Annotated in this window: 53 protein-coding genes (1 of these 53 running past the window's edge); 29 read left to right on the plus strand and 24 right to left on the minus strand. The window is 46.1% G+C overall.

Annotated elements, in window-relative coordinates:
- Nucleotides 1–72: 72 nt before the first annotated feature.
- On the minus strand, nt 73–297 hold the full coding sequence (locus QUA13_RS12730; protein WP_445242709.1) for an RRXRR domain-containing protein: 225 nt from the start codon (nt 295–297) through the stop codon (nt 73–75).
- A gap of 546 nt (nt 298–843) precedes the next feature.
- On the minus strand, nt 844–1,329 hold the full coding sequence (locus QUA13_RS12735) for an allophycocyanin subunit alpha-B (RefSeq protein WP_172185605.1): 486 nt from the start codon (nt 1,327–1,329) through the stop codon (nt 844–846).
- A gap of 472 nt (nt 1,330–1,801) precedes the next feature.
- On the opposite strand from QUA13_RS12735, the gene rlmD reads away from it, so the two are divergent.
- Nucleotides 1,802–3,214 (plus strand): 23S rRNA (uracil(1939)-C(5))-methyltransferase RlmD, encoded by a 1,413-nt coding sequence (gene rlmD / locus QUA13_RS12740; protein WP_333198862.1) that lies wholly within the window; start codon nt 1,802–1,804, stop codon nt 3,212–3,214.
- Between the two features lie 182 nt (nt 3,215–3,396).
- Here the strand turns inward: rlmD and QUA13_RS12745 are convergent, their stop codons facing one another.
- Nucleotides 3,397–4,383, minus strand: a complete 987-nt coding sequence (locus tag QUA13_RS12745; protein WP_333198864.1) for a DUF1848 domain-containing protein — start codon at nt 4,381–4,383, stop codon at nt 3,397–3,399.
- Nucleotides 4,384–4,444: 61 nt separating this feature from the next.
- Here QUA13_RS12745 and QUA13_RS12750 point away from each other — a divergent pair, with 61 nt between their 5' ends.
- The 6 genes from QUA13_RS12750 (at nt 4,445) to QUA13_RS12775 (ending at nt 11,915) form a co-directional block, all read left to right on the plus strand.
- Nucleotides 4,445–7,468 carry a reverse transcriptase domain-containing protein gene (locus tag QUA13_RS12750; RefSeq protein ID WP_333198865.1) on the plus strand — a complete coding sequence of 1,008 codons (3,024 nt, stop codon included), beginning with the start codon at nt 4,445–4,447 and terminating at the stop codon, nt 7,466–7,468.
- Between the two features lie 29 nt (nt 7,469–7,497).
- Nucleotides 7,498–7,680, plus strand: a complete 183-nt coding sequence (locus tag QUA13_RS12755) for a hypothetical protein (RefSeq protein ID WP_333198867.1) — start codon at nt 7,498–7,500, stop codon at nt 7,678–7,680.
- Nucleotides 7,662–8,930 carry an SPFH domain-containing protein gene (locus tag QUA13_RS12760; protein ID WP_333198868.1) on the plus strand — a complete coding sequence of 423 codons (1,269 nt, stop codon included), beginning with the start codon at nt 7,662–7,664 and terminating at the stop codon, nt 8,928–8,930. Before QUA13_RS12755 ends, QUA13_RS12760 begins: the two co-directional genes overlap by 19 nt.
- A 525-nt stretch (nt 8,931–9,455) precedes the next feature.
- On the plus strand, nt 9,456–9,773 hold the full coding sequence (locus tag QUA13_RS12765) for a YkvA family protein (protein WP_333198870.1): 318 nt from the start codon (nt 9,456–9,458) through the stop codon (nt 9,771–9,773).
- A gap of 143 nt (nt 9,774–9,916) precedes the next feature.
- Entirely contained in the window at nt 9,917–10,957 is a 1,041-nt protein-coding gene (gene lpxD / locus QUA13_RS12770; protein WP_333198872.1) for a UDP-3-O-(3-hydroxymyristoyl)glucosamine N-acyltransferase, read from the plus strand.
- 85 nt (nt 10,958–11,042) lie between these two features.
- A complete protein-coding gene (locus QUA13_RS12775; RefSeq protein ID WP_333198874.1) occupies nt 11,043–11,915 on the plus strand; it encodes a CPBP family intramembrane glutamic endopeptidase in 873 nt (290 codons plus the stop codon).
- A gap of 166 nt (nt 11,916–12,081) precedes the next feature.
- Here the strand turns inward: QUA13_RS12775 and cbiE are convergent, their stop codons facing one another.
- Nucleotides 12,082–13,398 (minus strand): precorrin-6y C5,15-methyltransferase (decarboxylating) subunit CbiE, encoded by a 1,317-nt coding sequence (gene cbiE, locus QUA13_RS12780; RefSeq protein ID WP_333198876.1) that lies wholly within the window; start codon nt 13,396–13,398, stop codon nt 12,082–12,084.
- A gap of 204 nt (nt 13,399–13,602) precedes the next feature.
- A complete protein-coding gene (locus tag QUA13_RS12785) occupies nt 13,603–14,343 on the minus strand; it encodes a DUF1868 domain-containing protein (RefSeq protein WP_172185736.1) in 741 nt (246 codons plus the stop codon).
- A gap of 176 nt (nt 14,344–14,519) precedes the next feature.
- On the opposite strand from QUA13_RS12785, the gene holA reads away from it, so the two are divergent.
- Both holA and QUA13_RS12795 read left to right on the plus strand, forming a co-directional pair.
- A complete protein-coding gene (gene holA / locus QUA13_RS12790) occupies nt 14,520–15,497 on the plus strand; it encodes a DNA polymerase III subunit delta (RefSeq protein ID WP_333198879.1) in 978 nt (325 codons plus the stop codon).
- A gap of 229 nt (nt 15,498–15,726) precedes the next feature.
- Entirely contained in the window at nt 15,727–16,764 is a 1,038-nt protein-coding gene (locus QUA13_RS12795) for a hypothetical protein (RefSeq protein WP_333198881.1), read from the plus strand.
- 359 nt (nt 16,765–17,123) lie between these two features.
- Here QUA13_RS12795 and QUA13_RS12800 read toward each other — a convergent pair whose 3' ends face one another.
- The gene (locus QUA13_RS12800) at nt 17,124–18,158 is read right to left on the minus strand and encodes a histidine kinase (RefSeq protein WP_333198883.1); all 1,035 of its coding nucleotides are present in this window, start codon (nt 18,156–18,158) and stop codon (nt 17,124–17,126) included.
- Nucleotides 18,159–18,698: 540 nt separating this feature from the next.
- Complete coding sequence (locus QUA13_RS12805; RefSeq protein WP_333198885.1) at nt 18,699–20,105, minus strand: S-layer homology domain-containing protein; 1,407 nt, start codon at nt 20,103–20,105, stop codon at nt 18,699–18,701.
- A gap of 65 nt (nt 20,106–20,170) precedes the next feature.
- On the opposite strand from QUA13_RS12805, the gene QUA13_RS12810 reads away from it, so the two are divergent.
- The 5 genes from QUA13_RS12810 to QUA13_RS12830 all read left to right on the plus strand — a co-directional run bounded on the left by QUA13_RS12810 (nt 20,171) and on the right by QUA13_RS12830 (nt 25,850).
- Nucleotides 20,171–20,716, plus strand: a complete 546-nt coding sequence (locus tag QUA13_RS12810; protein WP_333198887.1) for a hypothetical protein — start codon at nt 20,171–20,173, stop codon at nt 20,714–20,716.
- Between the two features lie 500 nt (nt 20,717–21,216).
- Nucleotides 21,217–21,699 carry a BON domain-containing protein gene (locus QUA13_RS12815; protein WP_333198889.1) on the plus strand — a complete coding sequence of 161 codons (483 nt, stop codon included), beginning with the start codon at nt 21,217–21,219 and terminating at the stop codon, nt 21,697–21,699.
- Nucleotides 21,700–22,097: 398 nt separating this feature from the next.
- Entirely contained in the window at nt 22,098–23,306 is a 1,209-nt protein-coding gene (locus QUA13_RS12820; protein ID WP_333198891.1) for a general stress protein, read from the plus strand.
- Nucleotides 23,307–24,254: 948 nt separating this feature from the next.
- A complete protein-coding gene (locus QUA13_RS12825; protein WP_333198892.1) occupies nt 24,255–24,398 on the plus strand; it encodes a hypothetical protein in 144 nt (47 codons plus the stop codon).
- A gap of 390 nt (nt 24,399–24,788) precedes the next feature.
- The gene (locus QUA13_RS12830) at nt 24,789–25,850 is read left to right on the plus strand and encodes a pentapeptide repeat-containing protein (RefSeq protein WP_333198894.1); all 1,062 of its coding nucleotides are present in this window, start codon (nt 24,789–24,791) and stop codon (nt 25,848–25,850) included.
- A 166-nt stretch (nt 25,851–26,016) separates the two neighbouring features.
- Here QUA13_RS12830 and QUA13_RS12835 read toward each other — a convergent pair whose 3' ends face one another.
- The gene (locus QUA13_RS12835; RefSeq protein ID WP_333198896.1) at nt 26,017–30,942 is read right to left on the minus strand and encodes an ATP-binding protein; all 4,926 of its coding nucleotides are present in this window, start codon (nt 30,940–30,942) and stop codon (nt 26,017–26,019) included.
- Between the two features lie 77 nt (nt 30,943–31,019).
- On the opposite strand from QUA13_RS12835, the gene QUA13_RS12840 reads away from it, so the two are divergent.
- Together QUA13_RS12840 and speD are read left to right on the plus strand one after the other, a co-directional pair.
- Entirely contained in the window at nt 31,020–31,286 is a 267-nt protein-coding gene (locus QUA13_RS12840) for a hypothetical protein (protein WP_333198899.1), read from the plus strand.
- Between the two features lie 194 nt (nt 31,287–31,480).
- Complete coding sequence (gene speD / locus QUA13_RS12845) at nt 31,481–31,903, plus strand: adenosylmethionine decarboxylase (RefSeq protein ID WP_006633984.1); 423 nt, start codon at nt 31,481–31,483, stop codon at nt 31,901–31,903.
- A gap of 84 nt (nt 31,904–31,987) precedes the next feature.
- On the opposite strand, the gene QUA13_RS12850 is transcribed toward speD, so the two are convergent.
- The gene (locus QUA13_RS12850) at nt 31,988–32,587 is read right to left on the minus strand and encodes a hypothetical protein (RefSeq protein ID WP_333190712.1); all 600 of its coding nucleotides are present in this window, start codon (nt 32,585–32,587) and stop codon (nt 31,988–31,990) included.
- 145 nt (nt 32,588–32,732) lie between these two features.
- Between QUA13_RS12850 and queF the strand changes: the two genes are divergently transcribed.
- Nucleotides 32,733–33,152 carry a preQ(1) synthase gene (queF, locus tag QUA13_RS12855; protein ID WP_172185639.1) on the plus strand — a complete coding sequence of 140 codons (420 nt, stop codon included), beginning with the start codon at nt 32,733–32,735 and terminating at the stop codon, nt 33,150–33,152.
- A gap of 37 nt (nt 33,153–33,189) precedes the next feature.
- Here queF and QUA13_RS12860 read toward each other — a convergent pair whose 3' ends face one another.
- The 3 genes from QUA13_RS12860 to QUA13_RS12870 form a co-directional block, all read right to left on the minus strand.
- Nucleotides 33,190–33,387, minus strand: a complete 198-nt coding sequence (locus tag QUA13_RS12860; RefSeq protein ID WP_015178821.1) for a DUF2283 domain-containing protein — start codon at nt 33,385–33,387, stop codon at nt 33,190–33,192.
- Nucleotides 33,374–33,634: a DUF4258 domain-containing protein gene (locus QUA13_RS12865; protein ID WP_333198903.1), complete on the minus strand. Its 261-nt coding sequence runs from the start codon at nt 33,632–33,634 to the stop codon at nt 33,374–33,376. Before QUA13_RS12865 ends, QUA13_RS12860 begins: the two co-directional genes overlap by 14 nt.
- Nucleotides 33,635–33,698: 64 nt before the next feature.
- Nucleotides 33,699–35,111 carry a cytochrome c biogenesis protein gene (locus QUA13_RS12870; protein ID WP_333198906.1) on the minus strand — a complete coding sequence of 471 codons (1,413 nt, stop codon included), beginning with the start codon at nt 35,109–35,111 and terminating at the stop codon, nt 33,699–33,701.
- Here QUA13_RS12870 and QUA13_RS12875 point away from each other — a divergent pair.
- Nucleotides 35,105–35,257, plus strand: a complete 153-nt coding sequence (locus QUA13_RS12875; RefSeq protein ID WP_333198909.1) for a hypothetical protein — start codon at nt 35,105–35,107, stop codon at nt 35,255–35,257. The two genes, QUA13_RS12870 and QUA13_RS12875, sit on opposite strands and share 7 nt — an antisense overlap.
- Nucleotides 35,258–35,408: 151 nt before the next feature.
- On the opposite strand, the gene QUA13_RS12880 is transcribed toward QUA13_RS12875, so the two are convergent.
- The 3 genes from QUA13_RS12880 to QUA13_RS12890 form a co-directional block, all read right to left on the minus strand.
- The gene (locus QUA13_RS12880; protein ID WP_333198962.1) at nt 35,409–36,143 is read right to left on the minus strand and encodes a cytochrome c biogenesis protein CcdA; all 735 of its coding nucleotides are present in this window, start codon (nt 36,141–36,143) and stop codon (nt 35,409–35,411) included.
- Nucleotides 36,144–36,639: 496 nt separating this feature from the next.
- On the minus strand, nt 36,640–37,338 hold the full coding sequence (locus tag QUA13_RS12885; protein WP_333198911.1) for a pentapeptide repeat-containing protein: 699 nt from the start codon (nt 37,336–37,338) through the stop codon (nt 36,640–36,642).
- 216 nt (nt 37,339–37,554) lie between these two features.
- Nucleotides 37,555–37,731, minus strand: coding sequence for a hypothetical protein (locus QUA13_RS12890; protein WP_333198913.1), 177 nt, complete (start codon nt 37,729–37,731; stop codon nt 37,555–37,557).
- A 215-nt stretch (nt 37,732–37,946) separates the two neighbouring features.
- On the opposite strand from QUA13_RS12890, the gene QUA13_RS12895 reads away from it, so the two are divergent.
- Nucleotides 37,947–38,660 (plus strand): tetratricopeptide repeat protein, encoded by a 714-nt coding sequence (locus QUA13_RS12895; protein WP_333198916.1) that lies wholly within the window; start codon nt 37,947–37,949, stop codon nt 38,658–38,660.
- Between the two features lie 98 nt (nt 38,661–38,758).
- On the opposite strand, the gene QUA13_RS12900 is transcribed toward QUA13_RS12895, so the two are convergent.
- Entirely contained in the window at nt 38,759–40,108 is a 1,350-nt protein-coding gene (locus QUA13_RS12900; RefSeq protein WP_333198918.1) for a peptidylprolyl isomerase, read from the minus strand.
- 120 nt (nt 40,109–40,228) lie between these two features.
- Between QUA13_RS12900 and QUA13_RS12905 the strand changes: the two genes are divergently transcribed.
- Nucleotides 40,229–40,780, plus strand: coding sequence for a peroxiredoxin (locus QUA13_RS12905; RefSeq protein ID WP_333198919.1), 552 nt, complete (start codon nt 40,229–40,231; stop codon nt 40,778–40,780).
- Between the two features lie 374 nt (nt 40,781–41,154).
- On the opposite strand, the gene QUA13_RS12910 is transcribed toward QUA13_RS12905, so the two are convergent.
- On the minus strand, nt 41,155–41,694 hold the full coding sequence (locus QUA13_RS12910) for a phosphate-starvation-inducible PsiE family protein (protein ID WP_333198921.1): 540 nt from the start codon (nt 41,692–41,694) through the stop codon (nt 41,155–41,157).
- A gap of 502 nt (nt 41,695–42,196) precedes the next feature.
- Between QUA13_RS12910 and QUA13_RS12915 the strand changes: the two genes are divergently transcribed.
- The 4 genes from QUA13_RS12915 to QUA13_RS12930 all read left to right on the plus strand — a co-directional run bounded on the left by QUA13_RS12915 (nt 42,197) and on the right by QUA13_RS12930 (nt 44,867).
- Nucleotides 42,197–42,799: a superoxide dismutase gene (locus tag QUA13_RS12915; protein ID WP_333198923.1), complete on the plus strand. Its 603-nt coding sequence runs from the start codon at nt 42,197–42,199 to the stop codon at nt 42,797–42,799.
- Between the two features lie 231 nt (nt 42,800–43,030).
- Nucleotides 43,031–43,324 carry an ATP-dependent Clp protease adapter ClpS gene (gene clpS / locus QUA13_RS12920; protein ID WP_333028936.1) on the plus strand — a complete coding sequence of 98 codons (294 nt, stop codon included), beginning with the start codon at nt 43,031–43,033 and terminating at the stop codon, nt 43,322–43,324.
- A gap of 123 nt (nt 43,325–43,447) precedes the next feature.
- The gene (locus tag QUA13_RS12925; protein WP_333198925.1) at nt 43,448–43,759 is read left to right on the plus strand and encodes a hypothetical protein; all 312 of its coding nucleotides are present in this window, start codon (nt 43,448–43,450) and stop codon (nt 43,757–43,759) included.
- A gap of 202 nt (nt 43,760–43,961) precedes the next feature.
- Complete coding sequence (locus QUA13_RS12930; RefSeq protein WP_333198927.1) at nt 43,962–44,867, plus strand: MvdC/MvdD family ATP grasp protein; 906 nt, start codon at nt 43,962–43,964, stop codon at nt 44,865–44,867.
- A 7-nt stretch (nt 44,868–44,874) separates the two neighbouring features.
- Here QUA13_RS12930 and QUA13_RS12935 read toward each other — a convergent pair whose 3' ends face one another.
- A complete protein-coding gene (locus tag QUA13_RS12935) occupies nt 44,875–45,306 on the minus strand; it encodes a biphenyl 2,3-dioxygenase (RefSeq protein WP_445242710.1) in 432 nt (143 codons plus the stop codon).
- Nucleotides 45,307–45,408: 102 nt separating this feature from the next.
- Nucleotides 45,409–46,527 carry a tocopherol cyclase family protein gene (locus QUA13_RS12940; RefSeq protein ID WP_333198967.1) on the minus strand — a complete coding sequence of 373 codons (1,119 nt, stop codon included), beginning with the start codon at nt 46,525–46,527 and terminating at the stop codon, nt 45,409–45,411.
- A gap of 206 nt (nt 46,528–46,733) precedes the next feature.
- Here QUA13_RS12940 and QUA13_RS12945 point away from each other — a divergent pair, with 206 nt between their 5' ends.
- Entirely contained in the window at nt 46,734–47,315 is a 582-nt protein-coding gene (locus QUA13_RS12945; protein ID WP_333198929.1) for an Npun_F5749 family FMN-dependent PPOX-type flavoprotein, read from the plus strand.
- 101 nt (nt 47,316–47,416) lie between these two features.
- On the opposite strand, the gene cysE is transcribed toward QUA13_RS12945, so the two are convergent.
- Together cysE and QUA13_RS12955 are read right to left on the minus strand one after the other, a co-directional pair.
- Nucleotides 47,417–48,223, minus strand: coding sequence for a serine O-acetyltransferase (gene cysE / locus QUA13_RS12950; protein WP_333198931.1), 807 nt, complete (start codon nt 48,221–48,223; stop codon nt 47,417–47,419).
- Nucleotides 48,224–48,436: 213 nt separating this feature from the next.
- Nucleotides 48,437–48,919, minus strand: coding sequence for a hypothetical protein (locus QUA13_RS12955; protein WP_333198934.1), 483 nt, complete (start codon nt 48,917–48,919; stop codon nt 48,437–48,439).
- Nucleotides 48,920–49,473: 554 nt separating this feature from the next.
- Between QUA13_RS12955 and mrdA the strand changes: the two genes are divergently transcribed.
- Nucleotides 49,474–51,300 (plus strand): penicillin-binding protein 2, encoded by a 1,827-nt coding sequence (gene mrdA / locus QUA13_RS12960; RefSeq protein WP_333198936.1) that lies wholly within the window; start codon nt 49,474–49,476, stop codon nt 51,298–51,300.
- On the opposite strand, the gene QUA13_RS12965 is transcribed toward mrdA, so the two are convergent.
- Together QUA13_RS12965 and QUA13_RS12970 are read right to left on the minus strand one after the other, a co-directional pair.
- Nucleotides 51,290–51,418 (minus strand): hypothetical protein, encoded by a 129-nt coding sequence (locus tag QUA13_RS12965; RefSeq protein ID WP_333198938.1) that lies wholly within the window; start codon nt 51,416–51,418, stop codon nt 51,290–51,292. The genes mrdA and QUA13_RS12965 overlap by 11 nt on opposite strands.
- Nucleotides 51,419–51,489: 71 nt before the next feature.
- On the minus strand, nt 51,490–53,223 hold the full coding sequence (locus QUA13_RS12970) for a DUF3352 domain-containing protein (RefSeq protein ID WP_333198940.1): 1,734 nt from the start codon (nt 53,221–53,223) through the stop codon (nt 51,490–51,492).
- A 135-nt stretch (nt 53,224–53,358) separates the two neighbouring features.
- Here QUA13_RS12970 and QUA13_RS12975 point away from each other — a divergent pair, with 135 nt between their 5' ends.
- Entirely contained in the window at nt 53,359–53,985 is a 627-nt protein-coding gene (locus QUA13_RS12975) for a Uma2 family endonuclease (RefSeq protein WP_333198942.1), read from the plus strand.
- A 9-nt stretch (nt 53,986–53,994) separates the two neighbouring features.
- Here QUA13_RS12975 and QUA13_RS12980 read toward each other — a convergent pair whose 3' ends face one another.
- Nucleotides 53,995–54,600, minus strand: a complete 606-nt coding sequence (locus tag QUA13_RS12980; protein WP_333198945.1) for a pentapeptide repeat-containing protein — start codon at nt 54,598–54,600, stop codon at nt 53,995–53,997.
- Nucleotides 54,601–54,735: 135 nt separating this feature from the next.
- On the opposite strand from QUA13_RS12980, the gene purL reads away from it, so the two are divergent.
- Both purL and QUA13_RS12990 read left to right on the plus strand, forming a co-directional pair.
- On the plus strand, nt 54,736–57,297 hold the full coding sequence (gene purL / locus QUA13_RS12985) for a phosphoribosylformylglycinamidine synthase subunit PurL (protein WP_333198947.1): 2,562 nt from the start codon (nt 54,736–54,738) through the stop codon (nt 57,295–57,297).
- Nucleotides 57,298–57,525: 228 nt separating this feature from the next.
- Nucleotides 57,526–57,671 carry the beginning of an SUMF1/EgtB/PvdO family nonheme iron enzyme gene (locus QUA13_RS12990; protein ID WP_333198948.1) on the plus strand. It continues 1,930 nt past the right edge of the window, so the window shows 146 of its 2,076 coding nt (coding positions 1–146); the start codon lies at nt 57,526–57,528; its stop codon lies beyond the right edge, outside the window.

The raw sequence follows: 57,671 nt of genomic DNA on the forward strand, positions 1-57,671 counted from the left end.
TTTTTAGCTGGCATTTTTGTAGAGATTGACTAAACTCATTTTTTATTATACCCTATTTAAAGGCACAACAGCTTAGCCCTGTACTATCGCCAACCCAGTAGTTTTAGAACCTGGGTCAATTTTTAATTGAGCGGGTTGCGTTTTTGGGCAATCGACCGCATATTTCAGAATAATTGTGAACGGGTAACGGAGATACACAGCAGCTTGGGCTAGTTTTAACAATCGTCTTGCTTGTCCTGGTTCTACTGGCTCAAGTGGTTGTTTGTTGGTGTCTAAAACGAATACAAAGTTAGACATTTTGTCCTCTGATTACTCAGGTTATGTTTTCCTCGCCAATGTTTTGATGGCTTGTTGGGTTAGAGACACTGACTTAACCAAATACATCTGTTTAATCTCTAACGACAGAGCTACAAGCTGGAAAGCACCCGTAGGTGTCATCACCCTCAAAACGTAGTATTCAAGGTACTTAGGCTGGCTATTTGTCCAGTGTATGAACTAGCTGTCTAGTCTTGTCCACTGTTTGGTGAATAGCCCATCATATCCAAACCTGCCTCACTCTTAGAGAACTCTCGCAGCTCAAAACATCCATTCACTACGACAGCCGGAAATTCCAAAAACAATGTCTCCCAAAAACCCTTGACTTTTTAAATCAAATGTGTATTGAAAGACAAGACGAACTCAACATTTGGGAAAGCTTAAACAGCATTGCTTCCTAGCTGAAATTAGGCAGATTTCCTTGCCCAAAACAGAAGCGAAACATTTGCGAGCAATTGCGAGATAAAATCACCCCAAAAATCACCCGCGAATGCTCCGCCACATCCGTGAAAGCAATCACGAAAGCAATTAAGACATTGCCTGAGCGATATAATCAAAATAAGGAGCTGCTTCCTTAGCATCATCCTGATTGAGCAAAGCCAAAGAAGCTTCCTTCAAACAGCGGATAGCTTCGACCATGCCCGGAACAGGAACGCCGAGAGAATTATACATTTCCCGAACGCCAATCAAACCGATGCTCTCGATCGGCTCCTTGTCACCCGCCAAGATACCGTAGGTAATCAGGCGCAAGTACCAGCCGTAGTCGCGCAGACACAAAGCCCGTTCGCGCTGGCCGTAAGCATTGCCCCCAGGAGAGATAAAATCAGGTCGTTTTTTCCAGAGTTTTTTACTAGCTTCTTCAACAATTTTCTTCTCACTGTCAGACAGCGCAGTAGCAATACGCACCCGCTGTTGTCCGGTTTTAAAGAAATCATTGATACTTTGGAGTTCGCCGGTACTGGGATAACGAAGTTCGTCGTCGGCTTGGAGAATTAATTGGCTAACTACGCTCATTGTTATTCAAATTTGAGGATAACATTAATAAACATTCCCATCAGTTGGCGACGGGATTCTTGGTTCGCAGACTTGCCTTGCTCCTAACATTTATCAATCCTAGAAGTAGAGGGTAAATCTCCCCAAGCGTTATGCTTGATGTTCAAGCCAGTTTCCTTGTGTTCCAAGGTACTGCGGGAAAAACTCAAAAACTGCGAGTGAGTGTTTTGATGTCGGCAGACAGTTTGACTGTTTAACGAGTTTTTGCTACATCGCCCCAACAGCCTATCGCACCGACGGGATCGAGGCAACTAGCGACAAGCTCGACTCCCCGGTTGAAGCTTGGCTTTAGCAGCAAGACGTTCAGCAGCAGGAAGACAGCCTGCAATTGAGCTTGAGTGCGATGGCTTACGCCCCGCTTCTTCGCTACGACTTATCTCAGGAAAGAGAGAGCGATATTGCATTACCATATTAAATCCTACCACGACTACTTGTGACCAAATCTAAATTCCCCACCCCAAACTCGACGAAATTGGCAAACCCTTGCCAGCAAGGTCAACTGATTGAGATAGAGATTACTGACTTGACAGACACCGGCGACGGAGTTGGTCGTTTTGGTGAGTTAGTGGTGTTTGTGCCCGATACCGTGACGGGCGATCGAGTCCTTGTCCGCCTCGTGCAAGTCAAATCCACCTATGCTACAGGCAAGCTGGACACACTTCTCGAAACATCCGAACACCGCATCCGAGCTAACTGCATTGTCGCCGACAAGTGCGGCGGCTGTCAGTGGCAGCACGTAGACTATCAATATCAGCTTGCAGCCAAGCAAAATCAAATCACTCAAGCCTTAGAACGGATTGGCGGATTTAGCAATCCGCAAGTCGATGAAATTTTAACGGGCAAAATCGAGGGATTTCCCCAATTTTTGGGATACCGCAACAAAGCGACTTATCCCGTGGCAATATCTGCAACAGGTCAAGTCCAAGCAGGTTACTATCAAAAAAGCACCCACAAATTAGTCAATCTCAATCAGTGTCCGGTGCAAGACCCGCGCCTCAATCCTTTGCTAAAAGAAGTTAAAGAAGACATCCACTGGCGGGATTGGCAAGTCTACGACGAAAAGAAACATACAGGAGAATTGCGTCACTTGTCCTTGCGAATCGGACGGCGCACCGGCGAGATGCTGCTAACTTTAATAGTTCGCACTGGAGACTTGCCGGGACTCGAAGAGCAAGCATCAGAGTGGCTGAAAAAATATCCTCAACTGGTAGGTGTTTGTTTGAATATAAACCCCGCTCAAACTAATGTGATTTTTGGTGCGGAAACTCGCTGCATTGCGGGTCGTTCTTATCTGCGAGAAAGATTTGCTGGGATGAATTTTCAGCTAAGAGCAGATACTTTTTTCCAGGTAAATACAGAGGCGGCTGAAGCGTTGTTAGAGGTGATGGTAGGTGAATTGAATTTGCAGGGAAACGAGGTTTTGGTTGACGCTTACTGCGGCATTGGTACTTTTACTTTACCCCTGGCAAAACAAGTAAAAATAGCCATAGGTTTAGAAGTGCAATCGGCGGCGATAGAACAAGCCACATTAAATGGTGAGCTAAATGACGTGAGAAATGTCGAGTTTCAGGTGGGAACTGTAGAGAGTTTGCTGCCTTCCTTGGGATTGACACCGGATATTGTGCTGCTAGATCCGCCGAGGAAAGGGTGCGATCGCGCGGTTTTGGAAGCTATCAAGGAAATCAAACCAAATCGGATTGTTTATGTTAGCTGCAAGCCTGCTACTTTGGCTCGCGACCTGAAGATTTTGTGCGAAAATGGGGATTATAAGTTAGCGCGAGTGCAGCCGGCGGATTTCTTTCCTCAGACTTCTCATGTTGAGTGCGCGGCTTTTTTGGTCAGGTGAATGAAAGGGCGATCGGGCTTATTTGATTAAGTGTGAGATAGCATTTATTGCAAGTTAATTCTTTTGATGAGGTTCCTGATGCTTTTTACCTGATTAACTCGACAGAGAATAAAGATTAGGTATTTGTGGTTTGGGTTAGCGGCGATCGCCTGCTTCATGAGATTTTGATCGGTTCACAGCTTTTACTCAAAAAGTGTTCCTTGAATAGCCACGGGTAACTGTACAACAGATGTTTTCTCTTTCTTGCGGTGTTCTTGTGTGATTAGGTCAACCCCTTGTAATGTTGGGGGTCGCCAAAGTATTGAATCATCTGGGTCGTGGTCGCGCATCCGTTTCAATGCGGTGTCGCGACTATTCGTGGCATAGCAATAGCTACATCCAAAAAGGCAGGTTTCATAAGCACCGATATCCACTGACTCAACACAACCACAATCCTGTCGAGTAGGAGCAGCCTTGAGACGACTTTCTCTATCAGGTCGCAGCATCCTAACTATATCAATATCAATGCAGTGGGCTTTTTCAAAACTTTCTCCTGCCAGATTATCATCGCAGCACGAATACAACTTAATTCCCCGTGCAGCGGCAATATCATGTAATTGCTGAAGCAGTTGGCGTTTCTCGTCTAGACAGGGGCGATCGAACTTTACGTTGTACTTTTGCGCCACTTTCCCTAAGTTGCGCTCTGTTTTGCCGTAGAAATCGACAAAAGAAAAGTAACAGCGCCGAGTGTAGCCTTCGAGGTGGCGACAGATGAAGTCAAACTGCTCTAGATGGAAAGAAGGTGGAGTCAAATCGCTAAGTACGATGGGGTCATATCGCCACTGGACTCGATCGGCAGAAAGACGCTGTGAAAGTTGCTTAAAAGTATCGATCGATACCGAAAGAGGCGGATTGCTGCTCTCTATTGCTTTTGGATAACCAATCATGGTGAAATGAAAATAGAAGCAGTAACCGCGATCGGTCAGAAAATCTAGGTGTGGCAGCAAAGGCTGGGGATTGCGAGTCCAAAACACAATAGCTAAGCAGTCTTCCGGTTGAAGTGAGACGCGGTATACTTGCCTGCTAAATGGGTTTACCCAATGGCAAAAACCTGCTCGAATGCGGTTGAGAAACCACTTCGAGTAGAAGGCTGGAATATCAGTTCGACGACTGGCACTGATAATTTTCATTGGACTTATGCGCTTGACACCTACAAGTATTATATCGCAAATTTGACAAAAAAATCAACAAATGCAGAACCATCGTTCTTTTCATCCTTATATTGCAGATGCCTATACCGCTGTACATCAATGGCTTGCAACTAAACCCGAAGTCAATGGATATCAAAATATAAGCTCTTACAAGCAGTGTGATGATAATAAAGAACCTTTCAAAAGCGCGGCAGCTCAATATAGCCTTTATTTCCCCACACACTATTTTAAAGTCATCCACACCTTGGAAAATATTATTACTCGCGAAAAGTTGCTGACTTGGCTTGACCAGAATCGGAATATTTGTCTTGTGGATGTTGGGTGTGGTGCTGGAGCGGCTTCGATTGCTTTTGTAGAAATAACTTTACGTTTAAAAAAACAAGAAAAAATCACCCATCCAGTCAATATTTATTGTTTAGGTATAGACGTTAATAAATGGACTTTGGCAATATATAACAAGTTAATTACCCAAGTACAACCTAAAGTTGTTTCATCACAAATTAATTTGGAATTCCATACATTGCCCAAAAGTATTGGAGAAGCTGTAATTCCTGCTATACGCTGTTTGTCAAAAAAGCGGGAGCAATGGCAGCAACCATTTTTGTGTCACGTTTTAATGATTCATTCTACAGTTGTAGATTTGCTTAGCAGTCAGCACAAACGTGAACAGCAAGAATATGAGGAATTAAAAGAATTAGGAGGCATAGATTCCGATTTAATGGTTGGTAATTATGCTAAGTACAGCGAAGAATACGCCCTCGCCTATAAACTGTTATTTGAAGAAGTTCCAATCGATCGTCTCTATGTAATTACGATTGGTACTGATGCAGACAGATTGCCTGTTCAAGAAATGTCAGATGCACTTGCTCAAGGATTTAAAAGCAGTCATCATAATGTAGACTCCAATTTACTTATTCAACAGATTTATAGAGTTTACTATGAAAACCCTATTGGCAGTTATTGGAAAGATATAAGAAAAAATAATAAATATTACTCAAATTTTCATGTGGATGTTAGCAATATCACCAGTGCCAAGTTGCACCAAGATAACGACTGGCATGAAGTTATAAGTACAGAAAATATAGAACGGGCTTGGGTGTGCACCCGCAAATATCTTTTTGAAGAATCACTTTTTGATGAAGTGGAGATCCGCCTATTTGAAATAAATCTCGAAGATAACATCTATCGACTACAAAAACAACTAATTGCTTACGTACAAGAAGAAGCACATAAAGAAGACTATATTCCCTATAATTTTGTAAAAAGTTCATCAAGTACCCGTCCTAAAGGTTTATCAAGAATGGAAGGGGAAATTATTTCAACAGCAATTATTCAAAAATTAGGAGGAAAAGCATCGCGATTACAAGGAAATAGCTATGCTTATCGTTTACCAGCAGAGCGAGAACGTGAAACTGAATATCTCTATGAAAATTGGTTTACTGCATATAGCCTTTTTCTTTCAGACCTGCGAATGAACGCACAAAACTACGAAAATGGTGTAGTAATCCGTGTTGACATTGAATCTTACTATACAAGAATTGTACAAGATAGTTTACTTGAGTTAACAAAGGATTTAACGGAAAGCGAGCGTATCCGTTGGTTACTTAAAATATTACTTTCAAAGGAATTGGATGAGCATCAAGTGGGTTACGGTATTACTCAGGGAAGTATTGGTTCTGCATTTTACGCTAACCTCTATTTAAAACAACTCGATCTAATATTTGGTACTCAACCTAGTGATAATGAGTGGAAAGTGATGTTTTCGAGATACATGGATGACATGATCCTATTTGTGCCAGATGCAGATGATGTCCTCGCTGTTTTAGACACACTTAATCAAGAATTAGAAAAACTAAATTTGAATCTTAATAAGGAGAAGACAGAAATATACGATCGAGTTTCAGATTTTGTGGAAAGCATTAAAGAAGATGATTTATTTAAGGAGTTTAGCCAAGAATTTGATCGAGTAATGAACGGCTTATGGATTGGCAACTCTCAGTACCGCAAGGAGTTCGCAGGAGCTTATAGAAATAATGACTATCTCTGGGGACACCTAATCGAGCAATATCAAGAGTGTCTGTGTTCTATCAATATTTACATCAAAGCCCCCGATGTGAGCAGAAGAATATATAAGTATTTATTTAACACTAAAAAACGTCGGAAAGATTTAAAAAGAGAAGTAGAATTAAATTTACCACCTCTGCCTTCGGAGGGTCGTCAAATGTCGAGTGGAGAGTGGGCGTATGATTTCCAACAGTTAAACTATGAGTGGATAGGAGAAAAAGATAGGTTAAAGACAAAATTAATCTCTCTATTTCGTGAAAGTTTGAAAGAGATAGAAGAAATACCAAAAGCACCTAACGATCCTAAAAATATCAGGAGGCAAAGAACATTAAAAACATACATTCGCTTTGCCGTTAATAAGTTGCTTATACTTGGCTTCACAGAGATAGTCAGAGATGTTGTTGAGATTTTATGTGAAAAGCCGTGGGTTTTGCGCGAACCCTTACAAATTTTGGAAAGTCTAGCAATACAAGGTTATCTAGGTCAGCTTATAGAGGTAATAGCATATTATCAAAACAGCAGTCATAAAATGAGCGAATATATACGCGCTGTCAGTCTTCGGGCTATACGTTTTTCACCCACAATTAATGAGGATGCTTGGGAAAAAGTGGTTGAATATTCCATAAATGGCACTTTAGTAGAGCGACTTATGGCAACAGAAACATGGTTGTGTCTGGCTTACAATAATCTGTGCGATCATCTTGTACAAGATAGCCACATAGAGAATGTGTCGATAGCTTTACACAGCGAACCGCTACCAAAAGCTAGATTAAAGAAAAACTATTTGTTGATATTAGGGCTGTATAAGCGGGATGCCATTAGTGACGAGTCTGTTGATAATAATGATTATATGCTCTGCGAAGCTTATAAAATGGCATTACAAGGAACTATAGAGGATTTATTTGAAAATTACGAACCCAAAATAATCAGAGATAAATATTATAGTGGTAAAGATCAGTCTAATGGAGATGGTGAGGCTAAGGTATCTCCATTTAGTTAAAAATTAGTGACATAGAAAATAAATATTATTTGCCCCCAGTAGCTATTCGAGCTCGCCCCTCTACTTCAATTTCTGGTCTTATATACATTTTATCTCTCACACTGAATCGCAATATTGAACTTTCTGTGAGTGAAAATATTGCTTCGCGGCGGGTGATGGCAAAAATGGGAATGCAGTACGAACAGAAAGTAGATTGCTGGGGTGCAAACTAGATCCAGTCCGGCCTGAATCGGGGGGAGTCCAGAAGTATAGAATAGAGGTTGCGGAATCGGCACACCGCCCGATCGATCGCCCCCAGCAATTTGTTACCCTAAAAATAGAATCTTCGCTCCCTCAACTGCATCCCATGAACAACGCTTCTCCCCTGATTCAAACCATAACTCCAGAACGCTGGGCCGGGTTTAGTATGGACTTTATAGGGGCGGGTTACACGGGTGTGTTGGTCAAAAACGGCCGCGCCGTGCGTACCCTAAAATCCGGGCGACATTTCAGCTTCGCCCTTCCCCTGCTGGAACAGTCTCAAATTGTCCTCGTAGACACCAAACTCCGCAATTTGGAGGTGCAGTCGCACGGAGATTTTTTGTCTAAGGATCGATTTTTAATTGATGCCACTCTGACCGTTATTTATCAAGTTATAGATCCGAAACGGGTAGCTTTGGAATTGTCCGATCCTATAGGTGCTTTAGCAAGTGCAGTTAAGGATTGTATGGGATTAGCGATCGGGCAAATACCCCTACAACAGCTTATCAGTCAAGGACGGCTGTTGCTGCGCCAAAATTTGCTCGATCGCGTCCAAGATTTTTATACTCTAGGTTTTAACTTAGAAGACGTGCGAATTGGCGATGTCAGCTTTCCCGAAACCAACGGAGTTATTCGCCAAGTTGAGGGAATGAGTGCCCGACAGGAAGCAGAAAATGCCGCCGCCCTGCAAATGAGAATTGCCGAAGCAGGCCGTCCGATTGTTCCTCAATCTCCCGTACAGCAGTTAAACTTAATTTCAGGTAATTCTCCTGCGAGTCTTCCAGCTTCAGACACAGCAGCGGAGTTCGATCGAGATTTACAACAACTAACACAACAACTTGCTCAAAACAGCCTTCCTGCTGGGAGAAATCCTCCCCAACTTGCACCGACGGTACTCGCAAGCAGCGATCGCAAAACAACCGCATATTTAATCTACAAACTTTCTGGAGAAGCGATCGCCCTAACGGCCAATCCCTTTACAATTGGACGCGAACCAACCAACACTTTAGTATTGCAAGATCCGCAAAGTTCGCGCTACCACGCTCAAATCCGCCGGGCCACTGACGAAATTGGCAAACAGCGATATCAGCTTGTCGATAGCGGCAGTTCCAACGGCACTTTTGTGGGTGGGCAGAGGCTGGCTGCTAACGAGCCTTTTTGGCTGCCAAATGGTTGCGAAATTGCGATCGGCGACCAAAAATGGATCTTTCAAAATTCGTGAGTGAGAGAGATGAAGATTTGTTTAAACAGCAGATTAATACAGATAAATCCCATCGGCGTTCATCAGTGTTTATCTGCTGACATCTGCGGTTAAAAAATCCAAATCTAAGTAACTTGCTTTAATCACGATATACAATTAATATAGCAATCCTAAGTGATTTTCTAGATATGTAAAATCTGAAAGTCTTGCTATACAACAAGTCTAGGAAGACAAGAGGGCGTTGTGTTGTGAGACTCAGATCGGATTGCTATAGATGCCGAATCTACCATCAACAATATGAATGTTTTTTTTAACCGCACATAAACGCAGATAAATACAGATTAATTCCATCGGCTTTCATCTGTCAGGTTTCTGTAGGGGCGCTGTCAAGAGTCCCCGCCCTTCCGACACAGCTTGACAACTTCTCCCTCTCCGATTCCCTATACTCCCAGGTAGAAGTCTCTTGCCAACCTTAGGGGGGATATCTCCACAAGCATTTCGAGCGACAATTTGTCAAGATTGAAAATATAAGTAGAGGACAACCCCATGAGCTTTTCTATACAATCTGTTTACAACTGGTACCGCGACACCCTCCGCAACCCCAAGTACCGCTGGTGGATTATTCTGGGAACGGTGGCATATCTGGTAAGCCCGATCGACATTGCCCCAGACTTTCTCCCCGTCGTCGGACAAATTGACGATGTGGCGATCGCAGTCTTGCTGATTTCCGAAGTTTCCCAAATGGCGATCGACTACTTTAAATCCCGCCAAACAGAGACAGCTTCAGCATCCGAAGCCACCGGTGCCAATTATTCTGAAGCCAAAGGCAGCACCGTTGACGTAGATGCAGTTTCTGTAAAATAATTGCCAAAAATAATCGATCGCTACAACCCCGACTTCTTCAAGAAACCGGGGTTTTTGTTTTTTAAATGGCAACTGCTCAGATCGTGCTCTAAAGCTGGTAATTTTAACTATGGTCAATCTGTGTTAACAACAAATTTTTATAGATGAAGTTTAGTGAAATAGTACAAAAACTTAATTTAGCCACCAGTAGCAGCCTCACAGCGTCGGTTGCTACCGATCCAGAAATTACTGGCCCTGCCCCAGTTGATGAAGCTCGATCGGGCACAATCAGTTACATAGAAGGTGCTAAATTTGCCTCTCATACAGCCTCGACAAATGCTTCGGCTTTAATTTTGCCCTTAGATGAAAGCCTCCAAGCTCAATGTGACGATCGCAACATCGCTTGGATTGCCGCAGCAGATCCGCGACTGCTGTTTGCTGAAACGATCGCCCTTTTCTATCAACCGTTTCGCCCAGCATCCGAAATTCATCCCTCAGCCGTCGTTCACCCCTCAGCAGAAATTGGTGAAAATGTCTATATCGGCCCCCACGCCGTTATTCAAGCAAAAGTCAAAATTGGCAGCAACGTTTGCATTCATCCAAATGTCGTAATTTACCCAGATGCGGAAATAGGCCCCGGCACTGTTTTACACGCTAACAGTGTCATTCACGAACGTACTCGCATCGGGGCAAATTGCGTGATTCACAGCGGTGCGGCGATAGGTTCCGAAGGTTTTGGGTTCGTGCCGACAGCCACAGGCTGGGTGAAAATGGAGCAGTCTGGCTGCACTGTATTGGAAGAGGGCGTTGAGGTTGGCTGCAACAGTACGATCGACAGGCCCGCTGTCGGAGAAACCCGCATCGGCCAGAATACAAAAATCGACAATTTAGTACACGTAGGTCACGGCTGTCAAGTAGGAAAAAATTGCGCGTTTGCCGCTCACGTTGGCATGGCTGGCGGGGTAAAAATTGGCAACAATGTAATTTTGGCAGGTCAAGTGGGAATTGCTAATCAAGCCAAAATCGGAGATGGGGCGATCGCCACTGCCAAAGCCGGAATTCACAGCGATGTTGCAGCAGGGGCGATCGTGACGGGCATTCCAGCAATTCCCCACAAACTATTTCTCAAAGCCACAGCAATCTACAACCGCTTGCCCGAAATGTACCAATCTTTGAGGCAAATTCAGCGCAAGCTCGATCGGTAGTCAATTGGCAGTTGGCAGTAGTCAGTAGTCATTAGTTAACAGTTAAGAGTCAACAGCCAAGAGTATTATAGTTGCAACCCATTAAATGTGGAATAGTATAAACAACCTGCGACTGCTGTCGCCGTCAATACCAGTCCTTGTCAAAATAATCTTGTTTTTCTCAACTTGGATTGTTGTGTGGCTTCCCGCAGCGATTGTGCTGGCGATCGCCCTCAAATGGCATCCGCCCCAACCCCTGGGAAACAAAAAACTACCTTTACTAGCTTCCCTATACGTGATTGTCCCCTTCATTTTATGGGCGACAAGTTGGATAGAAAACACATCTTTTACTAACTGGGGTTGGGAATTGCAACCCGCAGTTTTGATGTCATTACTGCGGGGATTAGGATTAGGAATAATCAGCTTAGTAATTTTATTCGGTCTGCAATTAACAGCAGGGTGGATCGAGCTAAAAAAAAGCGAAACTTCCACCACCGAAACAGTCGAAAAACAAATTAATTTTTGGACTTTAATTTTTAACCCTGCTAGTCTGCTGACTCTGTTATTAGCAGTGTGGATTAGCGCCACAGAAGAGTTAATCTTTCGCGGCTGCTTGCAAACAATCCTCCAGCAAGATTACTCAGTGCTAATCGCAGCAGCGATCGCCAGTTTCATTTTTGCGATCGCCCATCTAATTTGGGCCGCCAAAGAAACTCTACCGCAACTGCCCGGATTGTGGCTGATGGGGATGGTTTTAACATTAGCCCGCATCGCCGACAATGGCAGTTTAGGATTGGCGATCGGCATTCACGCAGCTTGGATTTGGGGTATAACTACCGTAGATACGGAAGGCGCAATTAAACCTACTTCTAGGGTACCAGAATGGATTACAGGAATTGCCGCCAAGCCTCTAGCAGGTGCAGCCGGAATTCTGTTATTGCTAGCAACAGCAGCCGTACTGTTCTTAATTAAAAATTAAAACCTAATACCCCAAACCCCTTTAAAATTACCTCTACTCTTCCTCTCTTCCTCTGCGCCCTCTGCCGTAAAAAAAGATTAGATTCAATCAAGCGAGAACTAAAACCACAAAAAACACAGATAACACAGGCATTAATCTACGTTAATCGTCGGTTAAAATTCAGACATTAATTCAAATGTCGATCGATCGTCACAATCGAAACCGGATTCAGCGCGTCAAAACGAGTTGAATTTCCCCCAGCCAGAGAACGCGACAATTGCACTTGCACGATTCGGTAACTCCAGTGCGGTTCTCGGCGCACCCGATCGCCAATCCAGCTCAAAACAGTAGCAATATCCTCAAAAGCATCCAAAGTCAGGACGATCGACCCTCCAGGAAGCAGCCGCAGCGCGCAAACGCCCAAAATTTTAGTCAACCCTCCGCCACTACCGCCAATAAAAATCCGGTGCGGAGGACGCAAGCGGTGCAAAATTTCCGGGGCGGTTCCATAAATCGAAAACACATTTTGGAGGCCAAAACGGCCGTAGTTGAACTCGATCGCAGAAGTACCAGAAACCGTTTGTTCGATCGCATAAACCTCAGACTGCGGGAATAAACGAGCAATTTCGATCGATACAGAACCGTTACCAGCACCCACATCCCAGACAACTTGTCCCGGTTGCAAAGCCAATTGTGCCAAAACCAACACCCGCACTTCCCGTTCCACCGTCAAACCCGGCTTGTCGCCACAACCGATAAAAGCTGCATCCGGTATTCCCAACAAAGGCAACTTTTCCAAATCCAAAGGTTCCGTCCCCGCCGGGGACTCCCGCAGCATCACAACCACGCTCAGCGGTGCAAAAGACTCTCCCAGCAATGCTGACAGAGAACGCAGGCCCACCCGCTCGTCAGCCGAACCCAAATTTTCGCAAACCCAAAACTCGTAGCGTGTAGGCAAATCTAGAGCTTTTACCCAATTTGCCAGGGCAGCGGGAGTATGAGTTTCGTCGGCGAGCACTGCAATTTTCTCGACACCGAGCTTGAGTTTGGCCGTCAGTTCCTCAAAATAACGTCCTTGAGAACCCACAAAATGAGCGTCTTGCCAAGGGATTTGCAAGCGATTAAAAGCCAACTGCACAGAACTGACGTGGGGGTGAAAAGTCAATTTTTCTGCCGGCAATTGGGCAATTAATAACTTTCCCCAGCCGTAGAACAGCGGGTCGCCGGCCACTAAAATTACAATGAGTTGAGACGAGGGGGTAGAAGGGGGCGAAAAAATCCCTGGAGCTGGCTCTAAATTCGCATCAGTCGCCAACCAGCGCTTAATTTCTAGAATTGCCGCCGTCAAATCTTCCAACACCCAGATCTCGCAGGAATGGTGCGGGAAATAGCTCAAATGACGATCGCTCCCTATTAGCAGAGCGGCCATTTCTACAACCTGCCGCGCCGATTCGCTCAGCCCAGCAGCTCCATCTAAACCTATACCAACAACGTGTACTGTCACTTTTTAAGCAAAAAGTAAAAAACCAGAATTACTGATTTTTCCTGGTTTCTCATAAATTTTTTCCTTGACTTTACTGTCAAACAAAAATAATTAAAGCATTTAATAGGCAATATCCTGACTATTGTCACAGGGGAGAGGGGGCGAGAGAGTGGGAGATGGGAAAAAATCTTCCTTTTTCCCTCTTTCCTCTTCCCTCTTCCTTCGTTAAAACTCAAAAACAGGCCAGTCCGGTTGCCGGACGTAGGTGGCCATGTCTTCAAACTTCCGCAGTTCCACTCGGTGTACGGACTGTTCTTGCGGCGTGTCCAGCCATTGCTCGTTTAACTCAGACAGCAAAGTGCACAAGCGAGCGCGGTCTAGGTTCGGCCCGGTGTCCCCAAAATAAGCCAGAGTAATGTGTGCCGTAAAATGATATTGCTGTTCGATTCCTAAAGCAATTAAATCGGGATTTTGATAGATCGATCGGCGCAACTCAAGAATTTGCTTGTAAGAGTTTTCGTCCGTCGGTGCCAAACAAACACCCACAGCTCTAGTCATCACCATCAACCCCAGCACTATCCAGCGAATGGGAGGGCCGCCCGCCAAGGGTTTGCAGGCGGCAAAACGATCGGCCATGCGCGAGCGCAGTTGCTCCTCAAATTCTGGATTTTGATCGGAGGCATCTCGAAAAGCGCTGCTCCAAATCAAATCGGCTACGGTTAAATGGAAGCTATCAGGAGGCAGTGCCACGAGCGCACCCTCCGCTATTTCCTGCAATAGCCGTTGTTGGATCGAGTGCAAATTACTATAAAGTGCAGCATTTTCTGCATCTTCCCCAGCAGGTGGCGTAATCACCGAATAACCCGGAAAAGGTACAGGATATCTGTGACCGGCTTCGTCGGGCTTAAATTTTGGAGATTCCTGAATGTGTTCCACCTGGGACTTGTAGGAGTCCAGCAGCGTCATTCGCGCCACCCGATTTACGTAAGCTTGATAAGTATCATCCAATCTTGATTTCCTCGCGGTGACAAACTCCCACACCAAATTTTATATTATGGCGCGGGCTTCCAACAGCCCAATTCAGGATATGTTGGACAAGCCTCGCCTGCAACTGTGATTTTTTGGGCTAGTGAGCGTTTTTCATGCAAATTTACCTGTTTTGGGGGGAAGACGACTTTGCGATGGCGCAGGCTGTGACAAGTTTGCGCCAAACAGTCCTCGACCCCAACTGGGCTAGTTTTAACTATGACAAGATTATTGCCGATCGAGCGGACGCTGTGGTCGAAGGGCTCGATCGAGCCTTGACGCCCCCCTTCGGTACCGGCAGCCGTTTTGTCTGGCTGGCAAATACGACTGTAACTCAGCAGTGCTCTCCAGAACTGTTAGCGCAATTTGAACGGACGCTGCCGGTGATTCCCCCTACCACCGTGTTGCTGCTGACATCCGTCAAAAAACCCGACAGCCGGCTCAAGTCTACCAAGTTACTTGTCCAGTCCGCCCAAGTGCGGGAATTTTCACCGATTCCGCCTTGGAATGACAAAGAATTAGCCCAGCGGGTGCGCCAAGTCGCCGGCGAAATGAACGTCAAATTGACCGCCACAGCGATCGAACTTTTGGCGCAATCCATTGGCAGCGATACTCGACAGCTATACAGCGAACTGGAAAAATTGCTGCTGTTTGCGGGCAACCGCAGCCAACCTCTGAACCCGGAGGAAGTTGCCGCACTGGTGCACTGTCACGCCCAGAATACTTTCCAGCTAGCCGATGCGATTCGCGAGGGCAATACCTCCGCCGCTTTGGATTTATTGGCCGGCTTAACTGGCCGCAGCGAGCCTGGTTTGAGGATTGTGGCTGGCTTGACTGGTAAGTTTCGGATTTGGCTGTGGGTAAAGGCGATGATCCAAGCTGGCGATCGCGATGATAAAATTGCTCAAGCTCTAGACTTAGGGAATCCGAAACGAGTATACTATTTTCGCCAAGAAGTCAAGAACGCCAGCTTAGAAAAACTGCAAAAAAGTTTGCCTTTGCTGCTAGACTTAGAAGCTTCTTTAAAACGGGGCCGGGAAGAAATCTCAACCCTGCAAACCAAAGTTATAGAACTTTCTAGCTTGTTTCGCTGATGCGCGACAGGGCACAGGATCGGCCCCTTACTGTAAATTTTTACAACAAATTTCGATAGCGGCTATGTGCTTGATACCGGCTCGCGGGCCCAAAGGTCAATAGATACTAGAAATACTCTCAGAATGCCAAAGTAGAAGTTAATGTGGTAAATAAATATTGTCCGCCGAATGCCGATCGGTTAATATTATTTGCCGGCTCTCCACCCCCCCCAAAAAAAGAGCGCTACCCATGACACAACAGAACCCGCGGGAACTGCTCAAGCAAGGCGATCCAAAAGCGATCGCATCTAGCATCAACCGTACACTCAAACCCAAAGGCATCAACGCCGATGTGACGCGGGACAACGGCTGCCTCCACATAATTCTGGAGGCAGACAAAGTACCGGATCAAATGGTATTGGTCGATTTCATCCGCACCGGCATGACGAAGCTGGGACTCGAATCAATTCACACTGTCAAGGTTTACGGGCGTCGAACAGGTGACGGATCGCCTGCGTGGGAAGATGAAATCGATCTGATGCCTGCGGAGCCAATGCCTTACCCCTTGGATAGTAGAATGCCTGACGACTCTGTAGGTTTAGATGATGTCGAGCCCGAAGGCGAAGACTATTATCAAGAAGGAGAATTCGATCGAGATGACGACGAGGAAGACGAAGACGTAGACGAAGATCAAGCCCCGCCTCCGAAAAAACAATTCCCCAAATGGGTAATACCTGTGGGTATCTTAGTACCTCTGGCGGCGATCGCAGGGCTTTTCTTTACTAAAACTTTCCCCTTCGGCGACTCGAACCCAGAACCGAACCCCCCCGAAGCTGCTTCCCCTTCCCCGAAACCCGCATCTCCCGCTTCTAAAGCCACCGCACCCTCTCCAGCTGCATCTGGGCGCGCCCCACAGGCAGCCACTCAGACCCCCGCAACCGCTCCCAATGCTGCTGCGCCCGCAAGCCCAGCTCCGACATCTCCACCACCCAAAGCTGCACCAGCATCTCCGGCACCCAAGGCAGCCTCTCCGGCGCCAACAGCCGCCGCGCCTAAGCCTGACTCTTGGAGGCAAGCCGTTAACACAGCTCAGAAGGCAGCAATTTCGGCCCAGACGGCTCAGTCTCAAAATGAGTGGATCGCAGTAGCAAGCGAGTGGCAGCAAGCGGTTAAGCTCATGAGAGCCGTGCCCTCAACCAGCCCGAACTATCAAAAGGCTCAGCAAAAAGCAGCAGAGTATCAGGCTAATCTGATTGTTGCCAACCGCAGGGCGGCAGCAGCGCCTTAAGAGTTTTGAGTTTTGAGTTTTGAGTTGAATACTGGATGTGCTAAAAGTCAAAAGTCAAAAGCCAAAAGTAAAAAATCTTTTTTTTACTCAAAGCTTTCTTACCTTTTGACTTTTTTCAATTTTAGTGACATACTCCTACACCAACTGAGTACAGTATGGTTTAGGGTTCTAAGGAAGTCCTCAAGAGTGCATAGGATATTAGTTGTTAAATCAATTCTTTCTCGGTAGTTTACTTTGATACAATCATCCTTAAACTGTAAGATCGTTGCAGCATATTTTGGGGGAACTGGTATAACTCAAAAAACACAGCAACAACCCGGTTTATCAAAGAAACCGGGTTACTAAAAACAGAGCTTGGTTTAAATCTGTTCTTCCCCTTGATTAAAACGCTGAATCCCTTGATTTTCTTCGACGCGAGCAACAGAATCTTTGGGAATATTGAGGATGCCTGTGAATGGCTCTTGACTTGCTTTCAAAGCTTGTTCCTTGTTTTTGCGATCGGCAATTTCGCGCTGCAACTTGTCAATTGTCCGTTGAAAACGAGCGGCTTGTCTGAGCATTTCTTGTTCCGAAAAATCCAGCAATTGAATCAAATTAGCAACTTGATATTCCAGTAATTGGTTTTCGGTAACATTGTTATTTGTAACAACGTCATTAGCATTCTTTGAATATTCAAAAATATTTTTTTCGTCAAAAACAGACAATGCTGTTTTGACACTAAGCGCCAAATTTTTAAACATTTCAGCCGTGCTTTGGGGAATTTTAACTTTCAGGAACATCACTACCGCAAACAAACTTCCTGACGGCAGAAGTCCCCCAAATCCCAAGACAGACTTGACTTGGTAGGGGACAATTAAAGAATTTTGCTCAGGAATAAAGGGGCTGTCTTTTGCCTCTGATACGTGAAAAATATTTAATACTGCGGGCTCTAATTGCAGGAACCTTTCTCGCTCAATTCCGACGAATGTAGGAATGTCTAAACCAAACTGCCGGATTATTTCCGAAATCGCCGGCATTTGAGCCACTAATTTTGGGCTAACTAATGGAATAGCTGTATTTTCTGCTGCTGTGTGCCGAGAATTCCACTGCGGTTCTGTGCCTGCGGCTGCTAGCAGAGTCCAACATTTCATGTCAGCAGCGGGGGAATTGCCGTTCATTAAGCGGCGCGCGGATTGTTGCAATGAGTCTTCTAATTCCCCGTAGGGATGAGTTTTGAACAAACGCACTAAGGCACAGGTATTTTCTCCAGTTTGCGAATCGCAAAAATGTTGGTAAATATAGTTAACAATCTTCTGGCTGCTGGCTTCCATACTAGCAGTATTTCTACCTAACTGGCGCAGGACTAAGCTGCATTTGGCCATGTCTTGGGCGGTAAATAGGGTAATATCGTACATTAAAAAACGCTCTCCCAGACCTCAAACACTCTTTTTCATTTATCGTTAAGTCCGCTACTGCATCCGGAATCCTACTGAGAGTTTTGAGCAAAGTGTTAGTGAAAATATGGAGAAAATTTGTCCGCAAAATGCAGCGGTTTTGTGGAAAGATACAGAAATTAAGATTAAGGCAAAAAAAATATCTTCCTTAGGGTGGGTGACAAGAACGGAAAAGCCGATCTATAGTTTTTAAAATGATTTTTTACCATAACTCGCCCATAGGAATTAAAGAAACGGGGTTTTTCACCGGATATGCCTCGCGTTTTACTGGGCATTTTCGTAGATAAAAGTCGGTTTCTGGGTAAGCCACATTCACAGAAATCCTAGAAACTCAAGCTGCAATTTTTGTGGCGGGCGATCGCACGCCGATCGATCAAAAATTGGTACAATTTCCTCAGTCTTGGACGCAGAAACCGGGTTTGGTTACAGAGAAAAAACCCGGTTTCTTGGTTATTGGTAAATAGATGCTTTGTTCAAAACTTTTAACCATTCCAAACAACTCTATTGAGCTGGTTGAGTTTTTGCTTCCAAAGCATCTTTAGCAGACAATCCCTGATCTTGAACCCCAAAATACCACAAACTAGCAGCAGCTTCGGCGCGAGTCACGGATTTCTTCGGCTGAAACAGAGTAGTAAAACCAAAAACGCGACGAATATTCGCCAAATCTCCATTGTTAAAATCAGCTAAAACTGCCCGAGATGCCTGGGAATCAATTTTAGAAGCATCTTGAAAACCCCACTTTTCTTTCACTCCGTCAATGTTAGCTGTGGGCAAAACTTGACGAGTATCTAAAGGCACTTTCCAGAGAATCATTGTTTCGCGAGTTAAAGGTGCATCCGGGCGAAATTTTACATCTTTAGTTTCTCCAGAAAGCGAACTTGGAATTACACCGGCTTCTGCTAAACCTTGAATTGCTGAAAAATCGGGGTCAGTTTTGGGTACGTCAGAAAATGCTGGTTCGCTAGAGTCTACTGCTAATCTAATTTGTTTGGCTTGACGGGTAGCATAAATCTGATTGTTAGCTGCTACTAACCAGCGGGCGTAGTCGCGGCGAGTGACAATTTTGTTGGGTTTGGGCAAAGTGCTGGCAGTTTCTAAATTAGCACTTTCTGTCGATCGCACTTTCAGCACTTCTAACTGAGTTAAATCTGCCACATACTGCCGCAACTGTTGAGGAATTTGGTCGTCTTGTTGGCTAACTTTTGCTGATTTTGGCGAAGGGGATGGCGTTGGAGTAGTTCCCTCTGAATTAGATGGAGTTGGTGAAGGTGTTGGAGATGCACTAGACTCGGAATTATTAGGTTGAGGACTGGCAGCAATTTCTGATCCCTCTTTGCTGTAGTCGATCGCAAATTCTGTAGAACCCCCTACTTTCTCAGTAGGAAAAAGCGACACAGTTACCCGCACATTATCTCGGGTTGCTACCAAAGAACCTTGTCCCTCGGCGGTGGGGCGGCTGACTATTTCCCAGTTGCGGCGCTCAAACTCAGTAGAGTAAAAGTTCTGAACCGAATTAACCGGATCGGTGCTTTCCCAGCGCAGTCGCACATTTTTTTCCGACGGATCGGTTTGCCCACCAACTTCGATTAACTCAGCATTAGGATAGAGTGGAATCTCTGTAGGGAAATCGGGAGGAAGTTTGGCGGTAGAGTTTGTCTCAACTGCTGTCGCTGGTGGCGGGGAAGAGAAAACCACTGGATTTTGTTTTAAGTTGGGATCGGCGGCTAAAGATTCTTCGAGTGCCTTGCTGTTGGGGCTGTTTGCACAAGCTGTGACAGCAGCCAGCAGACACACAGCCAGCCAAGTATTTACAGCAGCGAGTATATTGGTTTTATTGGTTTTACTGGTTTTAGCTGGCGATCGCCCTTGAGACTTGCCTCGCCGTTGAGTAAATATAATATTCAGCATAAATCCCCCCTTTGCGGATATATTTCTAGGCTAGCGCAGATCGGGCAAATATAATTTTTACCGAAATGAAATTGGTATATTTACTTCTAGTTACTGCTACATTACTTTTCTCCCCTGTCAAGTTTGCCCGTCCCGCAAAAGCTCAACTAGCCCCGCTGCGAGCAGAACTTCAGACGCCAGAGTGGCAGCCATTTTGCTCGGCGATGGGTCAGTTTGCGATCGATATGCCGGGAAATCCCAAAATTAATTCCGAAACTTTTTCAACTCAAGTTACCGCTCATACATACCGATCGATCTTAAAAAACAAAGAAACTTATTTACTTCAATACTTTGACCTAGATTTCCGGCAAAGCAACAATAATATTAAAATTACTTTAAATAATGCCGTTGATTTCTTTGTCGTGGGGGCGAATGCTAAATTGTTGCAAGTGCGAGATATTTCTCTAGGAGGCTATCCGGGAAAAGAGTTTGAGTTTCAGCCGCTTTCCCCCACTGAACCTGTAGGTGTAGGTCAAGTTTTTTTGGTGGAAACGCGCGTTTACGGGCTGGTAGCCACTACCCCCGAACCAGAAAATGCTCAAAAATTTCTCGACTCTTTTCGTTTGTTTTGAAGCAGGAAGTTCGGCAACAAGCAGTGTACGGGATTTTACGGATTCAACGGATGGATATTGAAGGATGAAGTCAGAGGTTTGAGGTTCTAGGGAAAAATTAGTTGGCAGTGGCGATCGAATTTATTAATAAAGCTTACCCTTTTAAACTTGGTGTATAGGAACCCTTTTAAACTTGGTGTATAGGAAAATATTGGCTTTGGCAACGAAAAATGGAGCCATCTACCGGGTTTCTGAGGAATAATGCGGTCAAAAGTAATTAAGTTAAATTTGACATAATACCTTACTTAGTTTTTTGTACTCTATCTAACGACATAGATAAATTTTACACCCGTGGAGCGATGTACATACTTCCTCAAGTTTATATATTTAATATAATGATTTTAAAATCGCAGCAAGCACAAACAAAGATGCTGTCTTGCTCGAACTGGCTCCCATCAGGCTCAACGAAGTCAGGGAAGTCAGGCTCATCGAAAGCTTACCCGGAGGGTATTAACATAATTATGAACAAACTAACACCAATTCTCCTCAGCGGCATCCTATTATTTGGAGCTGCTGCTTGCAGCGAGGGGGCTAAAACTAGCGCTGATGCTCCTAATTCTCCCACAGAAAATACCACCAGCCCGCCCCCAGCCGAGACAGTTCAAAAAACTCAGTCCGACGCCACTAGCGATATTCGCAAAAACCAAGCAAATTCTGATATCAGGGCCAGAGAACAGCGCAACAACGTGACTGGCGGCGATGCCACAAGAGCCGATGGCGACCTCCAAAGTGAAGTTCGCTCAAAGTTAGAAGTAAACATCACGAAAGGTACACTAACTGTTGATGCAAAAGACGGGGTTGTCACTGTAGGTGGCACAGTTCCCAATCAAACAGATTTAGCTAAAATTGAGCCGCTAGCTAAAGAGATTAAGGGTGTCAAAACGGTGAACGTTACGGCTGTTGTCGCCCCCGCTGCACCCGCATCGCCTAGCAGCAGCCAATAAGTTAGAAGGAAAAAAAAACAGGGAAAGAAGGCAGAAAGAGGATGAAGAGGGAACAGGGAATAGAGAACAGGGAAAGTTGGTGCATTTTAAGATTGCTGCCGCAGCGGAGCGCAGCGCTTACGTGATTCTCTAGGGGTAGCGGGCTTTTAATTAAAAAAGTTGAAATTTAAAAAGTTACGCACTCAAAGCTCGCGCACTGCCTGCAATTTTCTATTCCCAATTTCAGCTTTCCAATTCCTGAGAATTAGTTAGAAACCAGCCAGAAGATAGAGAGCAAGGTTATTCCCAGCGACCGATGAAAAATGTTGGGAAAGCAGGACTAAATGTGATTGATGACAGCAAGCAGAGCATAAATTCTGTAGTTGTGAAAAAGTAGTATATTTTGCAGGAGAAAGAAAATGGCTTTAGGTCAACACAAGCGAGCTGTAGGATCATTTTCTAATTACCGAGATACGGAACTAGCCCTGACGGAACTGCAAAGTAGCGGGTTTCCGATGAATAAAGTTTCGGTAGTTGGAAACAATCTTGATGGTAACGAAATTGCGGGCGCTAGCGCTGGTAAGGGTACTGACGACAAAGTGGGCGGCGGCGCAAAAGCAGGCGCGACAGCGGGAGTCGTGACGGGCGGTTTGATTGGGTTACTCGGAAGCATTGGAGCGCTAGCGATTCCGGGAGTTGGCCCGGTGATGGCTGGGGGCGCGCTCGCAACTCTGCTGGCTGATACTGTAGTCGGAGGCGCGATTGGGGCTGCTGCGGGCGGTTTGGTCGGCGGTTTGGTCGGTTTGGGAGTTCCCGAATCAAAAGCTAAAGCTTATAACGATCGCGTCTCGCGCGGAGAATATTTGGTATTCGTAGAAGGCACAGATTCGGATATTGCCACAGCCGAAGGAATTCTGAGCGTGCGGGGCATTCAGGATTGGGGCATTTACGATGTGCCGGCAGACACCGGTCACAGAGCTTCGGCCCGCCACAGGCGCGCGGTGGGCGTATTTTCAACCCGTCGCGAGACAGAACAAGCGCTGGGAGAACTTAGAGCTGCGGGTTTTGACATGGACCGGGTTTCGGTCATCGCTAAGGATTCTGACTCTAAAGGGGACATCGCAGGCATTGACGTGCAGGAAAGCGCGGACAACAAGGCGGATGAAGGGGCGACTAAGGGCGCACTCACAGGCGGCACTTTGGGCGGTTTGACAGGCTTGTTGGTAGGTCTGGGCCTAGTGGCAATTCCGGGAATCGGGCCGATTATGCTCGCAGGAGCCTCAGCTACGGCGATCGCCACTACACTCGCCGGTACGGCTTTGGGTGCGGCTGCAGGCAGCTTGATCGGAGCTTTAGTCGGTTTGGGAATTCCCGAAGAGGAAGCTAAAGTATACAACGATCGGGTAGCCAGGGGAGATTACTTGGTACTGCTTGACGGCAGCGAAGCAGAAGTCGCTAAAGCTGAAACCATTCTGAGCCGCGGAGGCATTCAGCAGTGGAACACCTACGACTATCCCAGCGTCGATAGTGCTCGGGCTGATTACGGCGCTGTTGGTACTCCGGGGGTTGATACTACGCCTAATATTTACGATCCCAATCAGGGCGTTAACCGCCACCCTCTGATTTAATACTTCAGACTTTGTTTGGGTATTGTTTCTACGAACTGCACGTTAATCGCACTCGCCCACTCGGATTGTCGAAAGTGATGCAACCAACACGGGCGAGCTAGGGGTTTTGCACTTCGTCGGTAAAATTCTCTCAAAAGTCGGCTTTTTCTCTGAAAGTCGGCTTTTGTTTTGGGAAAAAAAAAGCGACCTGTCACAATTTGAATTTTGATTAATGAGCCAGGCCGCAAGCTGGGCTTTGTGCGGGCGGAGCGATCGGCTCCCTTAACTTTTACACCTTAAATTCGCAGTGTTTTTTTAGTCTGTAACACTCACTACTGCTCGATTGCAAACCCCGCAGTATTATCAAATTTGATGACATAAATTACAGCAGATATTGCCCGGTTAGTCCAAGAGCGACTATCTTTAATTATGGGGCGGCTAATTTCCGCAACTTATACAGGTCAAGTAGCCAGTCCCGCGCGCCCAGAAAAGCCTGCGGTGGTCGGCAACTATTAGAATAATAATATTGTCGTCGCCTTCCCGCGAGACTTAGGCTGGTCATTGGTTGGCTGTAGCAACCCAATTGCCGTTGGCAAGACCTGCTACAGGAATACAGTTTTTCTGGGAATGCCTCAGCGAAGCATTTGAGAAGCCCAGGAACAGCTTCTATGTCCGGGAGCGCGTCTGGTGTCGGGTGTTCTGTTAATTAGAACCGCAAGCGCTCATGGATCGAGTAAACATTAACAGCAAGCACAGCAGCACGGGATCGCAATGGCTCGCGGCGCATTTTTTCTCGAAATCTCAGGCTCAGCGCAGCGTGTTGCTTCCTTCGCCCATGAGCCGCTCAGCACTCCGAGGGAAACAGCCTTCCTGTTGGTTTTCACTGGCATCGAGCACAGTGGGGGGAGGTGAAACTGGCTGAGCTGACCGGGCTCTGCTTTGATGGGCGATCGAAGATAGAAGGCACTTATGTATAAGGCTTTCGGGGTTGAAGCTCCGATATCTTGTTTCTTGATTGCACTAATAAATTCGATCGCCTCTAGCAGCAATTTTTTGGGTCAGAATGCGGCGCGGATGCCGCCAGCAATACCCCAAATATTCGATCGACTTTGACAAGCTCGATCGACAATTTCTCGGTATTTTGGTAAATGGTTAGCAGTTAATAGTTAGTGATTAGCAGTTAGTATAAATACAACTAACAATTAACAACTAACACCAACTGCAAACTAATTACTACCGGAATAAAACTTACAGGACTTACACGCGGCGATCGACTCGGTTTCTTCATCGCTTCCGCGCTGGCAAACCTCAGATTTTACCAGAACCCGGTTTCTTTTCGTAAGTTATAACTAGGTTAGCAAGGTGATGCTAGGAATCAAGCAGTTGTGACAATTGTTACGCTCGGCAGTATTGGTTTAAAAAACTGACTGGCAAACACGATAGTACAAATTTTCAGACAACATAGAACATCGAGAAATTAAGGAAACTCACTCAACTTTTTTTATGAATTTCACTGAGATTTTAAGTGCCGATGAACTTTTAACTAGACATAGAAACGGGGAACGAGATTTTCGAGGGGCTAACCTCATTCAAGCTCATTTGAGTGAAGCTAATCTCAGTCGAACAAATTTGAGCAGCGTTAATTTGAAAGGTGCCAACTTAATTAGAAGCAAACTGATTGGAGCTAATTTAAACGGCGCCGACTTGAGCGGGGCTAATTTGTCTAAGGCGAAATTAATAGAAGCTAACCTCGGGAGTTCTAGTTTAACTGGAACTGTGGCGATCGGAGCCGATTTTAGCGGAGCAAATCTCAGCGGAGCAATATTGTCTCAGGCTGACTTGAGCAAAGCTGTGATGACGGGAGCGAGTTTAGTAGGAGCTTGTTTGCTAAGCGGCTCGAAACTAACTGAGGCTAATTTGAGCGGGGCGACGCTGAGCCGAGCAATTATGAGCGGGGTTGATTTAAGCAGAGCAAATCTGACTAGAGCGATTCTCAGCGAGGTAGATTTGAACGGGGCGAACATGAGCGGAGCAACTCTAATTCGGGCTTATCTCAATCGCGGAAATCTCAGCGGTGTCAATTTGGTTGGAGCTTCTTTGAGCGAAGCAAGTCTGCGGGAGGCTTCTATTTGCGCTGCTAATTTGAGCGGTGCTGACTTGAGCGGTGCTGACTTGCAATCCGCTAATTTAAATGGCTCAAATTTGAGCGGTGCCCACTTGCAGGGAGCTAATTTGAGTAAAGCTAATTTAAATGGTTTGATTCTGCACAATGCTGATTTGAGAGCTGCGAATTTGAACAAAGCTTCTTTGCGGGGAGCTAATTTGAGCGGTGCGAATTTGTCAGGTGCTAGCTTGCTGGAAGCGGATTTGCGGGGGGCGAATTTGAGTCACGCCAATTTGTCGGGAGCGGGTTTGCTGCTGAGTTCTCTGACAGGGGCGAATTTGACAGGAACTAATTTGTCGGAGGCTAATTTGATTGGGGCGAGCTTGAATGTTGATAATTTGAATGAAGCAGCTTTGGGCGGGGCGATTTTGCCGAATGGAGGTACTCACAGCCGGGATTGACGAGTTAATTCACGAAAAATAGTTTTGAGTTTTAAGTTAAAGAATGTTTAATTCAAAACTCAAAACTTTTAACAATAAAGAATTCAGGATTCAAGAGTCATAATTCAGTTGTGGGGGACGGGTTGTAATAGATTGTCGCCGATCGACAATCTATTACAATTCGCAGTCAGCGATTCAGTTTCCTTAGCAATGTCACGATTGCTTCGACTAACTCATTCGGTTCGACAGGTTTTGCAACATGACGTTGAAACCCAGCAGCAAGAGCTTGTTGCTGATTAAAGTCTCCAGCATAGGCAGTCAGGGCGATCGCCGGAATTTGCCCGCCCTCCTCTGGTGGTAGAGTTCTCACTTGCCGCACTAGCATATAGCCATCCATATCTGGCATTCCGATGTCGCACAGGAGGATATCGAAGGGTGTGGTTGAGAGCAGTTGCAACGCCTCGCTCGCAGACCCAAGGGCAGCCACTTTGGCTCCCGCTTGTTCCGCTACAAACGCCACAAACTCCAGTGAATCGCGTTCATCATCCACCACCAACACGTGCAGATTTGCCAGGTCAAGATCGTCCGATCGAGCTTCAGCCCGGCCGACAATTTCTTCCACCGGATTCGCGGTATGCAAGAGGGGAAGTTCAACGGTGAAGGTGGCTCCCTGTCCTTCACCCCTACTCTCAACCCAAATTTTGCCGCCGTGCAGTTCCACAATTTGACGCGCGATCGCCAGCCCCAATCCCAAACCCCCAAATTTACGAGTTATGGCTCCATCCTCTTGCCGAAAATGCTCAAACACATAAGGTAGAAACTCAGGATTGATGCCTTTTCCAGTATCGGTTACAAGAATCTGGGCATAACTTGCAGTTTGGGTTAACCTAACGCTAATTTGTCCGCCTTGAGGGGTGAATTTCACGGCATTGGATAAAAGATTCCAGACTACTTGCTGCAAACGCCCGGAATCGCCCATTACCATTCCGATGCCGGGTGAAAAGGTTGTTTGAATTTGCAGCGACTTGGCTTCGGCTGCTAGCCGAACGGTTTCCAAGGCGGCCGAAATCACCATATTCAAATCAACGGACATCGCGTTCAACCTCAGTTTGCCGCTCAGAATGCGGGAGATGTCGAGCAGGTCATCAATCAGTTGTGACTGGAGTAAGGCGTTGCGTTCGATCGAGGCAAGGGCGCTAGCCGTTTTTGCAGCGCCCAGTTTCCCCTGCTGTAACAGCTTCGACCAGCCGAGAATCGGATTGAGCGGCGATCGCAACTCGTGAGATAGCACCGCCAAAAACTCATCTTTGATGCGGTTGGCGGTTTCGGCGGCTTCTCGTGCGGTTTGCTCCTGTTGCAAAAGCTTCTCGCGTTCAGCTTCGGCTTGCTTGCGATCGGTGATGTCGCGCGTTACACCCGCTACCATTTCCACAGCACCCTCTGCATCGAAAATTGGCACAAAAATATACTCGTAAGCTCTTGTACCGAGCGCGCTTGTGTATGGCATTTCATCCTTAATCGGTTGGTGCGTCTGAATCACTTCCTGAATCTGATTTTGCAGTTTGACAGCTAAATCCACTGGGTAATCTAATTCAAAACAGTTTTTGCCAATGGCTTCAGCGAAGGATTTTTGCCACAGGTCGAGCAACGGCTTGTTGATATCAATGAACCGCCCGGACAAATCGAACGTATAAATAAAGTCCGGCACCGAAGACTTAAACGCGTTGAACTTTTGCAGTTGCCGTTCGAGTTCGGCCGACGTTTGGCGCAGGACTGCTTCGGCTTGAATTCGATCGGTGACATTCTTGAAATAAACGGTGATTCCATTTGCGGCAGGGTAGGTGCGGACTTCGTACCAACGATCGTGGTCGGGATAAAACGCCGTCAGTGACCCAGCCACGCGATCGCGCATGGCGCTCCAATATATCGGCTCCAACTCGTTGCCAATGAGCCCTGGGTATTCTTCCCATAAATTTTTGCCAATCAAATCACCCGGAATGCGATCGAGCAGTTTTTCGGCGAATTGATTGACGTAGGTGAACCGCCAGTTCTCATCTAGGGCAAAGAATGCTTCAGCAATACTCTCCAGAATATTCCGACTCTGCTCCTCGCTTTCACGCAAGGCTGCTTCCGCCCGTTTGCGCTCGTTTTCGACGCGCACGCGATCGGTGATATCAACGGCAGCGCCGTAAATCACTTGTTCTTCTGGGTAAGGCTGGGCATTCCAGAGAAACCAGCGGTAGGAGCCGTCTTTGTGCCGGTAACGGTTTTCAAACGTAAAGGTTTCGTTACCGGAGAACAGACTGTCGGTTTCTCCAATGGAGGTGCCGAGGTCGTCCGGGTGGACAAACTCAGTCCAGGGGCGGGATGTCATTTGGTCCGATGTCCAGCCGAGGATTCGTTCAAAGGTCGGGCTGACCCAGTGGAAATAGCCGTTTATGCCCGCAATCACTTGCAAATCCGAACCGACGGCAAGAAACCGTTCCCGTTCCTGCTCAATTTTTTTGCGCTCGTTGATATCCCGAAAGAAAAGAGACAGCCCCGTCGGTGAAGGATAAACGCGAACATCAACCCACAAATCAAACGGAGCATAATATTCCTCAAAGTCCACCGCGATTTGCTGGCTGAGCGATCGGCGATACTGGAATTCAAACTGATTGCCGATCGTGCCTGGGAAGGCTACCCACATCGTTTTTCCCAGCATTGCTTCTAGGGGAGTTCGCGACACTCGTTGTGCGGCTTCGTTGGCATAGGTAATGCGAAAGTCGAGATCTAATGCCATAAACGCATCGGTTACGCGCCCCAGAATGGTTCGCTCTCGCACAGTGGCTTCCTGTCGCAGCCGTGCCAGCTTCAAACTTGCTTCTACCCTTGCCAGCAGTTCACGCGCCGAGAACGGTTTAATCAGATAGTCGTCGGCTCCGGCTGCGAGTCCTTCAATACGCGCTTCTTCGCCGGCGCGGGCTGATAAGAGAATGATGGGAATGTCTTGGGTTGCGGGATTAGAGCGCAGCGATCGCAACAACTCAAACCCATCCATCCCCGGCATCATCACATCTGTCAATACCAAATCGGGTGGATTCTTCTCAATGGCAGTCAAAGCGGCAACGCCATCGGCGACGGTTTGAACAATATAAGAACCGCTCAGGAGTCGCCGAATATAATCGCGCATATCAGCGTTATCATCTGCCAGGACAATTTGAGATTTTAGATTTTGGATTTTAGATTGAGCGGGTTGATTGACGAGTTCATAAGTGGATGGAGCCATGCTCCATTCTTCTAATCTCAAATCGCCTTCTGGCAACCAGCGTTGAGCTTCTTCGATATATGGCATCGCGCCTAACGCCGTTGATGCTAACGTGCAACTGACACCAATTTGCTCCGGCGGCAGATGAGCTGTTCCGGCGGGAATCGTCACCGTAAAGCAACTTCCCTGCCCAAAAGTGCTGCTGACATCGATCGCTCCCCCATGTAGTTTGACGAGTTCTTGCACCAGCGACAGCCCAATTCCAGAGCCTTCAAAACTCCGGCCTTGCGAGTTTTTGATTCGATTAAATCGCTCAAATAAATGCGGTAGTTCTTGGGAGGGAATACCGATTCCTGTATCTGCAACTGATAATTCAACGCGAGAGTCTATCCACCGCAATCGAACAGTAATTGTTCCTGCTAAGGTAAACTTAAAGGCATTTGATAATAGATTGAGAACGATTTTTTCCCACATTTCGCGATCGACATAAATCGCTTCGGGCAAGGTTGGACAGTCAACAATCAGCGACATTCTGGCCCGTTCAATCAGCGATCGAAAGGTACTGGCAAGTTCCGCCGTATAGGTTGCCAAATCTACAGGTTCATAAGATGCTTGGACTCGACCTGCTTCGATGCGTGAGAAATCGAGCAAGCTATTAACGAGTTTGAGCAGCCGCATTCCGTTACGCTGCACCAACTGTAATTGTTCGCGTTCTTGAGGTGGAATTGTTCCATCCAGGTTTGCGATCGTGTCTTCTAAGGGAGCCAGCATCAAGGTGAGCGGCGTGCGGAATTCGTGAGACACATTGCTAAAAAACGCGGTTTTAGCACGGTCTAACTCAGCTAATGCTTCGGCACGTTTACGCTCTTGTTCGTAAGCTTGGGCGTTGGCGATCGCTGTTGTCACCTGCCCTGCCATCAAGTCAAAAAAACCTTTGTAATCATCATCAAACGTTCTAAGCGGACTCACTCCAGCAATCAGGAACCCGAAGGTTTCTCCCGATCGGGCTAGTGGTATAACTACCGCTTGATGAGGAGATTGGGACCACGCGCCGCCCGGTAAAAGTCCAAATTGCGCCTCCAAATTTTCAATGATTCTGCTTTCGCCCGTCTCGATGACTTGCTTCAATTGCCACTGGCACTTTTGGGCGGATGTAAGCTCGATCGCCTCACAAGAGGCAAGGGTTCCGGCTGCTAACCTTGTTGTACCTGCGAGTCGTGCGATCTCGCTTTCGCCATCGAGTAGATAAAACAGCGCAAACGGGATGTCATAGGCGTTATTGGTCAATACGGTGGCGGAAATCTCGCAAGCTGCTTCTACCGTCTTGGCAGTGACTGTTTCTGCTGCTAATTCGCGCAGCGTTGCCAAGCGCCGATCGCTCAACACGCGCTGAGTGTCCTCGCTACAGGCGCAGAAAACGCCCCCCACAGGGCCGTCATCATTCGCCACCGGACTGTAGGAAAAGGTAAAGTAGGTTTCCTCTGTATACCCGTTGCGCTCCATGACCAGAAGCAATTCTTGATTCCACGTCGATTGTCCCTGGTTCAAAACCGCTTCTGCTTGCGGGCCTAGCGTGTCCCAGATTTCAGCCCATACCCGTGAGGCAGGCTGACCTAGTGCTTGCGGATGTCGCTTGCCGAGGACAGGAATGTAAGCATCGTTATAAAACTTGGTCATCTGCTGTCCCCACCAGACGAACATGGGGTAGCGAGAACCTAAGATGATCCGAATCGCGGTTTTCAAGCTTTGCGGCCAGGTTTCAACCGCACCAAGGGCGGAAAGCGACCAGTCGTGCGATCGCATCAGCATCGCCATCTCGCTATTTCCTGCAAAAATCTGTTCAACGAGTTGATACTGCTGGATCATGCGCTTGTCTTTCCATTTTGCCCACAAAAACGGGCAACGATCTTCATTATCTCTCTTGGTCGGGCGGGTTTAGGTAGGTGACATCAGAAACCCAGCAGCGATCCCCGGTTCCTGGTCAACTTTTACAGCATAGGCTGCCAGAGCGAGCGCTGGAATCGGCCCGCCGGGCGATCGTTCTGGCTGTGGCGAATTTTACGCATGAGAGCATAGCCGTCCATCTTTGGCATTTCGATATCATATCAATTCCGCCACAGCCAGAACGATCGAGCTTTGGTTTTTTCGCCGCCAATGAAAACAAGAGATCGCTATTAATCAAAGAAGCTTGTTTGAGAAGAAGAAGGTAGCGCTGAAATAACACTTCTTCCATTAGTGGTATGTGCGTGTGAGACTGTTCGCTCCCACCATACCGCCAGCGGTAGATGATGGGTACTTCTCCTAATCTTCATCTTTCTTTGTGAAACAGACTTGCAAAATTTTGGACATGGTGCTAGTGTAAGAAGGTTTGAGACATTATGAGTTAGAGGTAAAACCCCGCAGAATGAAACAATTGGGAACCCATCTGGTCGCTGATGCTTGGCAGTCTCCTGGAGACCTGCTCAACGATCCTGAACGTATCCGCCGCGCCATACTCGATGCGATCGAAGCCGGAGGAGCTACTCTCATCGATTTGTGCGTACACCAGTTTAGTCCTCACGGAGTGACAGCTACTGCTACTTTGGCAGAGTCTCATATAGCAATCCATACTTGGCCTGAACACGGTTATTTTGCTGCAGACTTATTTTTCTGCGGGGCCGGCGACCCTCACCGAGCCATGAAGGTGCTACAGACAGCTTTGGAAGCTAAACAGGTAAAACTCACTGAGTTCACGCGCGGTTTCGAGCCAGGAGTGGGCATCGTAGGTTCTGCTTGTGAAGAGCAGTATGCGCCTCGTTCAGTAGAAACGAGTGCCGCCAGAGGATGATGGCCAATTAGCGTAACTTTGAACATTTTATGCTAGGTTTTGTTTAAAATCCCACGGATCGAACCGTGGGATTCTTGTTGGAATTTACTTTTTCATTAATAAAGGGCGGACAACTAAATAACCTGCGCCGAAAGCTGCAATGACAATTAGAAAAATGGCGATGGCCAACCACAATCCGCTTAAGTCTGAGGCTTTTTTGGATTGAGATCGCACGCGGTAAGGAGTTTCCGGCACTTCTACAAATAATTTTTCTGGAAGTGGCTGCGGCATCGAGGCGGGTGTTGGCTGCGCTTCCGGTAGGGGGAAAGGGAAGGCTACTGTCTGAGGTGGTTGAGGTATGGCAGAGTTAGTCTGCAGCGAGGTGGCAGGTGCTAGGGGCGCAGGTTCAACGCTGAAATTGAATTTGACAGGGGGCATTTGAGGCATCCCTGTCTGGGTGAGGCTCTGAGCCGAGTTGACTACTTGCTGTAGCTGTTGGGATACTTGAACTACTGTTTCTACTTCTCGCCGCAGTTGTTGATTTTGTTGGACTAATTGCTGGTTGTGCGTTTTGAGGGAGTCGAGCATCGCTTGGGCGGCTTGCAGCTCTGCCGTGACTTCTCGATAAAGGGAAATCGGTACGGATGGAGAGTAACTATTTGAGTTTTCAGGGGAAGTATTGTCAGATAAGGTAGTATTTTGCATAATTGTAGATGGCGAGGGTGAACTTGTTTTAGTTTAGCCTGAGAGTATTTATAATTAGATCGATCGCAACACAATTCGTCAAGATATTTGTTACAGATATCGATCGTAAATTTAATTAAATGTTACAAGTTATTAGTCAATCGCTATGAACAACTACGCAGCCGAACAAAGTATGTCCCAAAAGTCAAGCACCGAGGAAATTAAATACGGCGAACGCCAGATTTTGGAAGGGGAGTTAATTACTTTCCCAAATCCGCGAGTCGGGCGGCGCTACTCGATCAACATTACTTTGCCGGAGTTTACTTGCAAATGTCCGTTTTCTGGGTATCCAGATTTTGCGACAATTCACGTTACTTACGTGCCCGACGAGCGGGTGGTAGAGTTGAAAGCGCTGAAACTGTACGTTAACAGTTATCGCGATCGCTACATTTCTCACGAAGAATCGATCAATCAAATTTTAGACGATTTTGTGGCAGCTTGCGCGCCGCTGGAAGCGACGATTAAGGGCGATTTTTCGCCGCGCGGGAACGTCCACACCGTGATTGAGGTGTCGCATCAGAAGTAGGTGCAGTCCCTGTGAGTGTCCGCCCGCTTGAACTGCTTTAGCGGGTAGGGATCTCATCGGAGAGAGATTCTAATGACATAAATTGTTTGACATTTAATATTTCAATCAACACCAGTTCTCCGCTGCTAGAATAGTGCAGAATCATGTTCCCTTCATCTTCGGCATAAGCGATCGGGCAATCGGAAATTTCGATCAGCATCGCATCTACATCAGGGCTATATCTAATCTTTTTCATATCTTGACCTCTTACCAGGATAAGCAGTAATTACTAAAATTTTATCATCATATTCTTGGTAAACTACTCTTAGGACAAGTCCATTCAATCTCTGTTGACAAATAAACTTTCCTTCACCACTTGCTTCTAACTTACTAGGGGTTCTGATAGTTTCAGAAATCAAATCTGTTGATATTGTAACCCCGCGACTTTCTAGAATCTCTATTTTTAGTAAGGCGTGTTGACTGAACTCAATCCTTTTTATCACATTTATTTCCTGTTTAATTATCCGTTTTTCACCTGGTGTAAGGTGCGCCTAGCGCACCCTACGGTTAGTTTTGATTCGCTAGAGAAGTCCGCGCTATTTCGCTCTTTTCTTCCTCTTGTTTCGATTCGGCCAACTTGTCCAAAATCTCCACAACTTCTCTTTCAAAAGTTACCTGAGCGCGATTAGTGCGCCCGCCGACGTATAGTTTGCCGTTTTTTTCCAAAGCCCAAATCTGCGAGTGAGACATATAGCTCATTAGCACGCTGAGCATCAGCAACCCGAAGCCGGTATAAACGATCGGAATGCCCGGATCGGCTTTAATTTGCAATCCTGTACTGCCTACAACTTCGTCAATTGTCAGCATCACTCCGTTAACTTCTACTGCTGTGCCTGCGCGAACTGTAGTTAACAATTTGCCATCCGTACCGTACACTAACATTGTGCCTTGCAAGTCTTTTGCTAGCAGAGAAACTCCTGCGCTCAAATCGGGTTTTGTAGGAATCCAAGCTCCCCAGATTCGGCCTTTACCTTGAGTATCTAACTGAGCCATTGGTAATTGTAAAACCGGGCTTTTGTTGAGGCGAACTCGCACGGCGGCTATTGCCCAATCTGCTTGATAAAATGTGACTCCCCGGTATCTGAGAGGCTCGTTAACGTGAATGGTTTTGCGATCGACCTCTTGGCCTGTTTTGTCCAAAACTGACAGGTCAGAGTAAAATTGGTCGATCGCACCGCTCGGACTGTAATCTATCCAGAACCGATTAACTCGCATCGACCAATCCTTCGGTATTTGCGGCCCCGCCCAAGGCCCCGCATCCAGGATATTCTGCACCTGAAATGTTTCGCCGCTGGGAACCATTTCTTGACCGAGAAATCCCGTCATTGCGCCCCACATCGACCCAGCTAAAATAATTAGCATACTGGCGTGAACAATAATCGGGCCGACTTTGCCAATTATTCCCTTGCGAGCATAAACTTTTTCGCCTTCTCGAAATATGCGGTAGTTTTTTTGCTGCAAAAGTGGTTCTAACGAACTTAAAGCAACTGTTTCTAATTCCGCACTGAGAGCTAATTTTTCAAACTGCTTTGGTTCTTCATAAAATTTCCAGCGGCGGGCGGCTTTTAATGCGGGAAATTGTCGGGTAAATGTACAAGCTGTTAAGCTGCTGCCGAACAAAATTAGGATTGACAAAAACCACCAAGTGCGGTATACGTGGTCTAGTCCTGCAATTAGCACAACTTTCCAAGTAAGGAAGCCGAACAAAGCGGGGTGTTCTGGATAGTTAGATTGGTAAAACGGTACTGATTGGCCTTGTTCGATGACGGTGCCGGAAATGCTGAAAAATGCGATCGTCAGCAGCAAGATAATTGCCAACCGCAAATCTGCTAGCACGGGCAAGATTTCTCGCTTGAAAAACCTTTGAGGGGCAGTCGCCCAGTTTGAGAGTTTTGATAGAAATACTTCTTTTGATGTCATTGGTAATTATGGAGGAAGAAGGAAGAAGGAAGAAGGAAGAAGGAAGAGGGAAGAGGGAAGAAGGAAGAAGGAAGAGGGAAGAAGGAAGAAGGAAGAAAGAGGAGGGAAAAACAAAAAACGGAGAAAATATTATTATTTTTATCTAGCAATTCTCAATCAATTTTGAAGTCTTGCTCTTTTATTTCTTTCTTCCTTCGTGTTCTTCGCGTTTTCGCGGTTCGTTAAAAAAACTTAATTCACGCATTCAGTAGTGAGTGCTATATCTCTAAATAAGGACTGAAGTCCTTACTACGAAACTTACGCTGGAAGTATCCGGGAAAGCAGGGAGAAAACGCCAAATCCTACTAGCAAAACGCCGCTAACAGGCGTAATCCAACTCGACCACCGACGCAATTCTAACAACTTTTTAATACTCGCAGTAAAAGTACCTGCTATTATTAGCGGAGCGACGTACCCAGCAGCGTAAAACAGCAGCAACACACCACCTAAAACTATATCTCCAGTTTTGGAAACCCAAGCTAAGAGTGTAGCTAAAACCGGAGTGCTGCAGGGAGACGCTACTAAACCAAAAGTTAAGCCCAATAAGTACGATCGCACGCCCGCAGGCAAATCTTTCGGCACCCATCCCACAGCGTCGAAAGACGGCATTTGCAAGGGTAAAGCTTCGAGTAAATTCAGCCCCATTAGAATAGCGATAATGCTGACAAGAATCGGCAAACCCAAGCCAATTTTGCCGTAAACTTGTCCGGCAAATGATGCTACAATACCTAAACCCGCAAGGGTTGTCGCCAATCCCAGGGAAAACCACGCCGACTGGGCGGCGGCTTGCAGGCGGCTTTTTGCTTCGTATCCGCCGATGTAGCCGATCGTGATCGGCAACATTGAAAGCATACAGGGCGTTAAGCTCGTTAGCAACCCTGCCATAAAGATGACTCCGACGCTGACTAAACTGAGGTGTGTCAGTTGAGTATTTACTAAATTATTAGCAAATTGTGCGAGTTCGTAAAGTTGGGTTTGCAGGATTTCCATCAGTCGATTTTAGATTTTAGATTTTAGATTTTAGATTGACTCCACAGTAGATTTTAGATTTTAGATTGACTACACAGAGGCATCTGGGAGTTTAAACTAAATATCTAATTTTTTTATCTCCACAGTCAATTTTAGATTTTAGATTGACTCTACAGAGGAATCTGGGAGCTTAAACTAAATATCTAACTTTTTTGAGTTTCACGACTTAAGTCGGGGGCTTGTATCCCTCGGCAGGCGAGTTCAGGCTCGGTGCTGTTCAGGCTCTATTTCAAATTGTAACAGATGCGCGCAGGTTCGGTTTAAGATTTAAAATTTTAGCGAGATTGACTTGTTGGGAGTAGAAAAGTCGATCGCACCCCGGTTTAAATTGATATATTGACACTATCTTCAACAATCTGTTTTCAACGGGCGTAGCCTATTGCATCTAAGAATTCATTGATTGGGAAACAGGCTGTAAACCCTATTATTGAAAATAATTCATACAGACTTTAATTTAACTTTACTTTAAATTAAAGCCAATTTCTTCATTAATAGAGCCGTCTGGCATTATTGCCCCTGCCAGCACCGCACCTCTGAGATTTGCGCCAGTTAAAATAGCGCCTTCTAAATTAGCATTGCTCAAGTTTGTGACTTGTTTGGAACCTCTAAAAAAGAAACTGTGCAAGTCAGCACCTGTCAAATTACTGTCAGCCAAATTAGCATATTGCAAGTCAGCACCGTGCAGCGTCGCCTCGGTTAAATTAGCTTCCGTGAGATTGCTTCCCCAAAGTCTAGAATCTAACAAATTAGCCTCTTTTAAATTGGCGCGAGTCAGATTTGCCAAAGTCAGATTAGCGTCCCACAATTTCGTGCCGTTGAAATTAGCTTCGGTCAAATTTGAGCGGCTTAGATCCGTGCCTAAAATATCAGCATTGGCTAAATTAGCGCCGCTGAGGTCTGCACCAGAAAGGTCAGCATTTTTTAAATTGACACCGGACAAATTGGCGCCGGACAAATTAGCGCCACTCAAATTGGCTTCTTGGAGATTAGCTCCCCGCAAATCGACAGCGCTTAAATCGCACTGCTTCCACAGAAAGCTGACGCACCAATTATCTTTTAATAGCTGACTCAAATCGTCGGCCTTCGCGGCCATTACAGGAGGAGTTAAGTAGAGAGTGAACAGGACGATCGCCAACACGGCAGCGAAGATTTTTTTCAACTTCAGGACTCTTTTCATTGACACTAATTTGCGCAATAGATTCTTGATGTATACTCAAAGCATAGCAAACAATCGGGAACTTTCCTCACCAATCTTACTCAAAAATATTAATGAAATGTTAATCGGGCGTTGGCGCAGCCACAAACTTAACTCCGGTAGTCTTATACGGGCTTTGAGCTAAAAACCCGGTTGCTTCACAGATGCCTCGCTGCCAAACTAAGATTTTTCGTTAAAACCGGGTGTTAGATGACCGCAAGTTCGATCGGCATTTGCCAGTGCAATATCTCTAGAAAGTAATACTTGTGGCGGGCAGTTGCGATCGATGCCGCAGGGGCCTACCTCAAAACCATCTCGGTAGGAATTTCTCAATATTGCAAGGAAGAAACCGCCCATCTAGCCTGAAAACCTGATATTTAGCCGATTATAGACGCAATTTTTCTTATTTGCGATCGCCATCAGTAACTAAGCCCAACTTTCATCACACAAGCGAATGCCCCACCATCACCAAATCTCATCAAACTTATCACGTTTCTGAGAGTACGCATATCACTGTCACTAGCTGAAATATCGAGCAAAATGAAAGCATACAGTTGAACACCAATCCTGCCATGCCTACTATCCCCATTCTCCCCAGCCAATTAGTTGTTACAACTATTTTAAATTCGATTGAATCTTTGGGATTAGCTAATATTGCAGGTCAAGTATTTTCGGGCGAGCAAGCTGACTCCCGACAAGAGGTAAATTTAAAAGTTACTGCCAGAAAGTTTTATACTCAGGGTTTAAAAAATCTCAAACAACAAGACTTGCACGGTGCAATTAAAAATTTTACTGTCGCAATTAACATTAATCCGCAATGCGCTTCCGCTTACAGCTATCGCGGTCTGGTTCGCTATAAATTAGGCTACAAGCAATCTGCGATCGAAGATTTAACTACAGCCATCGAACTCAATCCTTACCGAGCCAATTATTACACCAATCGCGGATTTATGCTGACTCGTTTAAAAGATTATACTGAGGCGATCGCGGATTACAACTCAGCACTGCTGCTCAACCCCAATTTAACCCAAGCTTACTTTAACCGAGGTGCTATCCGCCTACAAATGGAAAATTCCCTGGCAGCACTAGCTGACTTTGAGTCAGCAATTCGCCTCGATCGCGATTTTGCTAAAGCTTACTTCAACCGAGGAGTGACTAGATATAAATTGAGAGAGGTTCAGGGAGCATTTGAGGATTTTCAGAAGGCGGCAGGGCTTTTTAAGCAGCAGGGCAGAATGGATTCTTATCGAGATGCGGTTTCTAAAATTAGAAAGCTATGGTATTAGTTGAATTTGGGAATTGGGAATTGGGAATTGGGAATTGGGAATTGGGAATTGGGAAATTTGTAAGGTGCGCCACAAGCACCCTACACCTATAGTTAAAGTTAGCCAATTCTCAAGGCTGCATCGCCCGTTGGGAGATCGTTAGGACGAGGAATCGTAGATAAAGGAATTGCAAAGGCTGCATTTTGAACAGAGGCGACAGTAGAATTTTGTACCACAGTAGAAGCCCCTGCCAAGTTAATGACAGTATTGCTTCCAGATTGAGTGAATGTAGTATCGGATAAATTTCCTGTCAAACCAATGCGATCGCCTTCATCTGGTCTAAAATCAACTATTGTATGACTTGTCGGGAGTAGGAGAATAAAAGGAAGAGAAGCAGGATCTACTCCGAGCAAAACAAAAGTATCTGCACCACTACCTCCTGTGAGACTATTGTCGCCTGTATCTCCAATCAAAATATCATTGCCATCACCACCAATTAAGATATCATTCCCTTGACCGCCTCGCAAAAAGTCGTTACCAGCATCACCATTGAGAGTATCGTCGGCGAAATTGCTAATCAGAATATCGTTGCCAACACCGCCGCTAATGGAGTCGTTACCTTTGCCGCCTCTGAGAAAGTCGTCGCCTGCTTCGCCCGTGAGGGTATCGTTGCCTTGGCTGCCGTTAATTGCATCATCCGTCGGTGAACCGATAATGCGATCGTTTGCGCTACCTCCCACTACACCGTTAGAATTTTGCTCAGAGTCTTGGGAAGTGACTTGATAGTTGTTTGGGGTGTTGGTCAATCGGAGGGCTCGCAAAGGCAGATTTACGAAATTGGTACTGTTAATGAAATCGTTGAGAACATTAACATCGGTAATGATGCTAGAAACGCGACTGGGGACGATTCCTTGAACGACTTTTGCGGTAGAAATGCGATCGCCCTGCTGCACCGCATCCACCGTTTCAAAACCTTGAATAACGTTGCCAAAAACAGCATAATTGCCATTTAAAAACGGCAAATCATCCAAAGCAAAATAAAACTGCGAAGAAGCCGAATTCAAAGCATTAGAACGAGCCATTGCCACGGCACCGCGAGTGTGCTGCAACTGCGGAGTCTGGGTTACAACTTGGTTGTAAACAGGTTGCGCGGCCCCTTGCGGCTTAATTTCCAAAGGAATAAAACGCGCCTGATTGGTATCCGGGTCAATAAAACTACCCGTTCCCAATTGACTGGCTGGAATTGAAGTATCTCTGCTGCGCGGATCGCCTCCTTGCACCACAAAAGGATCTGGCTGACGCACAACTCGGTGAAACATCACCCCGTCGTAAATACCGCGTTCAACTAAGTCAACAAAATTTCCTCCAGTAAGCGGGGCATTAGTGCCGTCTACTTCGATCGTAACGGGTTGACCGTTAATTACCTGGACTACTATAACTTTGCCTGTTAACGGGAGTGCAGCGCTCATGGGTAAATTGCTATTTAAGTGAGTGATCTTTGGGTTTTAGAAGCAATCCGCGAATTGCCCCTACCCATTTAATCAGAAAACTGTAAACTTGTCTTAAGTACAGTTCTACTTCTAACATTTATGATGTCCCGTCGCAAGTTTTTTAGCACTTTATTGGCAATTTGTCTAGTTTTTCTAAGTTTCAATTTTGCCGCACCTGCATTTGCCCTAGGTGGAAAGCTTCCGGCGGTGAATGAAGCCGCACCGGATTTTAGTTTGCCGACAAACAGCGGCGACGGACAAGTCTCCCTCTCTGATTTTCGCGGTAAGTGGCTGGTAGTGTATTTTTATCCCAAAGACTTTACCTCGGGATGTACGATCGAAGCGCGGAGATTTCAGCAAGATTTGCCGAAATACTTGGCAAAGAATACTCAAATTATCGGTATTAGCGCGGATGATGTCGATTCCCATGCGGAATTTTGCGATTCCGAAGGTTTGAAGTTTCCGCTGTTAGCTGATACCGACGGTAAAGTGAGTAAAGCTTACGGTTCTTGGATGAGTTTTGTCTCGGCGCGGCACAGTTTTATTATTGACCCTGAAGGCGTTTTGCGGGAAACTTTTGTGAAGATTAATCCGGCGATTCATTCTAAAGAAGTGTTAGCCCGTTTGGGGGAATTGCAGGCTAACGGGTAATACCATTTTAGATTTTAGATTTTAGATTTTAGATTTTAGATTTGAATAATTGGGAATTACTGATGAACCTTGTCTTGGTAGTGAAGACTACATTCCTCTGTATTTTCAGAGTATTTTAGTTTTCACTGCAAACGTTATCAGGTTGATTTGAACTCACATCTTGCACCATTCTCAATAATCCTTTTTTGGGCGGATTATCCTGGCCAACCCCTACTCCCCACAAGAAAATCTACTCTTTGTGGAACAGGTCTCAGAGCCCGTTGTTGACAATGCTGCAACATCTCAGTTTTACGGGAAATGATAGCTGGTAACGTGACAAGCGATATAAGAGTAAATCTAAAATCTAAAATCTAAAATCGCCTGTCCCGCCATACTCAATGAGAATTAAACTGGCTATTGATTGCAACAGTATCGGCCGCAGAGTCCGGCTCGTGAATTTTTCTATTTCTGCTAGCCATGCGGCGTTCAGGGTCAATTCCCTCGAAGGTTGGTGGCAACCAAACTCGGACTACCAACAACACTCCCAAAACAATCAAAAAAGCGCCTGTTGATAATATTTGAACCCAGGGAGTTTCCAGCACTCCCCGCACGATGACTTCTCGCAAAACAGATACTATACAAACTTCCACAGCCACCCCTATCGAAACGCGCTGCTCTTGCAAGTAAATAATTAGCAGCCGAAATAATTCTACCAAAACTAATAAAAATAGAATGTCGGCAGTCACTTGCTTAAAATTCAAAGGAGGAAGCAGCGAGAAAAACATTTCTCGCAGTTCGAGTACCATGAAACAGAACAAACCGATACACAAAGAAATTACAATTAAATCTTGAACTGTTTCGAGAGCGCTGACTATTAGTTTCAGATTCAACCATTGCGGGGGGTGATTGATCTGGTTATTTGAACGGTTTTGCATAGACGGCTCCTGCAATCTGTTTGACTTGTTTACAGCTTAAGTTAAAGTTAGCTTATCTTTGAAAAAAAATAGGTTTAATTTATTTATAACTATTATAAAAATTCCCTCTGTTGACAATTTCCCATAAACTTTTCCCATTAACTTTTATTTACCGCGCAGGCGGGTTGACATTTTGCCAAAGTTTGTGATACTCGACACCTGCTATTAGTAGATTTGACTGGTGAAAAGCAGAAGTCAATCGATTTTAGATTTTAGATTTTAGATTTTAGATTGAAGAATGGGATAATTGAAGAAAGCGACCTCACGGATGAATCCGGCGGCTTGTACCCTGGCTGATGAAGGTCAAAATCCTAAAATGCTGCAACTGCTATAAAATATGAAAATTGTAAAGAATTATTGACCACAGGTTGATAAACTCAAGTTAGCGACTCTCGGCTTTAATCAAACAAAAGCCGGAAAGTCAACCGAAAAACCAAAAGTAATCCAGAGAGGATTGAACACAATGACATTTGAACTCGCACCATTACCCTTCGCCGCTGACGCCCTAGAGTCAGATCATATGTCTGCCGAGACGTTTTCGTTCCATCACGACAAGCACCACGCTGCTTACGTGACCAACCTCAACAAACTGATTGAAGGGACGGAAATGGCGAGCAAATCCCTTGAAGAAATTGTCAAGGAATCTGCTAAAGACCCATCCAAAGCCGGCATTTTCAACAATGCAGGTCAAGTTTGGAACCACAATTTCTTTTGGAATTCCCTTGCACCAGGTGGCGGCGGCGCTCCGACAGGAGCTTTAGCTGAGAAAATCAACGCCGACTTCGGCAGCTTCGACAAATTCAAAGAAGAATTTAAGAATGCTGCGACAACTCAGTTCGGTAGCGGCTGGGCTTGGCTGGTTGTGGACAACGGTACTTTGAAAGTTACCAAAACTGCTAACGCCGACACCCCGGTAGCACACGGCCAAACTCCGTTGCTGACTTTGGATGTGTGGGAACACGCTTATTATTTGGATTTCCAAAACCGCCGTCCCGACTACATTACTAATTTCTTGGATAATTTGGCTAACTGGGATTTCGCAGCAGCAAATTTGGCTGCGGCTTAGTAGCATCTGAGTTTGAGGACTTTAGTCATCGCTACAAACTTCAGAGGTTCGTAGTGAGGACTAAAGTCTTTCTTGAGATGAGTATTAACTTGAGTTTGACGGGCGCAGCAGTGAAAATAAACGCCGAAGCCGATCGAACTACTTCGTAGTAGTTAAAAAATTCTGAAATTGTGTTATAATGTATTCGGTAACTGTTTTACAAATTTTGTAGTTTTAGTGGCTGTTCGCGCGATGACCTCTTCACCAACCATAGCACCCGTTCGATCGAGTCAAGTTACCCGCAAACCTTATCCCAACTATCGGGTAATAGTCCTCAACGACGATTTCAACACTTTTCAGCACGTTGTGGAATGTTTGACGAAATACATTCCAGGGATGACGAGCGATCGAGCTTGGAAACTCGCCAACCAAATCCACCACGAAGGCCAGGCCACCGTCTGGGTTGGCCCGCAAGAGCAAGCAGAACTTTATCATATGCAATTGAGCCGTGCTGGACTGACAATGGCTCCGCTAGAGTCAGGTTAAGATTTTTTAATTGACATTTACAATACTTACTTTGAAACTTGCCAAAATGGCAACATCACTTCCTCCTCTTGATTTAGATTATTTGTAAACACACCTAATCTTTTACTCAAGTAGGAGATTTTTATGAATCATCCTTTTGATCTAGATATTGCTGACCTGGAAGCAATTAATTTGGATTTTGAAGAGCCCCTAACTGATGAAGAGGCTGCCCGCATCGGAGGTGGAATAATGGCTACCACTCTAGCTATAGGTGAAGAAGGTGGTGGGATACAGTGTATCTCAGCTCCCTGTCCGGGAAGTGAGGGAGGAGGAGGATTTCCTCCCCAGCCTATTCCCATTCACCCTCCGGTGACCACTCTGGCTATAGGTGAAGAGGGTGGAGGATATTGCACGAAAGCTTGGTTTGAAAGCGGTGGAGGCCCTATTGATTGGTAATCTCGTTCGTGCCGGCAATGGTAGAAATTCTGCCTAAATTCTGAACTCTTCTGATTGTTTTTGTAATGAGACTTTCAAAAATTCTGCCTCCTTTGATTGTTTTTTTTTCAATTTATAAAAAGTTGCAACACTCTCAAAACAAGTGATGCGACTTTTCATATGTCTAGTTAATTTTAGTACATTTTTAAGTTTCAAATTTCCCATGAACATTTTAATTCTGGGTAATGATTCAGATGCTCATGCTGCTCATATAAAAGATGCTCTCACCCAAGCCGGTGCAGAAGTAGATTATTTAGATACCTATCTGTTTCCAAGGCAGTTACGTATGTCTTGGCAACCTGATACTCTGGTAGGGTGCTTGACGCTACCCGGAGGTCGCCACTTGAATTTTCAAGATATTCACAGTGTATTTTGGCGCAATTTCTCCGGTATTTACGTTCCACAGTTAAAAGATGCACATCAACAGCAAGTTGCATTGAACGATTCCATGAGTACAGTGCGATCGCTCATGCAAGCTTGTCCGGCTCGCTGGATTAATTCTTGGCAGGCCTACCAATTTCATAAAGAAAAACCCCTACAACTGAGCAAGGCAAAGCAAATAGGAGTGAAAATTCCTGCAACTTTAATCAGTAACAATCCAGAGCAAGTTAGGGAATTTGTCGAAAATTATGAAAAAGCAATTTTTAAGCCTGTTTATGGTGGCGCTCATACCAAGTTAGTCACAGAGACGCATTTAGAACCTAATCGCCTGGACTTGGCTTTGAGTATTTCTCCTGTCACAATACAAGAGTATATTCCTGGGACAAACATTCGCAGTTATGTGATTGGTGAATCAGTCTATTCTGCCGAAATTCGCAGTCAAGCTTTGGATTTTCGGGAAGATTTAGAGGCAGAGCTAATTCCGATAGATTTGCCAGAATCAGTTAAAAAACAATGTTTGGCAATATTAAAGGCATTTATGCTAGAGTGGACTGCTATTGATTGGCGTCTCAAGCCAACCGGTGAGTATGTATTTTTAGAGGCAAATCCTAGTCCGATGTTTATACACTTTGAGCGTCAGACTGGTTTTCCGATTACACAAAAATTAGTCAATCTCTTAATGTATTAACTGGGACTTAAGAGGCGATCGCAATTTTCCCAATCATCCCCGCCTCTGTATGTCCGGCTACCGTACACCGCAGGTTGTAACTTCCCGATTTCATGGGCACAAACACCCATTCTGCCATAGCGCCCGGTTTAAGTTCCAGTTCGTGAATACTTCCTTTAATTTCCACATTACCAGCTTCAACTTTTTGAGTCCAACTCGCATCAGCAAAGTTTTTAGCAGTAAAATAATGTTTCTGCGAACTGGGATTTTTCAGCACTAATTTATAGCACTTGCCCGATTCAAACTCTAGCAGATTGGGGAAAAACTTAAGTTCCCCCACTTCGTTACCTAAACTAACAGTAATTTCGGTGAGTGGTTGGCGAGACAAATCACCTGCAGCACTAGCAATTGCCGCTGGCATCAAGATTGTGCTCAAACATAAAATTAGTCCCAAAATCACCTTTAGAGTTTTTTGTAACCCCTGGCTGCGGTAGAATTTGCCTAATTGCCAACCGAGGAAATTGAGCGTGGCTGTTCTGACTACTGTTAACGGACTAATGACTTAATTCGATCGCCAAACTTCATCCCAAGGCCCGCCCCCAACCTCCAAACCCGATAAAGAACTTTGAGCCTCTAAGATAATTTTAGAACGCTGCTTACCATTTTTTTCAACATTTCCCCCCAACAATTCTCGCAGTTGCAAGCGCAATTCGCCGTGCGTCGTATCCCGGCAGCAAAAAGCCATACCTTTTTCGGTAGGAGTTCGCACATAAGTACCACAAGTCTTTGTAGTGCCAATTAACTCAACTTCAAACTGACTGTTTCTAGCCTGCATTTTCCAGCTTCCCCAAGGTTCAATATTCCAACTAACTTGCGAATTCCAAGGCACAAATTCGTAAAATTTGCCTCGGTAATGCAGACAAATCATTGCCACCGATTCCATCCACCACAGCACGCTCCGCTTGCCGCCGCCAGCAGTTAAAGCTAAATCCTTTTCGCCTTGAAAACAATTGCAATTAATCCAAAACCACTTTTGCGGAAAAGCACCGCCCCAGTTTTTTTCGCTGTAAGCGGGAGCATCTTTAAATTCGTAGCGTTGGCCGTTCCAATCAATCCAGCCCGTGGCTAAACCGTGAGCCATTAAAATTTGCCATCCCGGTTCAAATACTGGCAGAAAAGATAGCATTCCGGCCGTGGATTTCTGGAGTTGCTCAGAGTTTCCCCAGCCATAAATAGGTTGAATTTCGTACTGCCAAAAACAGCGAGTGCTGCTTCCCGGATCGTGCAGATAACCTTGATTTAAAGTAGCAGTAGCTTGATAGCCTTCTTCGACGAGGCTGTCGAATACTTGTGGCTCTAAATAGTCGGGTTTAATTTGTAAATCTGTTTTGCCCCAATGTCCGAAACCCAAGCTTTCTCGGTGCGCCCAAAACTTATTTACCTCGGGTAAGGTGCGGCACAAATAGCTATCTTTGGGGCCGAGAATTTGAGCTGCACCGCCACTGTAAGGTTGACCGCCTCTGGGGTCTTCTATTGAATACATGAATGCAAAAGATTGCCCGTGAATCGGTAATGTTATTCTATAGTACCAGCCTTCAAAAAAGCGCCGGGAACTGCCGTCCCAGTGGTAGCCGCTGTGGGGAGTTTCAATAGTTTTGAGTTGGGAGAGTGAATTTGACATAAAATTACCAATAGCAGAAAGAAGAGTCATTAGTCAGCAGTCATTAGTTATTAGTTATTAGCTAGCAGTCATTAGTCAGTAGTAGCGTGCTGGTGTACACACCTTATCCAATTCGCAATTACCTTTTTCCCAATTACCTTTTTTCCAATGACTAATGACTACTGACTACTGACTAATCACATTACCAATATGATAGGTTATTAATTATGTCTTTAGCACTTTGGCGATCGCCCTTAGCTCGCGCGCTCCACCGCAACCGCAGTCTTGCTTTTGCTCGCTACTTGCAACTAGCAACTGTTCGGGCTACCGGGCGTCCAGCCAACCGCACTGTGGTGTTTCGAGGCTTTTTAGGAGATACTAATCAGTTGAAATTTATTACAGATATTCGCAGTGAAAAGGCTGAGGAAATTAACCTCTATCCTTGGGGGGAAATTTGCTGGTATTTCCCCAAAACTCGCGAACAATTTCGGATTGCTGGAAAGCTAGTTTTAGTAGGGGCAGATTATCCAGATGCAGAGTTGTGCTCATCGCGCCGCACAGCTTGGCAGGAGCTTTCTGAGGCTGCTCGAGATCAGTTTGCTTGGCCGCATCCGGGAGAAGACAAAGCGGAGGCTGGTGCTTTTGATTCTGCTTCCCCAGATGCGATCGAGCCGCTGCCTAATTTTTGCTTGCTGTTGTTGGAACCGGAAACGGTGGATTTGTTGGAGTTGCGGGGGGAACCGCAGAACCGATCGCTTTATCGGCGCGACGGGGAGGGAAATTGGTCTGTGCGATCGGTTAATCCTTGAAGTCAGTTGACGACTGTTAACTGTTGACTGTTGACTGCTGTCAGTAGGAAAGTTTTAAGTTGAAAAATTCCCAATGAAAAACTCAACACTCAAAACTATTTTTAGATGCCGGTGCCGTCGAAAAATTCTTGAATTGCTTTATCTTTTAACTTGCAGCTAGGGGTTGTAACTAGCTCTGTTTTTTCGGCTAAGGCTACATTGCTGGATTGGTTTAAAGCTTCTGATACTGAGTGGAAATTGTGGGAATGGGGAACAGAAGTTAAGGAGACAGATGCTTGAGGAATCAAACTTTTTACTTGCTGTTCGAGGGACTCGATGCGATCGAGCAAAGAGCGAATTACCACAGCTTCCGAATCCGGCAAACTGCCGTGTTCTAGGGGATTGACGCGCACTCCCGATCGATAGACGATGCGGCCGGGAATCCCTACCACCGTACAGTCAGATGGTACGTCCCTCAGCACGACGGAACCGGCGCCGATGCGAACGTTGTTGCCAATTAGCAGATTGCCGAGTACCTTGGCGCCGGCACCGACAACTACATTTTCGCCGACGGTAGGGTGACGCTTGCCGCTTTCCTTGCCTGTGCCGCCGAGGGTGACACCTTGGTAAATTAGGGCAAAATCGCCGATAATCGCTGTTTCGCCGATCACAACCCCCATACCGTGGTCGATGAATACGCTTTTGCCGATGGTTGCCCCTGGGTGAATTTCAATTCCGGTCAAAAAGCGAGCTATGTGGGAAATAAAGCGGGGGATGAAGGGAAGTCCCAGCACGTAAAGCCAATGTGCGAGGCGGTGCAGCACTAGGGCCTGAAGACCGGGGTAACAAAATAAAACTTCCAACCAGTTGCGAGCGGCAGGGTCGCGATCAAAAATTATACTGAAGTCAGCTCTAAGAGTCTTTAGCACTTTCGGATTTACCAATTTTGGTTAAACACGCCACTTTCAATTTTACATTTTACTGGATGGCGTAAGTGAGAGACCGATCGGGAGATTGGGGAGTGGCAGATTGGCAGATTGGCAGATTGGGGGAGATTGGGGGAGTGGGAGATTGACAGATTGGCAGATTGGGGGAGAATTCTATCGTATTTGATTGTCCCCATCCCACAGCGCCGCGGCGTTCTATTCCTGTACTGAGATTGTATAGTTAGACTTGACTCCGGGTTCGAGAGTACCGACCCAAATCCTGTAAGAGCCTGCTTGCCACTCAGAATCAACAATGCCAGCATCTTTATTCTGGCCTGCATCGTCTCCGCAGCGCACCGCATTACCGGGGCCTTGTACGAGTAAGGTTGTGTCCTTGCCTCCGCTGTTGACTTGGATTGCGAGTTTTGAAAAGTTTTGCTGCAAGACGATGATGTGGTCGGGAGTTGGGGTGGCAAAACCCAAACATTTGTTTTTGTGCCGATCGGCGTTGGCAATGGCAGATAGAGAGTACGATCCGCCTGTGGAACCTCTCAAAACTGCTGTTGGGGCTCCAAAACCTCGCGATAAAGTTAAAGTGCCGAAATTGGCTGTTTCTGCTAAAACTGGTAGGGCGGCGATCGCGGCGATCGCCGCCAAGAGTGCACCGTTTTTGAAATTGGATCGCTGATTAAACAACATGGCAATATTCCTCGCTCACAACTTAAAATTACAACTCAGAATTTACCCATCGCAGCCCCTACAATCATAACTCTGGAGGAAAAATAACTTTTTTTTAAATTTATTCAAAACCTCCTGGCTTCTCTTGCTTATGTCTATCAGAACAATCCGTGTGCGATCGCGCTGCGAGTGCCACTCCAATTTCTGCCACAGGCGATCGACTCATATCCGAAATTGTACGGCGTCAACATGATTATTTTGATACTCCTAGCCTTGGTGTTGGCGATCTGTTCCCTATTGACACAGGTTTTGGTATTGTTACCTATGGGTCTATCTGGCTGGCTCCACTTCCCTAATTGGCTGAGCCTGACCTTGATTTTGCTGGCTATTTCTTGGTGCTTGGGGGATTAGTCAGCATTTAGCATTCATGAGTTATTAGTTATTAGTCAAAAACTAATTATCAATGATTCCGCTTCCCCCAACGATCGAGGCCCGAGCCTCCCCGGCCTGATGATGTATACTTCACAATTGACAATCAGGAATCTAAAATCTAGGACTTGACATCTACCTATAGAATGATGCAACGACAATTTTATTCGATCTCAGGATTTCATTCTTCTGACAAAACCCTGGGGGAAACTCCTAAAAAACAGGAGCGTCCGATACACCGGGCGATCGTGTTAATGCTGGTGGCAACCGGTTTGCTGGGCCTGCACGCTAGTCGGCTGGTGGAATTGCAACTGGTACAAGGGAAGCAAAACCGGGAACGAGCCGAAAACAATCGCGTTCGCCTAGTGCCAATGCCGGCGAATCGCGGACACATTGTCGATCGCAACGGCAAGCTGCTAGCGGCGAACAATTTAGCTCGATCGGTATATTTGTGGCCGAAAGAACAAACGCCGGAAGAGTGGAAAGCGACAGCAGAAAAGTTGAGTCCGCTGGTTAAGATTCCGGCCAAAGAAATTTTACAAAAATTAAAACAGGTCGATCCTCTATCCTACAGGCCGGTGCGGATCAAGCAAGCGATGCCGCCAGAGGTGTTTGTGCCGCTAGCAGAACAGGTGGGACAAATGCGGGGAGTGGAAGTGCGGCCAGAAGCGAACCGCTACTATCCCGAAGGCAGTTTGGCGGCTCACGTTCTCGGATATATTGGCGAAGCTACCGCAGCAGACTTGGAAGATCACCCGGAATATCCGATGGGGATGATTGTCGGTCAGATGGGCATAGAAGCGAGTTCTAACAAGCAGATTGCGGGAGTTTGGGGCGATCGGCTGATCGAGGTAAATGCTCAAAATCAAGAATTGCGGCTGATGGGAGAGACACCGCCCAAACCGGGCGAGGCGGTGCAGCTAACCATAGACTTGTCCATGCAAAAAGCAGCCGAAAAAGCCTTGGGGAACCGCCGGGGGGCAGTAGTTGCCCTGGACGCGAAAACTGGCGCGGTATTAGTTATGGCCAGCCACCCGACTTTTGACCCCAATCTGTTTACGCGAAAAATCACTAAGGATGACTGGGCAACTCTTCAAGACCAGGAAAATTCATTTTTGAATCGGGCCATGCAAGGCTATCCCCCCGGCAGCACTTTTAAAATTGTGACTTCCGTCGCGGGCATGGAGTCGGGCAAGTTTTCGCCGGACTCAATTCTCGGTACTTCGTCTTACATTACTGTGGGGGGAATTGATTTTAACGAACACAGCGGCGGTTACGGCTACATAGGCTTTCGGGATGCCTTGGCTTTCAGCAGCAATACGTTTTTTTATCAAGTGGGGATGAGTACGGGGCCGGAGCAAATTTCTAAGTGGGGACACCGCTTGGGAATTGGCAAGGATACGGATTTGAATCTTTTGGGGCTAAGCGGTGGCAATCACGGTCAAATCCCGACGCCGGAGGAGAAGGAGAAAATGTATGAAGAACCTTGGTATGCGGGTGATACAGTAACGATGTCGATCGGTCAGGGGTTGGTGTTGGTGACTCCTTTGGAGGCGGCGGTGATGGTGAGTTCGATCGCTAACGGCGGCTATCGGGTGAAGCCCCATCTTTTGACTTCTCTGACCGGCACAGCGGAGACTAAACGGGTAAATACGGGGATGAAACCTTCAACAATTCAGGTGGTTAAGGAAGGACTGATCGCGGTGGTTGCCGAGGGTACTGGACAGGGGATGAATGACGGTACGATTCCGATGACGGCGGGCAAAACAGGGACTTCGGAGGTTATTGGACAGGAGGATCACTCTTTGTATGTGGCCTTCGGGCCTGCAGACAAGCCGGAAATTGCGATCGCCGTGGTTGTGGAAAATGGCGGTTTTGGTTCTGTTGCCGCGGCCCCGATCGCGAAAGAGGTGTTTCAAGCTTATTTTGGGCAACCGAAAAAGGTGAAGCAGCCAGTAGTTATTAGTCCTTAGTTATTGGGAATTGGGAATTGGGAATTGGGAATTGGGAGTAGTTTCTTGTTCTTCCTTCCTTCTTCTTTCTTCCTTCTTCCTTCTTCCTTCTTCCTTCTTCCTTTTTTCTTCCTGACATCCGCTACATCCGTTACAGAATCCGTTGCCGAACTTCCTTCTTCCTTCTTCCTTCTTCCTTCTTCCTTCTGACTAATTCAGCCGCATAAATATTGTAGCTTTGCGAATTCCTGTTATTTCTCCCGTACTGGTGACAGTGAGCGATCGCAAGTGGTCGAACAACGGTCTTGCCGAAAGTTCAATTAACCTCAACAGCGGGATTTGTTTTTCCCAAATTGCCCTGCTGGATGGCCAGTCTAAATAAAAATAGCCGTCGTTAGATGGCGGTAGCGGTTCAATGCTGGTTTGAAAATCTTGATTTACAACTAAAGAGCCTGTTTCGGCTGCTTCTAGTGCTGCGTCCATTGCTTCTACTGAAGTGGTGAAAATTTCGTATTTGCCGACGGTGGCTCGAACTCCTTTTGCCTCGGTTTCGATTGCACTTTTTCTATTATTTTTTTTACCAGAATTCTGGCTCGTTGTCAACTGCGTCCAAGCGGTAATTTTCTGGTTTCTGAGAGTGAAGCTGCCTATGCTGTATTCTTTGCTGCGGGCAATTTCATCGAGTTTGTCGATCGCCTTTTGGGTATCAGCAGAGTTTTCGGCGGCAAAAATCCAATCGGCACTATTTGACGAATTCGGAAGCACTGCTAAAGCGTATTCTCCTTGTACCCAGTCAAATATATCCTGCGGCAGGTTGACGCCCCAAACTTGCTGAATATCTGCCAGGGTGCGATCGACTAAATTTGAGACTTCAACGTTAGCTGACACCGCCGATGACAAATCAGCCCAAAAATTCCTTAAATCGGTGCTGGCGACCGCGAGAGGACTGGCTGAGGGAATGTACTGCAAGGCTTGCACAGGTTCGGAGAGTGTTGGAGAAGCTGTGTTTTCTCGCGATGTGACTAAAGCAGTTTGAGCCAGCAATCCCCGTCGGTTAACTCCGACAGCAACTGCGAGAGAATTAAGAGAAACTTGGGAATTTTGCTCGGTTGCTGACTGCGGTAGATTGACAAATGCTAAAGCGATTCTGCCTTGAGTTAGCTGCTGCAAAGCTTTTTGATATTCCGGGGCATTATTGAGATTTAGGTTGGCTGATTCAACGTTATTAATTGCCTCTCGAATCACATTTGGGCTATTGGCAAATAAAACAAAATTTTGGTTATAGTCAGAATTTAAATTACCGCCGATGGCTGCTGTTGCGAAGCTGGATGGCAACTTTGAATTCGGCAGAGAAAACGGGTTAAAAGGCGAAAGCGCAGCAACTTTTTTCTTGGCTATTGGTGCTTGTTTATAATTAATTTTCACGCCTTTATATAGTTCCGAATGAACTGTTTTATCGGCACGAGATTGTTTGCGCCAGTAGGAGTCGAGAAATTGCTGGCTGCGATCGACCTTTTGGGAGGAAACCGCCAGCAAAAACCCGGTTTGTTGGCCGTTGCTGCTGTCCCCATCAAAATCTGGCGTTGTGACGGCGAGGGTAATTTCGTCACCTATCCAAGGTTGGATATCTCTACTGTAATCGAGGCCTGTACTGGCGAGAAAACTTTTTTTGATTTGCTCAAATTCCGCGTGCGATCGACTTCTTTCTTCGGGAGTGGCAAAAACTTGCCGCAATGCTTCGAGGCGATCGGGATTTACCAGCATTGATGCTAACAAAGGTGCTTGTTTCGAGACAAACACAGCCGCAGCCGGAGTAGTTGTCGGCCCGCCGGCGAGCAAATTCAGGGGAGTGTGAGTTGTCAACCAGTAAAAACCGCCGGCACTCAAGCCTAAGAGTGCCAAGACGCCAGCAATGAGGAAAGAAAAGAACGATCGCAACTTCATACAACAAGGACTAATGACCACAGTCTATTATTAACTAGAGTAGCGCATGACCGTAGCTGTCGGCAGATACTTTTTGTGCTGTTCGGAAAAAAAAGGACAAACTAAAATATTCTCAAACTATAAAACCCAAGTAAAATGCTAACAATATCAACGCCCGCCGAACAGCGAGTTTTACTGCCAAATATTAGTTGGCAATTATATGAAAGCCTGCTAGGGGAACTGGGCAACCAACGTTCCACCAGAATTGCTTATCATCAAGGTCAATTAGAAATTATGGTGCCGCTACCGGAACATGAAAATCGCAACAGGCTAATCGATCGCTTAATTGTAACTCTCATAGAAGAACTCAATCTGGAGTACAATCCCTTTGGCTCGATGACTATTAAAAAACGCCAAAAAGCAGCGGGTAAAGAACCAGATTCCTGCTATTATATCCAGAATAAAGCACTGGTCAGAGGGAGAACAGAATTAGACTTTGCTCAAGATCCGCCGCCAGATTTAGCACTGGAAATTGATATTACCAGCAGTTCCTTAAATCAATTCGATTTATATGCAGATTTAGGCGTACCAGAAATTTGGCGGTACGACGGAAGAAGCATCAAGTTTTATCAATTACAAAATGGCGAATATGCCGAGTGCAATTATTCCCCGGCTTTCCCGATCCTACCGACTGCAAAAGTTGACGAATTTATCGCTCGCTGTCAAACTACAGGCGCAACCGCAGCAGTACGAAAATTCCGGGAATGGGTAAAAAATCAGTAATTGTGCAATCTACCACGGCACTCCTCGCGCATCGGAAAAATCGGCATCTATAACCGCCCCCGGATCGAATACAGCATCAGTTAAATCAGCTTTTCTAAACGACGTTACCGACAATTTTTCTATTTCTTCAACAGCGATAAAAAAGCCGATCGCAGTTAACCCAAGAATTACCCCAGAAACCAAAAATAAGACAATTCCCCTGATAGTATCTCCGCCAAAAAATGTCACAATACCGCTAGCCCCGATCGCAGCAGCAGCCCCAGCCACAGCCCCCGCCACAATTCCAGCCTCGCCCCGAGTCGCAGCAATCGCCGTAGCAGCCGTTCCGGCCACCGCCACAGCCCCCGCATCCGCCCCGCCAATCAGTCCAGTCAATGCCCCAGCCGTCGTCACTGTCACCGCAGTTACCCCAGCCCTAGCAATCAAATTTCTCACCCGCCTGCGGCTTTGTCCGGTTCTGACACCCTGAAAATTTGCCCCCCTCAAAATCGCCCCGGTGAAATTGCAGCCTCGAATGTCGCAACCGCTGAAATTCGCCCCTGACAAGTCAAGCCCTTTAAAAGAACGGTTCCGCAAGTTTTGGTTAGCAAAATTGAGATTTCGAGGTAAAGTCATTCGATTTTAGATTTTAGATTTTAGATTTTAGATTCACAACCCAAAGACCTAGGATTATAGATTTTAGATTATAGATTTTAGATTAACCAAGCACAGGGGATTTAGAATAAAGCCTGTGGTTTATAACGAGTTTCCATGTCTCCCATCTCCGAATCCCCATTTTCCCCCGAACAAATTGCCGGTGAAAGACTCACACCTGAAGAATATGAAGAAATCGTTGAGCGTCTCGGTCGGCATCCTAATAAAGCTGAATTGGGAATGTTCGGCGTTATGTGGAGCGAACACTGCTGTTACAAAAATTCGCGGCCGCTATTAAAACAGTTTCCCACAGAGGGCGATCGAATTCTCGTCGGGCCCGGAGAAAATGCCGGCGTCGTAGACTTGGGAGACGGCTTGCAACTCGCCTTCAAAATTGAATCGCACAACCACCCGTCAGCAGTCGAACCTTTCCAAGGTGCAGCAACCGGTGTCGGCGGGATTCTCCGCGATATCTTCACAATGGGTGCTCGCCCGATCGCACTTTTAAATTCCTTGCGTTTCGGCAACTTAGACGACGCGAAAACTCAGAGATTGTTCAAAGGCGTAGTATCGGGAATTTCCCATTATGGAAATTGCATCGGCGTACCCACAGTAGGCGGCGAAGTTTACTTCGATCCTGCTTATTCTGGCAACCCATTAGTTAACGTCATGGCCTTGGGTTTAATGGAAACTCAAGAAATCGTAAAATCCGGGGCATCAGGAATCGGAAATCCCGTGCTTTACGTCGGTTCAACTACGGGCAGAGATGGCATGGGAGGAGCAAGTTTTGCCAGTGCAGAATTGACCGACAAATCAATGGACGATCGCCCCGCAGTCCAAGTAGGAGATCCTTTTTTAGAAAAATCCTTAATTGAAGCTTGTTTAGAAGCATTCAAAACTGGTGCCGTCGTCGCCGCCCAAGATATGGGCGCGGCCGGAATCACCTGTTCCACATCAGAAATGGCAGCCAAAGGCGGCGTCGGCATTGAGTTCGATTTAGACAAAGTTCCCGTTCGAGAAAGCGGCATGATTCCCTACGAATACCTGCTTTCAGAATCCCAAGAACGGATGTTGTTTGTTGCCCAAAAAGGACGGGAAAAGGAATTAATTGATATTTTCCACCGCTGGGGATTGCACGCCGTAGTAGCGGGTACAGTGATTGAAGAGCCGATCGTCCGAATTCTATTTAAAGGCGAAATCGCTGCCGAAATTACCGCAACTGCTTTGGCAGATAACACGCCAATTTATCACCGAGAACTGTTGACAGAGCCGCCAGAATATGCTATAAAAGCATGGGAATGGACGGCGGATTCGCTGCCAGCATCCACACTTGCAGGTATCGAAATTAACGGTAATTTGCAAACTTGGAATCAGATTTTGCTGACGCTTTTAGATACTCCCACCATCGCTTCTAAACGCTGGGTTTATCGCCAATACGACCATCAAGTGCAAAACAATACTGTTGTTTTACCGGGAGGCGCTGATGCTGCGGTTGTCAGATTGCGTCCGCTAGAACCCTGCCAATCTTCCCTTGATGAAGGGCTAGAAGTACACCCCCTTGCTAAGGGAGATCTACAGAGAGAAAATGCTATTTCTCTAGCTTCGGAAAGCAAACAGGAAGAAGAGGTAATTCCTCTATTTAAAAAGGCACAAGGTAGGGAAACTCCAAAAGTTTCTCCCCCCCTTAGCAAGAAGGAAGCGCCCTTGGGGACTATTCCTGGAGTTGCTGCAACCGTTGATTGCAATTCTCGTTATGTTTATCTCGATCCTTATGAAGGTGCAAAAGCAGTCGTAGCGGAAGCAGCGAGAAACTTAAGCTGTGTGGGTGCTGAACCTCTGGCAGTTACGGATAATTTGAATTTTGGCAGTCCTGAAAAGCCGATCGGATATTGGCAGTTAGCGTCAGCTTGTCGCGGAATTGCTGATGCTTGTCGGGAGTTGGGAACGCCTGTTACTGGCGGCAATGTTTCTCTTTACAATGAAACGGTTGATGCTGAGGGAAATCCTCAACCAATTTATCCGACTCCGGTAATCGGAATGGTGGGGTTGATTCCCGATTTGAAGAAAATTTGCGGTCAAGCTTGGCTAAAGAAAGCTGATTTAATTTATGTGCTGGGAATGGGGGAATCATCCCAAAAGTCAGAACTTTCATCTGAAAGCTCAAAAATCGAAACTTCTCCTACTTTGGGAGGTTCGGAATATTTAGCGGCAATTCACGGGATTGTCGCTGGGAAACCCCCAAGGATAGATTTTGATTTGGAAAGAAAAGTGCAATCGGTTTGTCGCGATGGAATTCGGCAAGGTTGGGTAGGTTCTGCCCATGATTGTGCGGAAGGTGGAATTGCGATCGCCCTCGCGGAATGCTGTATTTCTGGTAAACTGGGTGCGGAAATTCATCTCAGTTTCAATTCGGCAAAGGTCGGCCGCTGGGATGAAATTTTGTTTGGTGAAATGGGCAACTGCATTGTAGTTTCAGTCGCACCGAAAAATCAAGGAATTTGGGAGTCTTACCTGCAAGAACATTTGACTAAAATGTGGCATAAAATCGGTTTAGTTGGCGGGGCTGAATCACCTTTGCGGGTTTTGAGTGCTGATAATCAAGTGTTACTTGAGGTTGGGATGAGTGAGATGGGCGATCGATTCTATAATGCGATCGAGCGTCGGATTGCATCTGTCTGACAACCTGAAGTTTCCCTCCCCCTAAATCCCCCTTAAAAAGGGGAGTAGGGGCTGACTTGGAATACTCTTGTCCCCCCCTTCTTAAGGGGGGCTAGGGGGGCTCTCCGGGTTTAAAACACACCCTAGAGCCCCAACTTCTTACAAAATTCACGATTCTTAGAAAAACCTATAACAGAAGTCGGGGTTCTTAGACACTATATAATATAAACAATATCATTCATAAAATAAATGATTTGCTGTATCAATCCCAACTGCAAAAAGCCTGAAAACCCCGACGGGCGTACACATTGCATCGATTGTCATCTTGAACTCGTCCCCATCCTGCGAAACCGTTACCGCATGATAGAATTCCTCGGTGCAGGTGGCTTTGGTAG

Source organism: Microcoleus sp. S28C3, assembly GCF_036700785.1.
In the GTDB taxonomy this organism is placed as follows: domain Bacteria; phylum Cyanobacteriota; class Cyanobacteriia; order Cyanobacteriales; family Microcoleaceae; genus Microcoleus; species Microcoleus asticus.

Excerpts from the sequence above, each read along its gene's own strand:
- queF (WP_172185639.1), top strand. The coding sequence starts at position 32,733 with ATGAACAACTACGCAGCCGAACAAAGTATGTCCCAAAAGTCAAGCACC.
- QUA13_RS12815 (WP_333198889.1), top strand. The coding sequence starts at position 21,217 with ATGAACAAACTAACACCAATTCTCCTCAGCGGCATCCTATTATTTGGA.
- QUA13_RS12905 (WP_333198919.1), top strand. The coding sequence starts at position 40,229 with ATGATGTCCCGTCGCAAGTTTTTTAGCACTTTATTGGCAATTTGTCTA.
- QUA13_RS12745 (WP_333198864.1), bottom strand. The coding sequence starts at position 4,383 with ATGAAAATTATCAGTGCCAGTCGTCGAACTGATATTCCAGCCTTCTAC.
- mrdA (WP_333198936.1), top strand. The coding sequence starts at position 49,474 with ATGATGCAACGACAATTTTATTCGATCTCAGGATTTCATTCTTCTGAC.
- QUA13_RS12890 (WP_333198913.1), bottom strand. The coding sequence starts at position 37,731 with ATGGGCGGTTTCTTCCTTGCAATATTGAGAAATTCCTACCGAGATGGT.
- QUA13_RS12955 (WP_333198934.1), bottom strand. The coding sequence starts at position 48,919 with ATGTTGTTTAATCAGCGATCCAATTTCAAAAACGGTGCACTCTTGGCG.
- clpS (WP_333028936.1), top strand. The coding sequence starts at position 43,031 with ATGACCTCTTCACCAACCATAGCACCCGTTCGATCGAGTCAAGTTACC.
- QUA13_RS12930 (WP_333198927.1), top strand. The coding sequence starts at position 43,962 with ATGAACATTTTAATTCTGGGTAATGATTCAGATGCTCATGCTGCTCAT.
- QUA13_RS12805 (WP_333198885.1), bottom strand. The coding sequence starts at position 20,105 with ATGCTGAATATTATATTTACTCAACGGCGAGGCAAGTCTCAAGGGCGA.
- holA (WP_333198879.1), top strand. The coding sequence starts at position 14,520 with ATGCAAATTTACCTGTTTTGGGGGGAAGACGACTTTGCGATGGCGCAG.
- QUA13_RS12825 (WP_333198892.1), top strand. The coding sequence starts at position 24,255 with ATGTATAAGGCTTTCGGGGTTGAAGCTCCGATATCTTGTTTCTTGATT.
- QUA13_RS12775 (WP_333198874.1), top strand. The coding sequence starts at position 11,043 with ATGTGGAATAGTATAAACAACCTGCGACTGCTGTCGCCGTCAATACCA.
- QUA13_RS12785 (WP_172185736.1), bottom strand. The coding sequence starts at position 14,343 with ATGACGCTGCTGGACTCCTACAAGTCCCAGGTGGAACACATTCAGGAA.
- lpxD (WP_333198872.1), top strand. The coding sequence starts at position 9,917 with ATGAAGTTTAGTGAAATAGTACAAAAACTTAATTTAGCCACCAGTAGC.
- QUA13_RS12830 (WP_333198894.1), top strand. The coding sequence starts at position 24,789 with ATGAATTTCACTGAGATTTTAAGTGCCGATGAACTTTTAACTAGACAT.
- QUA13_RS12870 (WP_333198906.1), bottom strand. The coding sequence starts at position 35,111 with ATGACATCAAAAGAAGTATTTCTATCAAAACTCTCAAACTGGGCGACT.
- QUA13_RS12925 (WP_333198925.1), top strand. The coding sequence starts at position 43,448 with ATGAATCATCCTTTTGATCTAGATATTGCTGACCTGGAAGCAATTAAT.
- QUA13_RS12820 (WP_333198891.1), top strand. The coding sequence starts at position 22,098 with ATGGCTTTAGGTCAACACAAGCGAGCTGTAGGATCATTTTCTAATTAC.
- QUA13_RS12940 (WP_333198967.1), bottom strand. The coding sequence starts at position 46,527 with ATGTCAAATTCACTCTCCCAACTCAAAACTATTGAAACTCCCCACAGC.
- QUA13_RS12875 (WP_333198909.1), top strand. The coding sequence starts at position 35,105 with ATGTCATTGGTAATTATGGAGGAAGAAGGAAGAAGGAAGAAGGAAGAA.
- QUA13_RS12975 (WP_333198942.1), top strand. The coding sequence starts at position 53,359 with ATGCTAACAATATCAACGCCCGCCGAACAGCGAGTTTTACTGCCAAAT.
- QUA13_RS12835 (WP_333198896.1), bottom strand. The coding sequence starts at position 30,942 with ATGATCCAGCAGTATCAACTCGTTGAACAGATTTTTGCAGGAAATAGC.
- QUA13_RS12970 (WP_333198940.1), bottom strand. The coding sequence starts at position 53,223 with ATGAAGTTGCGATCGTTCTTTTCTTTCCTCATTGCTGGCGTCTTGGCA.
- QUA13_RS12850 (WP_333190712.1), bottom strand. The coding sequence starts at position 32,587 with ATGCAAAATACTACCTTATCTGACAATACTTCCCCTGAAAACTCAAAT.
- QUA13_RS12750 (WP_333198865.1), top strand. The coding sequence starts at position 4,445 with ATGCAGAACCATCGTTCTTTTCATCCTTATATTGCAGATGCCTATACC.
- purL (WP_333198947.1), top strand. The coding sequence starts at position 54,736 with ATGTCTCCCATCTCCGAATCCCCATTTTCCCCCGAACAAATTGCCGGT.
- QUA13_RS12945 (WP_333198929.1), top strand. The coding sequence starts at position 46,734 with ATGTCTTTAGCACTTTGGCGATCGCCCTTAGCTCGCGCGCTCCACCGC.
- QUA13_RS12965 (WP_333198938.1), bottom strand. The coding sequence starts at position 51,418 with ATGTCAGGAAGAAAAAAGGAAGAAGGAAGAAGGAAGAAGGAAGAAGGA.
- QUA13_RS12895 (WP_333198916.1), top strand. The coding sequence starts at position 37,947 with ATGCCTACTATCCCCATTCTCCCCAGCCAATTAGTTGTTACAACTATT.
- QUA13_RS12810 (WP_333198887.1), top strand. The coding sequence starts at position 20,171 with ATGAAATTGGTATATTTACTTCTAGTTACTGCTACATTACTTTTCTCC.
- QUA13_RS12765 (WP_333198870.1), top strand. The coding sequence starts at position 9,456 with ATGAGCTTTTCTATACAATCTGTTTACAACTGGTACCGCGACACCCTC.
- QUA13_RS12910 (WP_333198921.1), bottom strand. The coding sequence starts at position 41,694 with ATGCAAAACCGTTCAAATAACCAGATCAATCACCCCCCGCAATGGTTG.
- QUA13_RS12795 (WP_333198881.1), top strand. The coding sequence starts at position 15,727 with ATGACACAACAGAACCCGCGGGAACTGCTCAAGCAAGGCGATCCAAAA.
- speD (WP_006633984.1), top strand. The coding sequence starts at position 31,481 with ATGAAACAATTGGGAACCCATCTGGTCGCTGATGCTTGGCAGTCTCCT.
- QUA13_RS12980 (WP_333198945.1), bottom strand. The coding sequence starts at position 54,600 with ATGACTTTACCTCGAAATCTCAATTTTGCTAACCAAAACTTGCGGAAC.
- QUA13_RS12735 (WP_172185605.1), bottom strand. The coding sequence starts at position 1,329 with ATGAGCGTAGTTAGCCAATTAATTCTCCAAGCCGACGACGAACTTCGT.
- QUA13_RS12900 (WP_333198918.1), bottom strand. The coding sequence starts at position 40,108 with ATGAGCGCTGCACTCCCGTTAACAGGCAAAGTTATAGTAGTCCAGGTA.
- QUA13_RS12915 (WP_333198923.1), top strand. The coding sequence starts at position 42,197 with ATGACATTTGAACTCGCACCATTACCCTTCGCCGCTGACGCCCTAGAG.
- QUA13_RS12730 (WP_445242709.1), bottom strand. The coding sequence starts at position 297 with ATGTCTAACTTTGTATTCGTTTTAGACACCAACAAACAACCACTTGAG.
- QUA13_RS12860 (WP_015178821.1), bottom strand. The coding sequence starts at position 33,387 with ATGAAAAAGATTAGATATAGCCCTGATGTAGATGCGATGCTGATCGAA.
- QUA13_RS12800 (WP_333198883.1), bottom strand. The coding sequence starts at position 18,158 with ATGTACGATATTACCCTATTTACCGCCCAAGACATGGCCAAATGCAGC.